44 protein-coding genes and 1 tRNA gene are annotated in these 57,671 nt (G+C 65.2%); 29 read left to right on the forward strand and 16 right to left on the reverse strand.

Annotation, left to right across the window (positions count from 1 at the left end):
* A partial coding sequence (locus G3N92_RS00610) for a helix-turn-helix domain-containing protein (RefSeq protein WP_277396125.1) occupies nt 1-266 on the forward strand: 266 nt, incomplete at its 5' end.
* Between the two features lie 138 nt (nt 267-404).
* Nucleotides 405-2,525 (forward strand): prolyl oligopeptidase family serine peptidase, encoded by a 2,121-nt coding sequence (locus tag G3N92_RS00615; protein ID WP_206125504.1) that lies wholly within the window; start codon nt 405-407, stop codon nt 2,523-2,525.
* Nucleotides 2,526-2,553: 28 nt separating this feature from the next.
* Here G3N92_RS00615 and tssE read toward each other — a convergent pair whose 3' ends face one another.
* The 6 genes from tssE to tssK form a co-directional block, all read right to left on the reverse strand.
* Complete coding sequence (gene tssE / locus G3N92_RS00620) at nt 2,554-2,979, reverse strand: type VI secretion system baseplate subunit TssE (RefSeq protein WP_206125505.1); 426 nt, start codon at nt 2,977-2,979, stop codon at nt 2,554-2,556.
* Nucleotides 2,980-2,993: 14 nt separating this feature from the next.
* Nucleotides 2,994-5,702, reverse strand: coding sequence for a type VI secretion system ATPase TssH (gene tssH, locus G3N92_RS00625; RefSeq protein WP_206125506.1), 2,709 nt, complete (start codon nt 5,700-5,702; stop codon nt 2,994-2,996).
* Between the two features lie 134 nt (nt 5,703-5,836).
* Complete coding sequence (locus tag G3N92_RS00630) at nt 5,837-6,322, reverse strand: Hcp family type VI secretion system effector (protein ID WP_206125507.1); 486 nt, start codon at nt 6,320-6,322, stop codon at nt 5,837-5,839.
* Between the two features lie 55 nt (nt 6,323-6,377).
* Nucleotides 6,378-8,150 (reverse strand): OmpA family protein, encoded by a 1,773-nt coding sequence (locus tag G3N92_RS00635; RefSeq protein ID WP_206125508.1) that lies wholly within the window; start codon nt 8,148-8,150, stop codon nt 6,378-6,380.
* Nucleotides 8,147-8,860: a DotU/TssL family secretion system protein gene (locus G3N92_RS00640; protein WP_241014478.1), complete on the reverse strand. Its 714-nt coding sequence runs from the start codon at nt 8,858-8,860 to the stop codon at nt 8,147-8,149. Before G3N92_RS00640 ends, G3N92_RS00635 begins: the two co-directional genes overlap by 4 nt.
* Entirely contained in the window at nt 8,857-10,209 is a 1,353-nt protein-coding gene (tssK, locus tag G3N92_RS00645; protein WP_206125509.1) for a type VI secretion system baseplate subunit TssK, read from the reverse strand. The genes G3N92_RS00640 and tssK overlap by 4 nt, the downstream gene beginning before the upstream one ends.
* A 420-nt stretch (nt 10,210-10,629) precedes the next feature.
* Between tssK and tssB the strand changes: the two genes are divergently transcribed.
* From tssB to tssJ, 12 genes are all read left to right on the forward strand, one after another.
* On the forward strand, nt 10,630-11,142 hold the full coding sequence (gene tssB, locus G3N92_RS00650; protein ID WP_206125510.1) for a type VI secretion system contractile sheath small subunit: 513 nt from the start codon (nt 10,630-10,632) through the stop codon (nt 11,140-11,142).
* 73 nt (nt 11,143-11,215) lie between these two features.
* Entirely contained in the window at nt 11,216-12,748 is a 1,533-nt protein-coding gene (tssC, locus tag G3N92_RS00655; RefSeq protein WP_206125511.1) for a type VI secretion system contractile sheath large subunit, read from the forward strand.
* A gap of 82 nt (nt 12,749-12,830) precedes the next feature.
* Nucleotides 12,831-15,302 carry a type VI secretion system Vgr family protein gene (gene vgrG / locus G3N92_RS00660; RefSeq protein ID WP_206125512.1) on the forward strand — a complete coding sequence of 824 codons (2,472 nt, stop codon included), beginning with the start codon at nt 12,831-12,833 and terminating at the stop codon, nt 15,300-15,302.
* A gap of 61 nt (nt 15,303-15,363) precedes the next feature.
* The gene (locus G3N92_RS00665) at nt 15,364-16,947 is read left to right on the forward strand and encodes a hypothetical protein (RefSeq protein WP_206125513.1); all 1,584 of its coding nucleotides are present in this window, start codon (nt 15,364-15,366) and stop codon (nt 16,945-16,947) included.
* Entirely contained in the window at nt 16,941-18,026 is a 1,086-nt protein-coding gene (locus G3N92_RS00670) for a T6SS immunity protein Tli4 family protein (RefSeq protein ID WP_206125514.1), read from the forward strand. Before G3N92_RS00665 ends, G3N92_RS00670 begins: the two co-directional genes overlap by 7 nt.
* Nucleotides 18,027-18,035: 9 nt before the next feature.
* Complete coding sequence (locus G3N92_RS00675; protein ID WP_206125515.1) at nt 18,036-19,289, forward strand: hypothetical protein; 1,254 nt, start codon at nt 18,036-18,038, stop codon at nt 19,287-19,289.
* Between the two features lie 82 nt (nt 19,290-19,371).
* Complete coding sequence (locus G3N92_RS34840) at nt 19,372-19,662, forward strand: PAAR domain-containing protein (RefSeq protein ID WP_241014479.1); 291 nt, start codon at nt 19,372-19,374, stop codon at nt 19,660-19,662.
* Between the two features lie 105 nt (nt 19,663-19,767).
* Nucleotides 19,768-23,487, forward strand: a complete 3,720-nt coding sequence (locus tag G3N92_RS00680) for an ImcF-related family protein (protein ID WP_206125516.1) — start codon at nt 19,768-19,770, stop codon at nt 23,485-23,487.
* Nucleotides 23,484-25,064: a type VI secretion system protein TssA gene (gene tssA / locus G3N92_RS00685; protein ID WP_206125517.1), complete on the forward strand. Its 1,581-nt coding sequence runs from the start codon at nt 23,484-23,486 to the stop codon at nt 25,062-25,064. Before G3N92_RS00680 ends, tssA begins: the two co-directional genes overlap by 4 nt.
* A gap of 9 nt (nt 25,065-25,073) precedes the next feature.
* Nucleotides 25,074-26,888, forward strand: a complete 1,815-nt coding sequence (gene tssF, locus G3N92_RS00690) for a type VI secretion system baseplate subunit TssF (RefSeq protein WP_206125518.1) — start codon at nt 25,074-25,076, stop codon at nt 26,886-26,888.
* The gene (gene tssG, locus G3N92_RS00695; protein WP_206125519.1) at nt 26,885-27,976 is read left to right on the forward strand and encodes a type VI secretion system baseplate subunit TssG; all 1,092 of its coding nucleotides are present in this window, start codon (nt 26,885-26,887) and stop codon (nt 27,974-27,976) included. The genes tssF and tssG overlap by 4 nt, the downstream gene beginning before the upstream one ends.
* Before the next feature lie 13 nt (nt 27,977-27,989).
* Entirely contained in the window at nt 27,990-28,526 is a 537-nt protein-coding gene (tssJ, locus tag G3N92_RS00700) for a type VI secretion system lipoprotein TssJ (RefSeq protein WP_277396126.1), read from the forward strand.
* Between the two features lie 234 nt (nt 28,527-28,760).
* Here tssJ and G3N92_RS00705 read toward each other — a convergent pair.
* Nucleotides 28,761-28,837 (reverse strand) — tRNA-Met (locus tag G3N92_RS00705).
* Between the two features lie 222 nt (nt 28,838-29,059).
* Between G3N92_RS00705 and xth the strand changes: the two genes are divergently transcribed.
* Both xth and G3N92_RS00715 read left to right on the forward strand, forming a co-directional pair.
* The gene (xth, locus tag G3N92_RS00710) at nt 29,060-29,836 is read left to right on the forward strand and encodes an exodeoxyribonuclease III (RefSeq protein WP_206125521.1); all 777 of its coding nucleotides are present in this window, start codon (nt 29,060-29,062) and stop codon (nt 29,834-29,836) included.
* Nucleotides 29,837-29,935: 99 nt separating this feature from the next.
* Nucleotides 29,936-30,559 (forward strand): TetR/AcrR family transcriptional regulator, encoded by a 624-nt coding sequence (locus G3N92_RS00715; protein ID WP_206125522.1) that lies wholly within the window; start codon nt 29,936-29,938, stop codon nt 30,557-30,559.
* Between the two features lie 37 nt (nt 30,560-30,596).
* Here the strand turns inward: G3N92_RS00715 and G3N92_RS00720 are convergent, their stop codons facing one another.
* On the reverse strand, nt 30,597-31,238 hold the full coding sequence (locus G3N92_RS00720) for a DUF1109 domain-containing protein (RefSeq protein WP_206125557.1): 642 nt from the start codon (nt 31,236-31,238) through the stop codon (nt 30,597-30,599).
* A complete protein-coding gene (locus G3N92_RS00725; protein ID WP_206125523.1) occupies nt 31,238-31,786 on the reverse strand; it encodes a sigma-70 family RNA polymerase sigma factor in 549 nt (182 codons plus the stop codon). The genes G3N92_RS00720 and G3N92_RS00725 overlap by 1 nt, the downstream gene beginning before the upstream one ends.
* Nucleotides 31,787-32,207: 421 nt before the next feature.
* Here G3N92_RS00725 and G3N92_RS00730 point away from each other — a divergent pair, with 421 nt between their 5' ends.
* From G3N92_RS00730 to G3N92_RS00745, 4 genes are all read left to right on the forward strand, one after another.
* Entirely contained in the window at nt 32,208-32,867 is a 660-nt protein-coding gene (locus G3N92_RS00730) for a cytochrome b/b6 domain-containing protein (protein ID WP_206125524.1), read from the forward strand.
* A gap of 34 nt (nt 32,868-32,901) precedes the next feature.
* Nucleotides 32,902-33,681 carry a molybdopterin-dependent oxidoreductase gene (locus tag G3N92_RS00735; protein WP_206125525.1) on the forward strand — a complete coding sequence of 260 codons (780 nt, stop codon included), beginning with the start codon at nt 32,902-32,904 and terminating at the stop codon, nt 33,679-33,681.
* Between the two features lie 76 nt (nt 33,682-33,757).
* Nucleotides 33,758-34,045, forward strand: a complete 288-nt coding sequence (locus G3N92_RS00740; protein WP_206125526.1) for a pentapeptide MXKDX repeat protein — start codon at nt 33,758-33,760, stop codon at nt 34,043-34,045.
* A gap of 212 nt (nt 34,046-34,257) precedes the next feature.
* Nucleotides 34,258-35,493: a beta-propeller fold lactonase family protein gene (locus G3N92_RS00745; protein ID WP_206125527.1), complete on the forward strand. Its 1,236-nt coding sequence runs from the start codon at nt 34,258-34,260 to the stop codon at nt 35,491-35,493.
* Between the two features lie 15 nt (nt 35,494-35,508).
* Here G3N92_RS00745 and G3N92_RS00750 read toward each other — a convergent pair whose 3' ends face one another.
* On the reverse strand, nt 35,509-36,201 hold the full coding sequence (locus G3N92_RS00750; protein ID WP_206125528.1) for an aspartate/glutamate racemase family protein: 693 nt from the start codon (nt 36,199-36,201) through the stop codon (nt 35,509-35,511).
* A 202-nt stretch (nt 36,202-36,403) separates the two neighbouring features.
* Between G3N92_RS00750 and G3N92_RS00755 the strand changes: the two genes are divergently transcribed.
* Together G3N92_RS00755 and dinB are read left to right on the forward strand one after the other, a co-directional pair.
* A complete protein-coding gene (locus tag G3N92_RS00755; protein WP_206125529.1) occupies nt 36,404-37,042 on the forward strand; it encodes a LysE family translocator in 639 nt (212 codons plus the stop codon).
* A gap of 125 nt (nt 37,043-37,167) precedes the next feature.
* Nucleotides 37,168-38,328 (forward strand): DNA polymerase IV, encoded by a 1,161-nt coding sequence (gene dinB / locus G3N92_RS00760; protein WP_339385857.1) that lies wholly within the window; start codon nt 37,168-37,170, stop codon nt 38,326-38,328.
* A 110-nt stretch (nt 38,329-38,438) separates the two neighbouring features.
* Here the strand turns inward: dinB and G3N92_RS00765 are convergent, their stop codons facing one another.
* From G3N92_RS00765 to fixL, 4 genes are all read right to left on the reverse strand, one after another.
* Entirely contained in the window at nt 38,439-40,526 is a 2,088-nt protein-coding gene (locus G3N92_RS00765; protein WP_206125531.1) for a M3 family metallopeptidase, read from the reverse strand.
* 259 nt (nt 40,527-40,785) lie between these two features.
* Nucleotides 40,786-41,646, reverse strand: coding sequence for a bifunctional methylenetetrahydrofolate dehydrogenase/methenyltetrahydrofolate cyclohydrolase FolD (gene folD / locus G3N92_RS00770; RefSeq protein ID WP_206125532.1), 861 nt, complete (start codon nt 41,644-41,646; stop codon nt 40,786-40,788).
* A gap of 233 nt (nt 41,647-41,879) precedes the next feature.
* Nucleotides 41,880-42,518, reverse strand: a complete 639-nt coding sequence (fixJ, locus tag G3N92_RS00775; RefSeq protein WP_206125533.1) for an oxygen response regulator transcription factor FixJ — start codon at nt 42,516-42,518, stop codon at nt 41,880-41,882.
* Nucleotides 42,515-45,025: an oxygen sensor histidine kinase FixL gene (gene fixL, locus G3N92_RS00780; protein ID WP_206125534.1), complete on the reverse strand. Its 2,511-nt coding sequence runs from the start codon at nt 45,023-45,025 to the stop codon at nt 42,515-42,517. Before fixL ends, fixJ begins: the two co-directional genes overlap by 4 nt.
* Here fixL and G3N92_RS35295 point away from each other — a divergent pair.
* From G3N92_RS35295 to lpdA, 4 genes are all read left to right on the forward strand, one after another.
* Nucleotides 45,024-45,149, forward strand: coding sequence for a hypothetical protein (locus tag G3N92_RS35295; RefSeq protein ID WP_277396127.1), 126 nt, complete (start codon nt 45,024-45,026; stop codon nt 45,147-45,149). The two genes, fixL and G3N92_RS35295, sit on opposite strands and share 2 nt — an antisense overlap.
* Before the next feature lie 140 nt (nt 45,150-45,289).
* Nucleotides 45,290-47,986: a pyruvate dehydrogenase (acetyl-transferring), homodimeric type gene (gene aceE, locus G3N92_RS00785; protein ID WP_206125535.1), complete on the forward strand. Its 2,697-nt coding sequence runs from the start codon at nt 45,290-45,292 to the stop codon at nt 47,984-47,986.
* Nucleotides 47,987-48,052: 66 nt separating this feature from the next.
* Entirely contained in the window at nt 48,053-49,693 is a 1,641-nt protein-coding gene (aceF, locus tag G3N92_RS00790; RefSeq protein ID WP_206125536.1) for a dihydrolipoyllysine-residue acetyltransferase, read from the forward strand.
* 109 nt (nt 49,694-49,802) lie between these two features.
* Nucleotides 49,803-51,572 (forward strand): dihydrolipoyl dehydrogenase, encoded by a 1,770-nt coding sequence (gene lpdA, locus G3N92_RS00795; RefSeq protein WP_206125537.1) that lies wholly within the window; start codon nt 49,803-49,805, stop codon nt 51,570-51,572.
* 211 nt (nt 51,573-51,783) lie between these two features.
* Here lpdA and G3N92_RS00800 read toward each other — a convergent pair whose 3' ends face one another.
* Entirely contained in the window at nt 51,784-52,350 is a 567-nt protein-coding gene (locus G3N92_RS00800) for a phasin family protein (protein WP_206125538.1), read from the reverse strand.
* Between the two features lie 722 nt (nt 52,351-53,072).
* Here G3N92_RS00800 and pbpG point away from each other — a divergent pair.
* The gene (gene pbpG, locus G3N92_RS00805; RefSeq protein ID WP_206125558.1) at nt 53,073-54,215 is read left to right on the forward strand and encodes a D-alanyl-D-alanine endopeptidase; all 1,143 of its coding nucleotides are present in this window, start codon (nt 53,073-53,075) and stop codon (nt 54,213-54,215) included.
* A gap of 101 nt (nt 54,216-54,316) precedes the next feature.
* Here pbpG and G3N92_RS00810 read toward each other — a convergent pair whose 3' ends face one another.
* Nucleotides 54,317-55,126: an IclR family transcriptional regulator gene (locus G3N92_RS00810; protein WP_206125539.1), complete on the reverse strand. Its 810-nt coding sequence runs from the start codon at nt 55,124-55,126 to the stop codon at nt 54,317-54,319.
* Between the two features lie 190 nt (nt 55,127-55,316).
* On the opposite strand from G3N92_RS00810, the gene G3N92_RS00815 reads away from it, so the two are divergent.
* Nucleotides 55,317-56,039: a (Fe-S)-binding protein gene (locus G3N92_RS00815; RefSeq protein WP_206125540.1), complete on the forward strand. Its 723-nt coding sequence runs from the start codon at nt 55,317-55,319 to the stop codon at nt 56,037-56,039.
* Nucleotides 56,040-56,085: 46 nt separating this feature from the next.
* Entirely contained in the window at nt 56,086-57,507 is a 1,422-nt protein-coding gene (locus G3N92_RS00820; RefSeq protein ID WP_206125541.1) for a lactate utilization protein B, read from the forward strand.
* Nucleotides 57,508-57,671 lie beyond the last annotated feature (164 nt).

Genomic DNA, 57,671 nt, shown 5'->3' on the forward strand with positions numbered 1-57,671 from the left:
CCGGCGCGCCGCTCGCGAGCGGCGCCGTGGCCGCGCCGGTGTCGAGCAACCCGGTGTGGGAGCAGGGCTTGCGCAGCGAAGTCGCGCGCTTGCTGCGCGAGAACTCGGCCGACGTGATGGACGAACTGGCGCGCCGTTTCGAGGCCGCCGTGATCCGCGAGGCGCTCGACTTCACGCGCGGCCGCAAGGTCGAAGCGGCCGAGCGGCTCGGCATCGGCCGCAACACGATCACGCGCAAGATCCAGGAACTGCATCTGGAGCCGTGATGCGGCGGGCGCGGTGCGCGGCGGCGTTCGTTCGCCGCGCGCCGTTCGCCCGAATGCGATCGAGTTCGCCGCGGGCGGTTTTCCGCCGCCCGCATCGCGATCGGACATAATCGGGGTTTGCTTTCAGGCCGAACCGCGATGTCCGATCCGCTCCACTGGCCCAACGGGCCGGATCCCTTCAAATTCCTCGAATCGCTCGACAGCCGCCGCGCCCGCACCTGGGTCGACGAGCAGAACGCGCGCACGCATGCGGCGCTGCGCAACGACGCCGCGTTCACCGCGCTGTCGGCGCGGCTCGCCAAGGCCTACCTGCCGCGCGAGCGGCCCGTGATTCCCGCGCGCTGGCGCGACTGGGCCTACGACCTCTGGCAGGACGACCGTCATCCGAAAGGCCTCTGGCGGCGCGCGCGCTGGGACGATTGGCGCGCCGGCCAGCCGCACTGGCAGGTGCTGCTCGACATCGATGCGCTCGGCGCGCAGGAGCGCGAATCGTGGGTGTTCGAGCACGACGCGATTCTGTATCCCGACGGCGATCGCGCGCTGCTGTCGCTGTCGCCGGGCGGCGCCGATGCGGTCGTGATCCGCGAGTTCGATCTCGAGCGGCGCTGCTTCGTCGAGGATGGCTTTTGCATCGACGAGCCCGGCAATCACACCGTCGACTGGATCGATCGCGATACCGTCTACGTGAGCTGGGAGCGCGACGACGAGGCCGTGACCGACGCCGGCTATCCGTACGAGGTGCGGCGCTGGACGCGCGGCACCGCGCTGGAGGACGCGCCCATCGTGTTTCGCGGCGAGCGCGACGACATCAGCGCCGGCGCCGGCTTCGATCCGGTGGAGCGGCGGCATACGGCCTGGCGCAGCGTCGATTTCTTCGACGTGCACACCTACCGGCTCGATGCGGGCGGGGAGTGGCTGCGCTACGACGTGCCCGCGCACGTGGTGGTCGGCTTCTGGCACGGCTGGCTCGTGCTGGAGCCGCGGCTCGACTGGGCGTGCGAGGGCGCGCTGCATGCCGGCGGATCGCTGCTCGCGATTCGCGAGGACGCGTTCCTGGCCGGCTCGCGCACGTTCACGACGCTGTTCGCGCCGGGGCCGTCCACCTCGGCCTGCACCTGGACGCACACGCACACCACCCTGATCGCGAGCTGGCTCGACGACGTGCGCAACCGCACGCTGCTCTGGCAGCCCACGCAGGATGCGGCTGGCGAGTGGCAGTGGACGTCGAGCGCGTTCGCCTGGCCGAAGGAGGCCGAGATCGACATCGAGCCGATCGAATCGACGCTGAACGACGAGATCTTCGTCGACGTCGATACGTTCCTCGATCCGCCCGAATGCTGGCTCGCCGACCTGGCCGATCGCGCCGACGATGCCGCGTCGCGCCGCGTGCTGCTCGACCGCCCGCCCGTGCAATTCGATGCGAGCGAACTGGTGGTGCGCCGCGCCGTGGCGCGCTCGCGCGACGGCACCGAGGTGCCGTATACGCTGATCGGGCCGCGCGACGCGCTCGACGGCGCGACCGATGCGGCCGGGCAGGTGCGGCGCACGGCGCGGCCGTGTTTGCTGTCCGGCTACGGCGGGTTCGCGATTCCGAACCTGCCGGCCTACAGCGACGCGCTCGGCATCGCCTGGCTCGAACGCGGCGGCGTGGCGGCGTTCGCGCATATCCGCGGCGGCGGCGAGTTCGGCTCGCGCTGGCACACCGACGCGCAGCGCGAGCATCGCCAGCGCTCGTTCGACGATTTCATCGCGGTGGCCGAGCATCTGGCCGTCAGCGGCGTGACGACGGCCGCGCAACTCGGCATCGAGGGCGGCAGCAACGGCGGCCTGCTGGTGGCGGCGTGCATGGTGCAGCGCCCCGAGCTGTTCGGCGCGGTGCTCTGCCAGGTGCCGCTGCTCGACATGCAGCGTTATCCGAAGCTGCACGCGGGCGCGGCCTGGCTCGACGAGTACGGCGACCCCGACGATGCGCGGCAGGGCGCGGCGCTTGCGGCCTATTCGCCGTATCACCGTGTGCGCGGCGATGTCATGTATCCGCCGCTGCTGCTCGCCACGTCGACGCGCGACGATCGCGTGCATCCGGCGCACGCGCGCAAGATGGCCGCGCGCATGCAGTCGCTCGGGCACGAACAGGTGTGGTACTGGGAGAACACGGACGGCGGCCACGGCAGCGCCGACGATCTCGAACGCGCGGAATCCGATGCGGCCGATTTCGGGTTCCTGTGGGCGCATTTGGGGCCGGCGCCTGCGCTGGGGTGAGGCTGAGCTTGGCGGCACGCGGCGACGGCTAGCCGCGCGCCGTCCCCTGGCGTTGCACGCGCATGCGGCCCGGCGGCTCGAAGTAGGTGCCGAACCGCACGAGCCCGGCCTTCTTCAGATGGCAGGTCATCTCGAAGTTGACCAGCACGCCCGGATCGTCGTTGTCGAGCAGCGCGACATCGATCGCGCGGATGCGCGGCTCGTATTTCAGCAGCGTCGCTTCCATTTGCTGCCGGAGCAGATGGGCCGAAGCCGGGAGCGCCTTGTAGATGTTCGTCAGATCGGGCAGCCCGTAGTCGGGCAGATGCTTGAGCGCACCGGCGCGCGTGTTGAGGATCCGTTGCACGTTGTGCTGCACGCTCATGCATTCGAGCGTCCGGTCGTCGTAGGCGTCGAGCGGCTCGCCGCCGATCTGCCCGAGCAGCATGTCGTAGAGCGAAGGGCCTGCCTGCATGGCGCCGCCTCGCGTCAGGCCGTGGCGCGCGCGTCGGCGTGCCGGTCGATGAAATCGATCGTCAGATCGCCGGTGTTCGAGCTCGACAGGGCGATGACCGAGGGCGCGGCGCCGCTCGCCATGCGTTCGAGCAATTCGCGCGATACGGCCGGCAGGATCCGCTGGTTGAGGAATGCGTCGACGTTGCGGGCGCCGGATTCGCGTGCGAGGCAATGCGCTGCCATCGCGGCGGTCAGCGATGCGTCGCAGGTCAGTTCGACGCCATGCTGCCGGCGCAGGCGTTCGGCGATTTTCGCGAGCTTGAGCTGCACGATCGAGGCCAGCGCCCCGGCATCGAGCGGGCGGTAGACGAGCGGCTGGAAGCGCGCGAGCAGGGCGGGCTGGAAGTGCGCCGTCAATTCCGGGTGAATGGCGTCGAGCAGCGCCGGCTGGGCGATGTCGGGGGCGTCGGCGGTGAGCGCGTCGATCCGGGCGCTGCCGAGATTGGCGGTCATCAGGATCACGCAGTGGCGAAAGTCGATTTCGCGCCCTTCGCCGTCGCGCATCGTGCCGCGATCGAACACCTGATAGAACAGGTCGAGCACGTCGCGGTGCGCCTTCTCGACTTCGTCGAGCAGCACAACGCCGTAAGGCCGTTGCCGCACGGCCTCGGTCAATATGCCGCCCCGGCCGTAGCCCACGTAACCCGGCGGCGAGCCCTTCAGTTGCGACACCGTGTGCGCTTCCTGATACTCCGACATGTTGATCGTCGTGAGCGCGGCCTGGCCGCCGAACATCAGGTCGGCCAGCGCCAGTGCCGTCTCGGTCTTGCCGACGCCTGACGGCCCCACGAGCAGAAAGGCGCCGAGCGGCGCATGCTCGCTCTTCAGCCCTGCCTTCGCCGTGCGCAGGCTTTCCGCGAGCGCCGTCAGCGCATCGTCCTGCGCCACCACGCGCGTGGCCAACTGCCGTTCGAGGTTCAGCAAGCGCAGCAGTTCGTCTTCCATCAGATTGCCGGCCGGCACGCCCGTCCATTCCGCGACGATGCGCGCCACGGCCGATGCGTCGACATCGACGCAGACCCGCGGGGTCTTGCCTTGATGTTCGGCCAACTGGCGTTTCGCTTCGTCGAGCGAGGCCGTGTCGAGCGGCGTTGCATCGTCGCGGCGTTCAGCACGATGCCGGTGGATCCGGCGGACCAACGCGAGTTCTTCCGCGTGGCGGGCCTGCGCGCTGGCGAGGGCTTGCCGCGCATCGGTCAACGCGCTTGCCAGCGCCGCGCGCCGCGGCGCGACGTCGTGGATGCCTGCCTGGGCGTCGGCGTCGAGCGCCGCGTGCTCGAGTTCGAGCGCGCGGATCGCGGCCTCGGTGCCTTGCAATTCCGCCGGCGGCGATTCGAGCCCGATCCGCACGCGCGCGGCGGCCGTATCGAGCAGGTCGACTGCCTTGTCCGGAAGCTGCCGGGCGGGGATGTAGCGGCGCGACAGCTTCACGGCGGCGACCAGCGCCTCGTCGCGGATGTGCACGTCGTGATACCGCGCATAGCGCTGCTTGAGCCCGCGCAGCATCAGGCATGCTGCGTCGTCGTCGGGTTCGTCGACCTTGATGAGCTGGAAGCGGCGCTCGAGCGCCGCGTCGCGCTCGAAGAATGCCTTGTATTCCGACCAGGTGGTGGCGGCGATCGTTCGCAATTCGCCGCGCGCCAGCGCCGGCTTGAGCAGGTTCGCGGCATCGGCGCCGCCGGCCGCGTTGCCCGCGCCGATCAGGGTGTGCGCTTCGTCGATGAAGAGCAGCATCGGGACGGGCGAGGCCTGCACCTCGTCGATGACCTGTTTCAGCCGTTGCTCGAACTCGCCCTTCACGCCGGCGCCGGCCTGCAGCAGGCCCAGATCGAGCGTCAGGATGCGCACGTCGCGGATCGCGTTCGGCACGCTGCCCTCGGCGACGCGCAGCGCCAGGCCTTCGACCAATGCCGTCTTGCCCACGCCGGGCTCGCCGACGAGGATCGGGTTGTTCTTGCGGCGCCGCGCGAGGACGTCGACCATCTGCCGGATTTCGCGATCGCGGCCGAACACCGGATCGATGGCGCCGGCGCGGGCCTTTTCGGTCAGATCGGTCGCGAAGCGCGCGAGGGCCTGGCCGTCGGTGCCGCGATGCGGGATGGTCGCCGCCGGGAGTGCTTGAGCGGACATGGCCGAGGCCGGTTCGTCGGACGGCGGAGCCGGGCGATCGTCGGTATCCGTTGCCGCGTCGGCGTCCTGCGGCCGCTCGCTTTCGCAGGAACGATGCGCAAGGCGCGGCAGCAAGCGGCGGATCTGCGCGCTGCTGACGGACAGCAACGGCCATGCATGTTGGGTGCGCAGCACGTGCGGCACGTCGACGATCGCCTGCAGCAGATTGCCGGAGCGGATCGGCGTGTCGTCGGCGTCGGACGCGGCATGCTGCCAGGCTTCCTGAAGCACGGTCGCCAGTTGCGGAGAAAGGGAGGGCTTGCCGCGCAGGTTGCGGGGCAGATGGTCGATCGAGGCGAGCAGGGTGTCCCAGACGCGATCGAGATCGATGTCGTAGTGCCGCAGGATGGCCGGGATGTCGCCGTCGTGCGATTCGATCAGCTTCAGCAGCCAGTGCTCGACCGTGATTTCGTCCGCGAGACGCGTCTGACACAGGCTGGCGGCGGCTTCGAGCGCCTGGGCACAGTGGGCATTGAGCCGGCGGAGCAGGTGGGTCGTGTCTCGGGAAATCATGGGGGGTGTCCGGGTCTGGACGCGCGCGTGCCGAGGCTGGCGGCCGGGCGTGCCCTTTGAAAAAAGCCAACCTGAACGCGTCAGGCTGGCCAGGGAACCGCCAGGGGGCCAGCGGTTCGATCACGCGGTGACGATCAGGAGCGCTCGTTCCAGGTGTCCTTGTGGATGATGTTGCCGTCCTTGTACGACCAGGTGATCGTCTCGTAGCGCAGCTCGACGTTCTCGAGGTGGTTGTGCTTTTCGTAGGACGGGTTCTTGATGTCGTGCATGACCGGATTCACGGCAACGACCTTCACGTTGTCGAGCTTCGTGTTGAAGTACTCCTTCTCCTTGCCGGCGTCGTCGATTCTGTACCACTTGATCTCGACCGATTTCAGCGTCTGGCCGCTTGTCACGGCCTTGTACAGATACGGCGTGGATGCATCGGTTTCCTTCGTCAGCGTGATCGGCTTGTGGACCCGGGTGCCGGTCAGCTTGCCCGTGTTGCCGTCGGTCGGGATATGCACGCCGTGATCGAACGCGACGAGCTCGACGCTGCCCTCGCGATCCTGCACGGTCACCGAACCCTTGATATCGGCGCCGCCATCGTCCTTGAGCCACATGTATGCCGGAATTGCCATCCTCTTACTCCCTGTTCGCACTACTCATCTCGCCCGGAGCGAACCCCGGGCTTTCTCAACCCCCCGAGCGGATCGCGTCGGGGGCCAAATCTGCGGCCGATCGCCCGGTATCCGGTACCAGGGTGATTTCCACGCGCCGGTTTCGGGCGCGGCCGTCGGGCGTGTCGTTGCTCGCGATCGGCCGCGTCATGCCGTAGCCCTGGATCGCGAAGCGGGTGGCCGGGATGCCCGATGCGTCGACGAGCCAGTCGCGTACGGCTTGGGCACGCGCCGTCGACAGCGCTTCGTTGCTGCCGGCTTGACCGACGTTGTCGGTGTAGCCGGCGACGAGAATGCGTTTGCCGGGATACGCCTTGATCATGTCGAGGGCCTCGATCAGCGCGCGGTTCGATCCGGGCTTCAGGCTGGCGCGACCGCTCTCGAACAGCGACATGCTGTCGAGCGTGAGAACGGCGGGCGAAGGGGGCGGCGGCGCATACGAAGCGATCGCGTCGTTCAACGGCGGCAGCAGCGCCGCGCCGCGATACATGCCGAACGACAGGGAGAGCGGAATGCCGGTGCGTGCGTAGCGGTCGAGCTGGTCCCGATGGTTGACGAGCACGCGCAGCGCCGCCCGCTTCGCGGTATCGCGGCTGGCCGGGATCGCCGAATAGCGTCCGAGATCCGCGCCGATGCGATGCATCAGGCGTTCGTTGTTCTTGCCCGCGCCCCAGGTTGCGATGGCCGTCGCGCAGGCCAGCAGGGCGAGTGCATGCCCCGCTGCCGCCAGGCGCGGCGACCGCCAGCGTCGCGGCGGCATCGCTTCGATCAAGGGCTGCGGCAGCGGCCACGGCGCAGGAGCGGCCAGCGACGCGGCGCGCACGACGCGCGTCTGCCGCTCGACATCGCGCGACCACGGGTTGTCCGGGCGGCTCGCCGGGCCGCAGTCGATCCAGCCGGCCCCGCACAGCAGCCAGGGCGGCGCGGGCTGCTGCCGATCGGTCAAAGGGTCGAACACGGCGCGCTGTACCCAAGCAACGAGCGAGACCAGCGCGGCGGCGCGGGTTGCCGCGGCGGAATCGGCCTGGTCGTGCAGCGCTTCGCGCTCCGCGGCACGCATCGCGGGCTCGAAGCACGCGTTGCCTGCCAGATGCGTGGACGAGGACATGCCGTACCACTGCCGTGCCGCCGGATCCGCAGGGCCGGGCGCGAGGCGTTGATACACGGCGGCGTAGCCCGGCAGTTGCGTGCCGAGCATGCGGGCGGCGTCGGCCGAGGCTTGCCGGACCGCGCGCAGTTTCTGCGTCAACGTGTCGGGTTCGGCATGCAAGGCCGGCGCGACCGACAGCACGATGGCATCCGGGGCGCGCCCGTCGCGCCATTGCCTGACCGCCACGGCAAGCTGAGGCAGATCTTGCGGCCGATCCACGCGCAGCCAGATGGCGCCTTCGCCGATCAGCACTTGCCGGCGTTCTCCGGCCCGATCGAACAGTTCGGCCAGCCCGTCGCCGGTGACGAGGGCGAGCGGCATGCGGGTGCGCAACTCGACCGGCACGTCCGCCGCCGCCGAGCCCAGCGTGGCCAGCACCTGCGCACTTTGGCGGCGCGCGCCGTCGATCCGGTGTGTGTACCACCCGATCAGCGCGGCCGCGGCAAGGCCTGCGACGGCCGAAAGCGACCAGGCAGCGCTGGCGTCGAGCCGAAGCACGAGCCAGATCAAGGCGAGCGTCAGTGCCGTTGCGAACACGACGACGAGACGCACCGGGTACCCGAGCCCTTCGTGGCCGCGATCGGGTAGATCGTCGCCGCGTGTCGGTGCTTCGGCGAGAGCAGGGAAGTCGGATTTCACGGGCGGGCAGGTTGGGCCGAGACAAGTTGGGCGAGTTGCGCATCGAGTGCGGCAGACCAGGCGCCCCAGGTGACGGCCGCGACGAGGCAGGCGATTCCGGCGATTGCCCAAGGCGACAGCCGGTAAAACCAGTCGGACGGCCGCCGGCCGCCGCGATTCGTCATGAACGGGCGATCGGGTGACGTGTTCAGCGATGCGAGCCGGGCATTCAAGGATTCGATCAAGGCCGCGCGTTCCGCCGCGCCGGAACGCGCATAGCGGCCGACGAAGCCCATGCCGAGGATCGCCGAATAGCACTCGAGCAGCGCGACGGGCGGCGCCGCTTCGAGCAGGCGCGCATCGAGCCGTTCGAACACGCGTTCACCGGCGTCGTGCAGATGGAACTGTTCGACTTGCAGCGGCGTGTGCTCCCAACCTGATCGGAATTCGCCCGGCAAATACCGCAGCGCGGCTTCGTCGAGCAATCCGCACTGTGCGATCAGCGCTTCGCTGCGGACGTCGTCCGGAAAGCCGCGCCGCGCCAGATCGCTCGCGAACCGCTCGACCAGTTGCTTGCATTGGCGGCGCAACGCGTGTGCGTCCTGCGTCTGGCCGCCCGAGGCAAGGCTGGTCACCAGCAGCGCGGTGTCGCGCAGCAAATCGCGCATGCCTTCGACGCGCGGCTGACCGGCCGCGCGCATCGCTTGCGTATCGGGATGCGAGGTCGTCATGAGCGCAGCACCACATAGAGTTCGAGCGACGCATCCGGTATCGATGCGGGCAGATAGATCTGACAGGCGCGCGCGGCGAGCATCTTCGCGTGCACCGGGCTCGACGCGTCCAGCGCGAAGTAGTGGTTGTCCAGGCGCACGGGAATCGCCCCCGGCACGCGCTGGACGGCCTTGAGCGGGATGCCGAGCAGCGCCGAATTGACGATGTGCTCGACGTCGTCGGGCGCGCCGATCTTGCACAGCCGCGGGAATTGTTCGACGAGCTCGAAGGCGGGCAGCGGTGCGTTGATCGACAGATACCAGTCCGCGCTGTCCGCGGCGATGCGCTCGTCGAGAAACTGGCCGGACCACGTGGTCGGCCCTTTGCGTGCCAGGTCGATGGAGACGACCCGCGACGGAATGATCGCGTCTAGCAGATCGCGAATCATCGATTCGAGCGTGGCGAAGATGTCGTCGGCGCGCGCGTGGTCGTACGCCGGAATGTCGCTCAGCCGGGCGCCGGTCGAGAACGTCATGAGCGCGCTCGTCAGTTGGGCGAGCGTGGAATACAACTGTTCGGGCGGCCGGTTCGCATGGCTGGCGAACAGCCGAAGCTGCGGCCATGCGGCATGAATGCAGTGCAGCAGCCAGAACAACTGCACGTCGGCCACGCCGTACTCGGCCACCTGCGCGAGGCGTTCGCTGCGGCGGCCGCCGAGCGCCAGGCTTTTGGCCTGAAGGATATCGGCCAGGCGGCCGATCCGTTCCAGATGCGATGCATGGCCGGCGAGCGTCAGGCACGGCGGCACGAATCGGCGATCGACCTGGAACTGCCCATTGGCGCCGCGCGTCAGCCTGGCGATCGCGCAGACCGTATCGTCGGCGTGCGATTCGAAATCGAATAGCAGCCGCACCGCGAGGCGTTCCGCCGCTATTTCGGCTGCGTCGGTTCCATTCAGATCGATGACCTTGACGAACTCGCGATACGCCCGGCGCGGACGCGCCAGTGTGGTTTCGTCGAGACGGCAATTGCTGCCGTTGGCATCCGGCAATGCAAGCGCGGCAAACACGACGAGGCTTTGCAGATCGGCCGGCACACCCTGCGTCAGGTCGCGGGCGGCGGGCAGCGCATCGGCGATGGTCGTGTCGATCGGCGTGCCGTCGGGCAAGCGCAGTGTCAGTTGCGTGAGCTTGAGACGTGCCGTCGCCAGTGCTTCTTCGTCGACTTCGACCGCGAGCGTTCCCCACGGCTCGACGAGTGCGGCGGCCGCGAGCTGTTGCATCGCGAACCCTGCCCATCGTTCCTGTTGCTGAAAATGCTGCTGCGTGAGGATCAAGCCCTCATGCCAGAGCGGTTTGTCGATCCGCATAGATGTGGTTGTCGGTTTGGTGTGAGTTGCACTAAGTTAATTTTTATCTTTGTCGGGGTATTTTATTTTTATGATTTGTGAAAATTTTGATGGAGAATATCTTGGAGATATTTTTTTAAATTAATAGAGGGTTGATGGGTTGTTTTTGATTATCGTCAAATTAATTGGCGCCTCTTCGGCGAAGATTGGTCGGTATATACAGCATTTTCGTCGAGGTACGCAATTGGGTGGATGATGAAATTATCTGGATGGATCGGGGAATTGTTTTTTGATTTTTTGGAAAATTTAAATGCTTTGACGTCGGTGAAGTAAACATGTTTAATTCCGCCTCGAATTGAAGTTGAAGGAACGGCAGCCGAGCAATAAATAACCGACGCTCAATGAGAGCGTCGCGACCCTGAGAGGTGGATAAGGAAACCTATGGATAGCTTTCAGCGTGAAATTCCGAAGAGCCGTGTCTCGATCACCCTGGATCTGCATACAGGCGGCGCGCAGAAGAAGGTCGAGCTCCCATTGAAGTTGCTCGTTGCCGGCGATTTCAGTGCGGGGCGTGAGCAGGCGCCGCTCGCCGAGCGGAAAAAGGTCAATGTCGACAAGAACAATTTCGACGCCGTGCTTGCCGATTACGCGCCCGATCTCAAGATGGCGGCTGCCAATACGCTGGCCGGCGACGGCTCGGAGCTGCCGGTGCACCTCGCGTTTCGCTCGATGAAGGATTTCGAACCGGAGCAGGTCGCACGCCAGATTCCGGAGCTGCAAGCCATGCTGGCCATGCGCAATCTGCTGCGCGACCTCAAGTCGAACCTGCTCGATAACGGCACGTTCCGCCGCGAGTTCGAGAAGGTTCTGAAGGATCGGCGCCTGTCCGACAAGCTGCGCGGCGAGCTCGGGCAAATCGCCACGGCCACCTTGCAACAGGAAGGCCATGCGTGAACGCGGCAGGCCGAAACTGGCCGTTACCGCTTCCCGCAATCATTCTTCCCTTCGACACGAGGCAGAGAGAATCATGCAGCAGAACGAATCGCACCCGAGCGCAACAGAAACGCTCGTGCTGGACCACGACAGCGTCTATGCGGCGCTGTGCAGCAAGATCAACCTGAAGCCGGTGGCCGAAGCCCGCCCGCTCGAGGCGTTTCGCGACAACGACGCGCTGTCCGAGGCGTCGGCCGACGAGCGTGTCGCGCGCGGCATGGATACGCTGCTCAGCCTGATCGCGAAGGAAAGCCGGCCGGTCGATCGCCTCGACAAGTCGCTGCTCGATTTCCACATCGGCCAGCTCGATCGGCAGATCGGCCGCCAGCTCGACGCGGTCATGCACACGCCCGAATTTCAGGCGCTCGAAGGCCGCTGGCGTGGCCTCAAGATGCTGGTTTCACGCACCGATTTCCGCAAGAACGCGCGGATCGAGTTGCTGGACGTCTCGAAGGACGCACTGCAGCGCGACTTCGAGGATACGCCGGAGCTGATCCAGAGCGGCCTGTATCGCCTCACCTACATCGAGGAATACGACACGCCTGGCGGCCAGCCGATCAGCGCAATGATCAGCGACTTCGAGTTCGCGAATTCGCCGATGGATATCGCGCTGTTGCGCAACATCTCGAAGGTGGCAGCGGCGGCGCACATGCCGTTCATCGGCTCAGTGGGCGCGGCGTTCTTCGGCAAGCAATCGATGGAAGAGGTGGCCGCCATTCAAGATATCGGCAACTACTTCGATCGCGCCGAATACATCAAATGGAAGAGCTTCCGGGACACCGACGATGCGCGCTATGTCGGCCTGACCATGCCGCGTGTGCTGGGTCGGCTGCCGTATGGGAAGGACACCACGCCGGTGCGTGCATTCAATTACGACGAGGCGGTCAAGGGCCCCGATCACGATAAATACCTGTGGGTCAATGCGTCGTTCGCGTTCGCGGCCAACATGGTGCGCAGCTTCGTCAACAACGGGTGGTGCGTGCAGATTCGTGGCCCGCAGGCGGGCGGCAAGGTCGAAGATCTGCCGGTGCACCTGTATGACCTCGGCACGGGCGTGCAGCCGAAGATTCCGACCGAAGTGCTGATCCCGGAAACGCGCGAATTCGAATTCGCGAATCTCGGCTTCATCCCGCTGTCGTTCTACAAGAACCACGATTTCGCCTGTTTCTTCTCGGCCAGTTCGACGCAAAAACCGGCGTTGTACGAAACCAAGGAAGCCACGGCCAACAGCCGTATCAATGCGCGCTTGCCGTACATCTTCCTGCTCTCGCGCATTGCGCACTACCTGAAGCTGATTCAGCGCGAGAACATCGGCACGACCAAGGACCGGCGCCTGCTCGAGCTCGAACTGAACAACTGGATCAAGGGGCTGGTGACCGAGATGAAGGATCCGGGCGACGAGCTTCAGGCATCGCATCCGCTGCGTGATGCGAAGGTGACGGTCGAGGACATCGAGGACAACCCGGGCTTCTTCCGAATCAAGCTGTTCATCGTTCCGCACTTCCAGGTGGAGGGCATGGATATCGGGCTGTCGCTGGTATCGCAGATGCCGAAGGCCAAGAACTGATCCGACGTTCCCGCATGACGGGCCGGAGCGACCACGATCGCTCCGGCGTCAGTGCCGTGCGGGTGGAACCTGAGAGAAAAACATGTCGATGATCCTGCCGTCGCAGGCGTATGAACTGAAGCTGGCTCCGCACCCGGCGCCCATGTCCGTACTCCGTTTCACGGGGCGCGACGCGGTGAGCGAACTGTATCGCTACGACATCGAGTTCACGAGCCCGATGGCGGGTATTCCGATGGACCAGGTGGTCGGGCGGCCCGCGAAATTCATCGTGGCGCCGGTGGATCCGAGCATGGACTATCTGCGCAAGATGTATGGCGAGAACGCGGAGCGGTTCAGCAAGGTGCCGGCCGCCTATACGATCCACGGCATCATCACCGAGTTCGATGAATTTGCGACGTCCGCCGACCAGACGCACTATCGGGTTCGGCTCGAGCCGGCGCTCGCCGATCTGAACCGGGGCGTGACGAGCCGGCTGTTCCAGAAGCAGTCGGTCGAGGAGATCGTGACCGACACGCTGCGTCACTACGGCTATCGCGCCGGCGTCGACTTCACGTTCGCGTTGCGCGGCCAGTACAAGCGGCACGACTACCTGACCCAGTATCACGAGACGACCTTCGCCTTCATCCGGCGCCTTTGCGCCGAAGCCGGGATCTGGTTCCGGTGGGAGCAGAAGAAGGATCATGCGGCGATCGTGTTCGGCGATGATCTGGACGCCTATGCCCGCAAGCAGCGCATCGTGCCGTATCGGCGCGGCTCGGGGCTCGAGAGCTCCGGCATGGACGCGATCGAGACGCTCGGCAAGCAGACCCGTCGCGTTCCCGAAGCTGTACGGTTGCACGACTACAACCATCGCGAAGCGGGCGTGTCGTTGCTTGTCGAGGACAATGCTGCGCTCGACGACAAGACGACGAACGGCGTCGACTATCGTTGGGGCGAGCATTACGAGACGCCGGAAGAGGGCAAGCGCGTTGCCCGCCAGCGCCACGAGGCGTACCTGGCGCATCAGATCACGTTCAACGGCACCGGTAACCCGTTCTGGCTCGAGGCGGGTGAGGTGATGCGCGTCGAGCCGAATCCGGCCGACGCGAAGCACGGGATCTTCGTGACGGCAGTGGAGTCGCAAGGCGGGCGCGACCAGTCGTACTGGGTGAGCTTCGAGGGGATTCCGTCAGACCGCGTATGGCGCACGCCGGTCGCTTCGATCGAGCAACCGGTCATCGACGGCATCCTGCCGGCCCGGATTACGTCACCTGGCGATTACAAATACGCGTACCTGACCGAGCAGGGCTGGTACGTGATCAAGCTGCCGTTCGATCTTGATGAGTGGAGCCCGGGCGGCACCAGCCGGCCGGTGCGGTTCGCGAAACCGTATAGCGGCGACAACTACGGGCATCACTTCCCGCTGATTGACGGGGCGGAGGTGGCGGTCGTCTTCACGCAGGGAGATCCTGACCGGCCCGTGATCATCGGTGCCATGCACGACAGCCTGCACACCGATCTCGTCACCAGTGAGAACCATACCCGGAATCTGATCCGCACCGCCGCGCAAAACGAACTGCGGATGGAAGACAAGGAAGGTCTTGAGCACGTTCATCTGACGACGCCGTTTGAGGCGAGTGAGCTGACCATCGGCCACATGGTCGACAGCGAACGCAAGGAGCGCGGTCGAGGCGCGGAACTCCGGACCGACGGTCACGTAGCCGTGCGCGGTGCCAAAGGGGTTTTGGTCACGGCAGAGGCTCAGCCGGCTGGCAATGGGCAACAGCTCGCGATGGAGCGGGCGCAAGGATTGCTCGATCTGGCGCTCCAGCAGATGCGTGGCCTTGGCGAGGCAGCGCAAACGGCACAGGCCGTGGCGGCCGACTATGACCGACAGCGCGCTTTGCTGGATGGAACGTTGAAGGAACTCAAAAAGGCAGGCGTTCTCGTGAGCGCGCCGGACGGGATCGGCCTCACATCCGGCACTGAACTTCAACTCACCGCGAACGACAATTTGATTGCCACGGCCGGTGGGAACGCCGACTTCGGTGTCATGAAGCGATTTACCGTTGCCGCTGGCGAACTTGTATCGATCTTTGCGCAGAAACTCGGCCTGAAGCTCTTTGCGGCCCGAGGAAAGGTAGAGATTCAGGCACAAAGCGACGATATGCACCTGATGTCCGACAAGGACATGCGGATGACTAGTGCAAACGGCCGGGTCACGATCGAGGCGAAAAGCGAACTGATCCTCAAATGCGGCGGCTCTTATGTCCGAATCTCGTCCACAGGTATCGAGGACGGCACGCGTGGCAATCGCACAATCAAATCGGCGGCGTTCAGTCGCCAAGGGCCAGCGTCGCTCGGTGAATCCATGAACACATGGAAGCACGCAAATTTCGATGAGGAATTTGTCATCAAGTGGCCATACAGCGGCAAGCCAGTGGCCAATCGGAAGTATTCAGTCATTCGGGAGGACGGGAGCGTGATTCGTGGCGTCACCGACGCAAATGGCAAGACGGGACTACAAAGGACGCTCTTCGCCGAAGGGATGCGGTTACGCATTGACCCGGAGTGATCATCGACCTTGTGCTTTCCTCAATTCACCAGTTGCTAGACGACCTACCGGATCCATCCAAATGTCAGTTGAACGTATCCTTGCCGCCAAGCGTGCCGACGATGGCTCATTGCACTACTCATCGGTATCCTCACCGTCGGATGATAGTCATGCCGTTTGCCACATGGAACCCGATAGGGTGATTCCGGTGATTTTCGTGCCGGGTGTGATGGGCAGCAATCTGATGAATAACAGTAATCAATCAGTTTGGGTCGTCAACAGCGGCCCTGGCATGCTGCCTTGGTCGTGGAAAGACGAGGCATATCGCAAGCAGACACTGGACCCTGCCAATACCAAGGTCTTCGATGGAGGCGATCTCCCTAAAGGCACATCGCTTACGGATGCCGAAAAAAAGGCACGAGGTTGGGGTACGGTATCGAAGAAAAGCTATGGCGACTGGCTGGTGTGGCTGCAGGACGCACTCGACGACGCACACGCTGGAACCGATCACGGCCGCAACGGTTTGCGCAATAGCCTGATCAAACAGGTGGTGGCGCCGGGCCTTGACACGCTGACCGATGCGGAAGTCGAACTGTCGTACCAATATAAACTCCCGGTTCATGCGGTGGGATATAACTGGCTGAAGTCAAATGCGGATTCGTCGCGGCATTTAGCTGTCGAGATGAAGCGGATTATGGATGCTTACAGTAAGAGCTTTCGTTGCGAAAAAGTTATTGTAGTAACGCACTCGATGGGGGGGCTTGTTGCACGGCATTGTTCTGAAATTCGAGAGTGGGGCACGAAAATTCTCGGCATCGTGCATAGCGTGATGCCGGCTATCGGATCGGCCACTGCGTATAAGCGAGTCAAGGCAGGTTGGGAGCCTGGAAATTCTTTCGAAGATGGGGCCGGCCGAAAAATATTAGGCGCAACTGCCAAGGAAATTACAGCTGTATTTGCGCAATCTCCTGGGCCATTGCAGCTTCTCCCTGACGCAAACTATGGAAACGGATGGCTAAAAATCCGAGATGGAGATAAATTGGTTTCCTTGCCGGAAGCGGGTAATCCTTATGATGAGATATATTCTCGGCGTGGAAGGTGGTGGGGGTTGGTCGCTGATGATCTAATTAATCCGCTTGACAAAAAGAAAGTTAATGTTGATGAAGATTGGAATAAATTTCAATCTCTATTGGATGGCCAGGTTAAATCATTTCATGCGGCGATCAGTCTTCGTTATCACAAACATACCTATGCCTTCTACGGTGATGACAGGAATCACAAAACTTGGGGCGATGTTGTTTGGCGACATACTCCGCCAAAATCAAATCTATTCTCATCAAACCCTCCGCCCATTTCGGAGCCGCTTAAGCTTGAAGGAAAATGGGATTCTTATACTGGCATTCAGAGTGTAATTGACCCTTCGAGGCGACCTTTCCCTCCGTTCGAAGAGTTTGTATTGCAACCAGCAGATGAAAATGGTGACGGCACAGTTCCTGTTCGATCGGGGCGTGCGCCTGCGCCGTACGTAAAGATCTGCGTCGCCTTCGAAGGAGTTGACCATGAAGGCGCATACAACCCGATTCCATGCCGATTGTTCGCGCTCCGCGCAATCACGCGTATCGTGAGTAACGTTAAGGGCACGTCGATGGAATACACCTCATGCTGAGGCTAGTATGGTTGATTGGCGCAGTCTTGCTAGCAGCGTGTAATGTCAAAACATCAACCCTAACGGAACAAGAGAAGAAGATGGTGACTGATGTAACAGTGGATATGCATCCACACTGTGTTGGGCGTTATCTGATTAACCTGCCAAATGGCGCGAAGCCTGTCGGAGATGCAAAGTTTGAGGGGGTTAGAGTCAAATCGAAAGCTATGTCGCTCAAGCAGTTTCAGCATAATATGCATCGGCGCGGTACTGAATTGAAAGAATCTAAAAGTTCTCTTGGGTATAAATTCTTATTCGATGGCGGAGCAGTGGGGAAGATCAAAAATACACAATACTTTATATCTCTTGGTGATTCTGGTGCGGTCAGTGATGTCGAGCGCACCATTGAGGTGTATAAGTGGAGTAATGGGTATATGCTGAGTCTTAGTGTCAGCGCAATTGATTCAATTAACGCGGAATATACAAAAAAATATCAAGGTACACCGTACGGCATTGCTAAACCAATGAGCGATGTGCCGGAAAAAACTCGACTAGCTTTCGATCTTGTCGAAAAGCTACAAGGTCGCCCTGAGGACATGATTCCGACAGAGCCCGGCGCGTGTTTCGTCGGAGGGTTCATGCCGGGCAAAGCCACTTCGGAAAAAGAGGAAGTTTCGACTAGCTATGTACTTGCCGACAAGCCCGATGTGTCGTTTAGTTGGAACAGTTTTGCCGGTTTACAGGCGACCAGCACGCTGCTGCCTCGTGTACGGAGTGCGGATGTTCAGGATGCGTTGAATACAGCCCAGGGACGTGTGATTCGGTCCGGAAGTATCGAACTCCCAAGCGGTATGAAAGTGGACGAAGTAATGGTATCGGCGCTTACGCAGGTCGAGGTGCAAGGACATCATGGTTCTCTGGAGGCTAATTACCAAGGTAGCCCTCAAGCTCCTTACATCGTTTTCGACATGCTAACCGCGAGCCCGAATTTTCTGGCAGAGGCCCACACGATCAAACAATCCTCACTCACGGAAGGGGAGGCCGTGGCCTTGTGGGACGCGGTGTCTCGTACCCTTCGGCCGCGTCCCAATGCCTTTTGAGAATAATTGATGCCCGTCGACTTTGACAAACTGCCACCGGAGGAATCCGTACCGGACAAACCGCCTTCGCGCTTCGTCTGGACGATCGTGTTTCTCGTCATTGTGCTTGCCGGTATTTTCGCGGTTCTGCTTCTCTGGCCCAAGGGCGAGCCAACGCAGTCTGTCTGGTTCTGGATATGCGTCACGGTATATCCGGTCGGCGTTGCAGCCTTCGTCGTGTTGCGGCGCTACAGCGTTTTCGAGAGTCGACGTTTGGACGCGATCTCATGGAACGAAGCTCGAGAAAAGTACGTGAATGGCGTGTTCGAGGATGTCAGTCGCCCACTTGTACTGATCGCTGCAACATATCGATTCGCGAGCGACGCGAAAGATGATGCATTCGACAAGTTGCTGGATGGCTCCATCAAACTTGAACCACGGACTCCACCGAGACCCGATGCGCCGCCGGTGAACGCTCGCTGGTTTGAGGAGTCGGTCGCGGACGAAGAAGGTACCCGATTCCAAAGCGACAACGAGCGGCAGCGCCACGTACGAGGGTGGTTGTTTGGCGCATTGATCGACGACGTTGCCGACGTTATTCGTGCGTTGCCGTCGGAGTTGAAACTTGCGATCCAGTTGGTGTTGCCCGGCATTGCGAACCCGGACGAGGCGCGGAGATCGTGGGACAGGCAATGGGCCAGGGTCAATCTCCCGTCATTCAAAGCGGAGGTCTTGCCCGAGCCTCCTGACCTGATGGCTTTCGATGCATGGCTGGATCGAATCAACCAGCAACGTGATCTGGAGGCGCGCCTGCTCGTCTTTATACAGTTGAACCCGGTTCTTCAAGCGCTTCCGCCAGACGGGAGCGCGGAAGCCGGCGTCGCGCTTCTGGTCGTGCCGGAGCCAGTACAGCGTCGATTCAAGATCGACGCGATGGCAAGGTTGCATCGACCCAACGGAACCGATGACTGCTCTGTGGACGACGGGCTCGCACGCGCGTTGCGCTGGGGGCGTGCGGAACCTTCGGCTGTCGGTCGTATCTGGCAGTGCGCTCTTGATTCAGCTGCGACCAATGCGGCGACTGCTGCCATGGTCAAGAGCGGGGTCGGCTCGAAGTCGACGAACATCGATTACACGGTGGGGCACGCTGGTGAAGTTTCGCCTTGGCTTGGAGTGGCTTGTGCGGCCAGGGCAGTTGCTCAGGAGGACACATCCCAGCTCGTGGTAACGACCGGCAAGACGGGGGCTTGTTTCTCGATATTGCGGAAGAGCGACGCGCCATGATTGAGGCGCATTAATTATTGCCCTCGTTGTTCGGCCGCGCGGCTCAATGCACAACCTGTCCGAAAATTGAGGGGATCAGATCATGGTCAGACGGTACGACATTCTGAAAGGCGACGGGACGACGTCGGACGGCACTGTGTTGGGCGGTGATTCGAACGACCGGATTGCGGATCGCGAACAGGCTTACGAGCGCGACGACGTCTGGTGTCCCGCGTGTAAGACGACGGGACACATCGCCTGCGACGGACCTCGCTTCTCGATGAAAGGCCCTGATGGAAGAGAAGGAGCACTGAGCGACGATTGGTGCGTATGCAAGTGCGATCCGCCGCCGCGCCTGCTCCCTTCCCAATACTCGTCCTATGTCGATCTCTGAGCGTAAGCGAAAACATCCTTACCGTTCGGACGTTGGCCGTGGTGATCACCGTCGAAACCCGCTGCGGCATCTGCATGGGCAACCTCGATTCAATTTCAATTCAATATGCTTCGCAAGTTTCGGATCGACATTCTAAGCATCGTCATAGTGGTCGTCCTGCCCGGATTTTTGATCTGGTTCAAAGGCAATGAGTGGGGCTGGCATTCGGTCGAAAAGCGGGCCGGCTGGATCGTCTTGCTGTGCATCGTATTCGTCGTGCTGTTCGTGTGGTCCAGCTTCGATTCGTCATCTCGCCCAGCAGTAGCGGCGCGGCGTATTCGACACTGGGTAGCTAAACAGACCGGTTCATCGGCGCAGCGCAATACGGAAACCCCTGATGGCAGCTCACGCGCCGCGGCGTTACGCAGCAGTCTTCGCGATCGCCACGGCCGGCGCTGGCGCTATCGCGAGCGATGGGTGCTGATCGCCGGCGATGAACCGCTCGTGAAGCGTCTGGCGCCGGGCCTTGTCGACACCGGCTTTGCAATCACCGGCGACACGGTTCTGCTGTACGCGAAGCAAACGAGCAGTACGCTCGATACCAACTGGCTCGACCAGATTCGCCGCTTGCGCCGCCGGCGCCCGGTCGACGCGGTTGTCGCAGTGACGCGCAACCGCAGTTCGTCCCATGCGCCGTTCGATACCGACAATCTGTCGCAACGGCTCGCGCGCCATGCCCGCGCGCTGCGCTGGGCCGCGCCCGCGTATCTGCTCGATGCCACCGATTTCGGCGAACACCTCTCAAGCCCCGGCGAGGCGATCGGCTTCACGTGGTCAAACGCGCGCATTGGCGCCGACGAGATCGATACCTCGCTACATGACCTCACCGTCAGTCTGGCGGACGCTGGCGTCGTGCGACTGACGAACGATGCGCACGACAGCTATCCCGCCGAACTGTCGAAGCACATTTCCAACCTTCATCGTGCGCTGTCGGGGCTGGTGCTGCAGACTGCCCGGTCACGCGTCTGGCGGCACGCGGTTCACGGGCTACTTTTTACCCCACTGCTCAAGGAGCGGGAACTGACGCCGCCGACGTCCGAGAACGACGACGGGCCGTCCGTCGGGCCTCCACACCGGACGATCTGGCAGACCGTCGCCGGGCACAGCCGCACGATCCAGGGCCGTCGTGTCGGCTTGTCGCTGTCGACAACCGCTGCATGGATCGCGACTGGCTTGGTAGGCTGCTGGATCGGCGGAACGATGCTGTCGGGATTCGTCAACCGGGCAACGGTCGAGAACGCGGCCGATGCCGCCACACAGCTGATGACCGCTCAGGATGGCTCGCATGCCTTGCAAGCTCTCAACGAGCTCGACCGTCAAATCGACACGCTCGAGATCCGTCGGCGCGAAGGCCCGCCCTGGCGTGCACGCTTCGGCCTGAATCGCGACCGCGCTCTGCCCGATGTCATGTGGCCGACCTATGCCAACGCAGCGGCCGCCATCCTCGTCGCGCCGATCCGGCAAAAACTCGAAGCGGACCTGCGCCGGCTTGCCTCGCTGTCCGACGCCGAAATCGCCAGCGGTGGCGATGCATCGGTGCAAGCCGCCTACGACACGTTGAAGGCTTACCTGATGCTCGCCAGGCCCGACCATGCGGTTGCCGCGTTCGTGACACCGCAACTGCTCGCGATCGCCGAACCCGCACGCCCCGCGAATTCGCGCTTGTCTCCCGGTGCCTGGGAGGATCTGCGTCAGCAGGCAATCACGTTCTTCGCCGGCCATTTGGGCCGCGCTCCGCTGCGGGCGATGGAGCCCGATCCCGCGCTCGTGGCGTCGGCTCGCCAGACGATCATCGGCGTACGCGGCATCCAGAACTCGACCGACGCGATCTACCAGCAGATCCTTGACGACGCCCAGGCCAAATATCCGCCTGTCTCGCTCGCGAAGCTGCTGGGCGATACGACCAGCCGTGGCTTGTTCAACACCACGGCGACGGTGCCGGGCGTGTTCACGCGCGCCGCCTGGGACGAGCGGATCGCGAAGGCGATCGACGAAGCGAGCGGCCGGCATACCGTGGCGGGCGACTGGGTGCTGTCCGACACCAAGGCTGCGAGCCCGGTGCCGTCGACGCTGAAGACCGAGCTGCGTCAGCGCTACTTCGACGATTACGCACGTGCCTGGGCGCTGTTTCTCAATAGTCTGCGCTGGCAGCGCGCGCCGGCGCTGTCGGCCACGGCCGATCAATTGACCTTGCTCGGCGATGCGCAGCGCTCGCCGCTGGTCGCGCTGATGAATGCGCTGGTCTATCAGGCCGGTGCCGGCGCGAACGCGCACTCGCTCGCCGACAATCTGGTCAGCAAGGCGCAACAACTGGTCGGAGGCGGGGAGCAGGATCCCTCGAAGCGGGTCCGATCGCCCGTTGCACCGCTGGCCGGTCCGTTCGGCCCGATTCTGCGGCTGACAGGCAGCGATCCGGCGCTGGGCATATCGGCGCAGGGCGAGGCGGCGGCTCGGCTGGCCGCGACCGGCGACTTGAGTCTCGCCCGATACCTCGAACGGGTCACGGCCATGCGCCTCAAGACATCGCAGATCGTCGCCGGGGCCGATCCCGACGCGATGGCGCGGCTTGCCGCCCAATCGGTGCTGCAGGGTCGAACGTCCGAAATTGCTGACAGTCGCGATTACGCGAGCCGTGTGGCCGCGAGCCTCGGCGAACGGTGGTCGGGTTTCGGCGATCTGTTTCGCGCGCCGTTCGATCAGGCATGGCAGGTGGTCGCGCAACCGGCGGCCTCGAGCCTGAACGAGATCTGGCGCACCGCGATCGTTGCCGACTGGAACAGGACCTTCGCCGGCCGTTACCCGTTCGCCGATTCCGACAACGATGCCTCGCTGCCCGAGATGGCGCGTTTCATGCGCTTGGACAATGGCGTGATCGCGCAGTTCGTGACGACGCAACTCGCGGGCGTGGTCGAGCGTCAGGGCAGCCGGTGGGTGGCGGCCCAGGGCGCCAATCATGGCGCGTTGACGATCGACCCGGCATTCCTCGCGAGCTTGAACCAGCTCGCGCGTATTGCCACCGTCCTGTTCCCGTCCGGCGACGCGCACATACGCTACGAACTGCAGGCCGTGCCGACGCCGGGCGTGACCGACACGCGATTCGTGCTGTCCGGGCGCGAATTGCACTATTTCAATCAGAAACAGGCGTGGACGCCGTTCGAGTGGCCCGGTCAATCGCTCGAGAACCTGTCGCGCATCGAATGGCAGACGGAGCGGGGCGGTTTGCGCACGGCGCTCGACGCGCAGGGGCGATTCGGCCTGATCCGCCTGCTGGAGCGCGCAACAGTGTCGCCGCAGGATAGTGCGCGCTATCTGCTGAGCTGGGCGCCCGATACGCGTCAAGGTCTGGCGCTCAGGGTGCAACTGCGCAGCGAGGCCGGCGCGGGGCCGCTCGACGTGCTGCAGTTGCGTCACTTTGCGTTGCCTGACCGGGTGTTTGTCACCCGAACGGCGGGCGCTCGACAGACGATGTCGGCGGCCAATCCGCCGCCGCTTCCCGCCGAGGCGATCGCGGCCGCCCATCACGCGGCCGTGCCTTTGCCGCCGGGGCTGCCGGGTCGCATGCCGCTGCCCGATGACGCGACACCGGCGCATCCCGTCGCGGCTACCGCGCTGGCCGAAGCCGGGGCGCGACCGGTCGCGCCGGGCGGGATCGCACAGCCGTCCGCGCGTCAAGCGAAGGCGTTGCCGCCCGTAACGATGACGGCGTCGTCCGATGCCGCATCTCGACCATTCGGATATGCCCTCGGCTTGTCGCGCGATGCATTTTCTTTTCAGGACACGCCATGACGCTCGCCAATTTCGTCAAAACACTCGTCGGCGCGCCACGCGGCGATTCGCCAGCCGAGCCGCGCATGGAGGCCTGGGCCGCGTGGCTCGTTCCCCTCGGCGGCGAACACGCATGCGGCCGCGATCCCGGCTATGAAGACGCGTTCTTCGAACTGAAGGACGAAGCGAACAAGCTGTCGGGGATCGACGACGGATTGATTGCGCGTTTCTGCGAGCAATTGCTCAAGGAAACCGGGAAGGATCTGCGTCTGGCCGGTTACTACGCATTCGCACGGCTGCGCATGGACCGGCCGGCCGGGTTCGCCGACGGGATCGAACTGGCGGCATTGCTTGTCGACCGGTTCGGCGAGGCCATGTCGCCGGCGCGGGCCGAAGCGAAGCGGGCCGCGCTGGACATGTTCGCCACTGCCCGAATGCTCGAAACGCTGGACGGCCGGGGCGAGTTCGCGCCCGCCGATGCCGAGCGCGTGATGGCGGCGCTCGACGTGCTCGTTGCCCGCACGAACACATGGTCCGAAGCCGCGCGTCCGAATCTGCAGCCGCTCGTTGCGCGCTTTCAGGGCAAGGACGAGCCGGTTCGCGTCATTGGCGCGGCCCCGGCATTGCCGCTCGCGCCAGCGTCCGCGAGCGCGGCGAGCGGACCGATCGCCTCGGCGCGCGATCTGCTCGATCAGGCGCGCGCGATGTCGGCGTGGCTGCGCGATCAGGAAAACGGCTATCTGCCTTCGGTGCGTGTCGTGCGAAGTGTCCGATGGGATACCTTGCACGACGTGCCGCCCTCGGATGCGGCGTCGCATACGCGTCTCGTCGCGCCGCGCGCCGAATTGCGCCAGCAGATGAAGCGCCTCGTGCTGCAAAAGCAATGGCATGCCTTGCTCGAACGCGTGGAAGGGGCGTTCATGGAGGGCGCGAATCATCTCTGGTTCGATCTGCAGTATTTCCAGCACATTGCCCTCGATCACATCGGCGCACCGCATCGCGCATGGAGCGATGTGCTGCGAGCGGATTTCGCGTTGTTTCTGGCCCGGCTGCCCGGTATCGAGCGCCTGGCGTTCAACGACGGCACGCCGTTTGCCGACGACGCGACGCTCGAATGGATCGCGCGGCATGCGGTCGTGCGCGACCTGGAGTCGGGCGAGACCGTGGCGCCGCTGCCGGTGTCGGCGCATGGCGAAGGCGAGACGGCCGATTGGCCCGAAATCGAAGCGCAAGCGCGCGATCTCGCCGGCCGCGAAGGGCTCGAGGCGGCATTGGCATGGCTCGATGCGCTGCCCGGCATGAAGACGGCTCGGCACGGCTACCTCCAGCGGCTCGTGATGGCGCGTCTGGCCGAGCATGCCGGGCGGCCCGACGCCGCGCTGGCCCTGCTGGCCGAGCTCGACACGCAGGCCGGATCGCTGCCGCTGATTCGCTGGGAGCCCGCGCTGATCTTCGAGGTCAAGCAGCAACTGGTGCGCGCCTTGAAGGCCGCCAGTCATCGCAAGGAGGCCGACAAGCCGACTCTGGCCCGCCGCATCGCCGAACTGCATGCCGAGCTGACCGTGCTCGACCCGGCGCGCGCGCTGACTCTTTCGTAACGGAACGCCATGGAAAACAACGATCCGATCCTGCGCTACTACGAAGCGGAAATGCGCTACCTGAACGAATCCGGCAAGGAGTTCGCGAAGGCGCATCCCGATCGCGCGCGTCTGCTCAATCTCGATCGCGTCGGCGATCGCGATCCCTATGTCGAGCGGCTGTTCGAAGGGTTCGCATTCCTGACCGGCCGGCTGCGGCAGAAGCTCGACGACGAACTGCCCGAACTGACGGAAGGGCTGGTCAGCCTGTTGTGGCCGCACTATCTGCGGATGATTCCGTCGTTGTCGATCGTGGCGCTCGCGCCGCTCGCCGGCAAATTGCAGAAGACCGAAATCGTGCCGGCCGGTGTGCCGGTGCGTTCCGAGCCGATCCCGGCGGCGCCGGTGGCGGCTGCCGATGGCGCCGCGCCGAAGACCGTTCAATGCATGTACCGCACCACGCAGGACGTCGCCTTGCAGCCGATCGCGATCACGCACGCCGGCCCGGCCGTGCGCCACGATGGCCGCTCGGTGATCCGGCTGGGTTTGGCGCTCGACAGCTCGGCGCTGCGCAAGGAAACGGATCTATCGCGGTTGCGTCTGTACCTGAATGCGGATCTGCCGACGGCGTTCGCGATGCATCTCGCGCTGACGCGCCAGATCGACACGATCGTCTGGCGCGTGCCGGAAATCCAGGATGGGCATCCCGTGCCGCTCGCCGGCGTCACGGTCGAGCCGGCCGGATTCTCGGCGGGGGAGCGGCTGTGGCCGAACGCCGACGCCGCGTTCTCGGGCTATCAACTGCTGCTCGAATATTTCACGTTCCGCGAGAAATTCCTGTTCGTCGATCTGTGCGGGCTGAACGTCGCCATGCTGCCCGAAGGCGCGACCCGCTTCGAGCTGGAAATCGTGCTGACGCAGGCCTACCCGGCCGACCGGCGCTTCGGCGCGGACCACGTCCGGCTTTTCTGCTCGCCGGTCATCAACCTGTTCGAGCTCGATGCCGAGCCGATCGAGATCGACCATCACGAAACCGAGTATCGCGTGGTGCCGGCCGGCCATTTGCGCGAGCACGTCGAAACCTATTCAGTCGATGCGATCGAGGCGTTCGATCACGAAACGGCCGAGCGGTATGCCTATGTGCCGTTCGCGACGTTCCGGCATCGCGGCGGCATGCTGCGGCACGAGGCGCCGGAGCGTTATTTCCACACGCGCGTGCGGCCTGGGATAGCGGGCTTGCACGAGACCTGGGTCATTCTGGGCGGGCATGCATGGGACGCCATGGCGGCGCTTCCCGAGGAAAGCTTGTCGCTGCGCGTGACGGGGACGAACGGCATGCTTCCGCGCAAGGGCTTGCGCGAAGCCAGCCTGAATCAGCTTGCCACGAGCACGCAGAACGTCGCGGGGGTGCGCAACCTCGTGGCACCGACGCTGCCGCTGTATCCGCCGACGGAAGACCGCTTCCAATGGCGTGTGCTGTCGCATCTGGCGCCGAACTTCCTGTCGATGATGAACGCCGAAGTGCTGCGCGGCGCGCTCGCGCTGTACGACTGGACCAACGACGAATTGAATCGCCGGCGCCTCGCGGGCATCGCGTGGGTGTCGCAGACGCTGATCGAGGAGGTATCGGGCGGCTCGGTCGAGCGGGGCGTGTCGATCGAGGTCACGCTCGATAGCCACGCATTCGTCGGAGCAGGCGACTTGATGTTGTTCGGCGAATTGCTGCACCGGTTCTTCGCCCTCTATGCCGACATCAATGTGTTCACGAAGCTCGCGATCGTGAGCCTGCCGTCGCAGGAGCGCATCGAGTGGCCGCGCAGCAAGGCGGAGCGAGCCGCGCTATGACGCATGCCGCGCTTCCGAATCTCGATCCGCTCGTCGCGTCGCTTCTGGCTCGCGCGCCGCGCATGAACTTCATGCAGCTTTGCCGGCTGCTGGAAGTGCGCGTCCCCGCGCAGCCCGGGTTCGGCACGCAGGATGCGCCCGATCATGAGCCGGTGCGTTTCCGGCCGAGGCCGCGCCTGGGTTTTCCCGCGAGCGAAGTGGCGGCGGTCGAATTCGACGACGCATGGCCGGATGGGCCGCCAACCGTGCGCACGACGTTCATGGGGCTGTATGGCGTCGATGCGGCGATGCCGTCGCACACGATCGACGAGATCGCACTGCGCGAGGAAGGGCACGAGGCGGTCGAGGCGTTTCTCGATCAATTCAATCATCGGTACATCGCGTTGCTGTACCGGGCGTGGCGCAAGTACCGTTACCCCGAACATTTCCGCCCTGGCGGCACGGACGCGCACTCCCGCAATCTGCTTTGTCTGGCCGGATTCGGCTGGGGCGACAAGCCCAGGCGTGCGGGCTTGCCCGATTCGAGGATGCTGGCGCTGCTGGGCTTGCTGATCCAGCGCACGCGTACGCCGGAAGGCTTGGCGGGCGTGGTGGCGCTGGCGGTTCCGGGCATCGGCGTGCGGGTCGACGAGTTCTGGCCTGTCACGACATCCAGCGGCCGTCCGCGTCCGCTCACGTCGGCATGCGCCGGCCTCGTGCAGGAGAGCGGCGGACGCGGCGGCCTCGGCAGCGGCTATGTCCTGGGCAGACGGATGTCCTATCGCAGCCGCGCCGTGCGTGCGACGTTACAGCCCGCCGACGAGCGGCAGGCCAACGGACTGTTGCCCGGCGGAGCGTTGCACCGCGATCTCATGGCGTTCGTGCAGTTGTACGTGGGCGTCAAGGCCGATGTGCACATGCGGATGGAAATGTCGTCGCGTTTCGCGCCGTGCCCCACAATCGGCCTGCGGGCAGCCGACCCGGCCCCGAGGCTGGGCTGGACGACCGTGCTGCCCGCCGCGCACGAGCGTCCGATCAACATTGCGCTCGGGCGTTACACCGCGTTTCCCACTCCCGAGCCGAACCCTTATCTGTCGCAACATGCCTGACCGGAGCTGGCCGATGTTTATCCGTTTGAGTCGTTCGAGTGTGTCCGCCGCGACGTTGGCCGTGCTGCTGTCGGGGTGCGGTGCCTGGCAGGCCGTGTCCGACGCGTCGTCGAGCGCCTATCGTGCAACCTTCTTCAAGCAGGTCAAGGTGCTCGACGTCGATCTGTCCGCGCGCGGCGCGTTGAATCCCGACGACGCGGGGCGCCCGACCGCAGTCGCCGTGCGCGTGTATCAGTTGAAGGACCGCAAGCTGTTCGACGGCGCGTCCTACGAGGATCTGCTGAACAACGACCGGATCGTGCTGGCGCAGGATCTGCAAGCGAGCCTCGCGTCGGTGCTGAACCCGGGCGGAGCCGCCAGTCTGTCGCAGCCGATGCGGGCCGATACGAAATTCGTCGCGATCGTGGCGTTCTACCGCCACCCCGGTAACGACGACGGCTGGAAATTCGTGATCGAGAAGCGCAGGCTCGATGCGGACAAGCCGCTGAAGCTCGTGTTGGTCGATCAGATCGTGTTGGCCGGCGGCTTGGCCTCCGGGTCGCGGCGTTAGCGATCGGCGATGGGGGCGTCGGTGTCGAGCGCCGGCGCGGGCTGTTGCTTTGCGCCGGCGATGGATGGCGAGAGCGCGGATGTTGCCCGAGCATGATGCAGATTGGCCGGCGCAGGTTCGGCTGCAGGACAGCCGACGGCGCTACGGAAGAGGGCGCGGAGCCGCGATGCGAACAAAAATGCGGCCCGGAAAGCACAAAGGGTTACAGCCGATAGCTGTAACCCTTTGAATATCTGGTTGCGGGGACAGGATTTGAACCTGTGACCTTCGGGTTATGAGCCCGACGAGCTGCCAGACTGCTCCACCCCGCGTCTGAGAAAAGCAAGTATAGGGGTATTACGGATATGTGTCAAACCTTTGAGCGAAAAAAATTTCATGGCGCCCGTGCGAACGGAACAAATCCTCTCCGCTGGTACACTCCCGTCGAGCCGGTCTGACCGCGCGGCGCGGGCCGTCCGCGCGACATCCGGCGCACTCTTGCACCATCCCTCGAACGCCTCGCCGCCCCCGATTCACCACGGAACTCCGCATCGATGAAGATCGCCACCTGGAACGTCAATTCCCTGAACGTGCGCAAGCAGCACGTGCTCGACTGGCTTGCATCGAGCCACGCCGATGTGCTTTGCCTGCAGGAGCTGAAGCTTCCCGACGAAAAATTCCCGAAGGCCGACATCGAGGCGGCCGGCTATCGCAGTTGGTTCACCGGCCAGAAGACCTACAACGGCGTCGCGATCCTGGTGCGCGACAGCCTGAGCGTCGACGACACCGACGTCGTCAAGAACATCCCCGGCTTCGAGGACGCGCAGCAGCGCGTGATCGCGGTCACGGTGGATGGCGTGCGGATCATTTCGGCCTATTTTCCGAACGGCCAGGCGCCCGATTCGGAGAAATTCACGTACAAGCTGCAATGGCTCGACGCGCTGCAGGCGTGGCTCAAGGACGAAATGGCGCGCTATCCGAAGCTCGCGCTGCTCGGCGACTACAACATCGCCCCCGAGGATCGCGACGTGCACGATCCGGCCAAGTGGGAAGGGCAGAACCTGGTGTCGCCGCAGGAGCGCGCGCACTTCGCGGCGCTGCTGGAGATGGGCTTCGTCGATGCGTTCCGCCGCTTCGAGCAGCCCGAAAAAACCTTCACCTGGTGGGATTACCGGATGATGGGCTTCCGCCGCAACGCCGGCCTGCGCATCGACCACATCCTGCTGTCGCCGGCGCTGGCCGCCACGCTGACGGCCTGCGAAGTCGACCGCGAGCCGCGCAAGTGGGAACAGCCGTCCGATCACACGCCGGTGATCGCGACGCTGGGCTGAAACGACGCACGCGGCCCGTCGCGTTCCAGAACGATTGATCTAAAATGCCGGTTGCGGTGCGCAACGGCCCCGCATCACGACACGGAGAAGCAAGCAGCGATGGCCCGCCCACGCGAATTCGACGAAGACGCCGCGCTGGACGCCGCCATCGCGCAGTTCTGGACGCATGGCTATGCGTCCACCTCGGTGCGCGACCTGGCCGCCACGATGGGCATGACCGGCGCGAGCGTCTACAACGCGTTCGGCGACAAGCGCGCGCTCTACATGCGGGCGTTCGAGCGCTATGTCGAAGGCGGTTTCCGCGACCGCGTGCGCCGCTTCGAGCATCGTTTGCCGCCGCGCGACGCGATCGTCGCATTCTTCAACGAGATCATCCGCCTCACCGTCAACGATACGAAGCGCAAGGGCTGCCTGATCGTCAACGCCGCCGTGGAGCTGGCGCCGCACGACGCCGATCTTCAGCCGGTGCTCGAATCGATCCTCGAGGATGTCGAGGCGTTTTTCCTGCGCTGCGTCAGGGCGGGGCAGGCGGACGGCTCGATTCCGGCCGCGCTGTCCGCGCGCGACGTGTCGCGGATGCTGTTCACGATGCTGATGGGGCTGCGCGTGCTGGCGCGGGTGCGGCCGCAGCGCGATCTGCTGGAAGATGCGGTGCGGCCGATGTTGACCATGATCGGCGCGTCGCTGGCCGACACGGCGGTGGACGCGCGTCGCGCGGCCTGAGCCAAGCGCAAGCCCGGGATCGGCAAGCTCGCGGGCGTTACCAGCGCAGCAGTCGAGGCCCGGCCAGCGCGCCGATCGCCGCCGGCAACACCAACCCCGCCACGTACCACACCCCCCAGAACGCCGGGCTCATCTCCGGGCAATGCAGGCAGTAGGCGATGGTTGCGATCGCGCTGGCCAGCAGCCCCGATACGGCGCCGGCCAGCCTCGGCCGCGTGGCGGCGAGCCCGCGCATGGCCCAGAACACGGCGACGAAGCTCGGCACCGACAGCAGCAGGATATTGAACGGGCAACTGCGCCAGGACTGGCCGAGCAGCATCGGCAGCCGCGCGTCGGGGGCGGCGGCGATCAGCAACGCGGCGGCGCCGATCCATACCGCCAGGAACGGCGCGACCAGCCACCACCAGCGGTAACCGCCGCGCAGCCCCGGCCGCCCGAGCCGCTGCACGAGCGCAAAGGCCGCCACGGCGATCGCGAGCGGGAACGCGAGCTTGATCCAGAACAGCGGGGCATGCGTGGCAAGCGCCAGATCGGGCCGCCAGCCGAACACGAACCAGGTCAGCAGCAGCGAACCGACGAAGCCGAGCGGCAGCATGACGCTGAAATGGCGCGGCACCGGGCCGCGGTTGGCGGGCACGAGGCCCGTGGCGATCAGTTCGATCAGGTCGTCGGTATCGATCATCGCTCGCCCCGGATTCTGGCGGCCAGCGCCTTCAGGCCGCGATGCACGCCCACCTTGACCGCCGATTCCGACAAGCCGGTGATCGCCGCTGTTTCGGTGACCGACAGCCCCTGCAGCTTCACGTGCAGGATCGGCAGCCGCTGCTTGTCGGGCAGATGCTCGAGCAACTTGCCGATATCGTGGCGCGCCTGCGCCGGTTCGTCGTCGGGCGCGGCGAACATCGCCTCGTGATCGTCGTCGAACGGCACGTTGAGCGATTCGCGGCGAAACCGCGAGCGGAAGAAATCCATCAGCTTGTAGCGGGCGATCGCATGAACCCAGGCGGTCAGCGGCTCGTCGCTGCGGTAGGTGTGGCGGGCGTGATGAACGGCGAGCAGGATTTCCTGAACCAGATCCTCGACGTCGTCGTGCATCTGCGGAATGCGTTTGCGCAGGTAGCCGCGCAGATGCCGCGTCAATTCCTGCAGAAAGCCGCGGTAGTCGTTGGCGTTGCCGTCGAGGCCGCTGACGAACAGCGCTTTCAGGCGGTCTTCCGCTGCGTACAAGGGTGATCCTGTGATGACGGGGCGGCAGATGCGGGCGGGGCGCATCGCCGGACTGGCATCGACCTTGGGCGGCGCGGATCGCGCGCCTGGGTGCGACGGCTAGGGTTCTAGAGCAAGTGTTTTAGAATAGCCGAACGGTGTGTCCCCCGCAAGCACCGGGCCTGGCCGCATCGCCCGGCCGTTGCAGGCTTCGCATCCTTGCCTGGCGCGACTTTTCCCGATTTTCTCCTCTCCCGGGGCGGCCTGTCTGGCTCGTCCTTCCGGTCTGCCCGGTTTTCCCGTTCCTCAAAAAATATTTTTGCCCCGCTGTAACCGGCGCGCTCGCGCCGCCGAATTGCATGTCGTAACGGGTCGCATTGCTCGGCGAGCAAGCGGCCCACGGTGAAACCTGGCGCATCGAACGATGCCGTGCGAGCCCGACATGACCCTGCTTTCGACCCGCTCCGAAGCCCCGGCCCGATCCGGCCGGGCCGCGCCCGCCGGCGCGCCGCGCGTCCGGCCGTCGCATCCGGTCTGGCTGCGCGTCACGCATTGGCTCAACGCGCTGGCCGCGGTGCTGATGATGCTGTCGGGCTGGCGCATCTATGACGCCTCGCCGGTGTTCCCGTCGATCGTGATTCCGTCGTCGTGGACGATCGGCGGCTGGCTCGGCGGCGCGCTGCAATGGCATTTCGCCGCGATGTGGCTGTTGATGTTCAACGGCCTGACGTACCTTGCGCTGAGCGTGGCGACCGGCCGTTTCTCGGCGCGTTTCCTGCCGCTGTCGCCGCGCGCGGTGCTGCGCGATCTGGCGGCGGCGCTGCGCGGCAAGCTCAAGCACGACGATCCGTCGCATTACAACGCGGTGCAGAAGTTCGCTTACGTGGGCGTGATCGTCGATCTGATCGTGCTGGTGCTGTCGGGGCTGGCGATCTGGAAATCGGTGCAGTTCCCGCTGCTGCGCGATCTGTTCGGCGGCTACGACACGGCGCGCATCGTGCACTTCTGCGCGATGGCGGCGATGGCCGCGTTCGTGATCGTTCACGTGGCGATGGTGGCGCTGGTGCCGCGTTCGCTGCTGACCATGCTGCGCGGCCGTTGAGCCGGCGCGCCCCAAGCGATATCAGGATTTCGACATGAAACAGAACGACCGCTCCGCAAACCCCGGCATCGACCGCGAAAGCGTGCTCGCCGATGCGCGGCGCGAACTCGCGATGCCGTCGCGGCGCCTGTTCGGCAAGCGCATGCTGACGCTCGGCGGTTTGTCGATGCTGACCGGCTGCACGCTCGGCGACGACGCCTCGGTGGACGGGTTCCTGTCGGCCGTGTCGCGGCTCAACGATCGCGTGCAGGCCGCGTTGTTCGATCCGCGTGCGCTGGCGCCCACGTATACGGAGGCGCAGATCACGCGGCCATTTCCGTTCAACGCGTTCTACGGCATCGACGACGTGCCCGAGGTGGACGGCGGCAATTTCCGCCTGAAGGTGAGCGGGATGGTGACGGGGCAACGCGCGTGGACGCTGCCGGAACTGTACGCGCTACCGCACGCCGAGCAGATCACGCGGCATATCTGCGTGGAAGGCTGGAGCGCGATCGGGCGCTGGGGCGGCACGCCGTTCGCCGCGTTCCTGCGCCGCATCGGCGCGGATACAAGCGCGAAATACGTGGGCTTCCGCTGCGCGGACGATTACTACGAAAGCATCGACATGGCCACGGCGCTGCATCCGCAGACGCTGCTCGCCTTCGATTACGACGGTCAACGGTTGCCGGCGAAATACGGCTATCCGATGAAATTGAGGATTCCGACGAAATTGGGCTACAAGAACCCGAAGCACATCGTCGAGATCTTCGTCACGAACGTGTACCCGGGCGGCTATTGGGTCGATCAGGGCTACAACTGGTTCGGCGGGGCCTGACGGGCTGCGCGCGAACGATTCACTAACAGGTCCGCATCGAAAGGACCGAATTTTTTTACCCGGCAAGGAGCAAATCATGAAGAAACTGGCAATGGCAATCGTGGCGGCAACGCTGAGCATCGGTGCAACGGCTTCGTTCGCGCAAGCAAGCGGCGCGATGTCGAACGACGCGATGTCGCACGACGCAATGGGCAAAGGCGCGATGAAGCACGACGCGATGGGCAAGGGTGCGATGAAGCACGATGCGATGGGCAAGGGCGCGATGAAGCACGACGCCATGGGCAAGGACGGCATGAGCAAGGACGCGATGGGCAAGGACGCGATGGGCAAGGACGCGATGGGCAAGGACGCGATGTCGAAGTAAGTCCTGGCCGTTCGCACGGCACGACGAAGCCCGCGGCGCTGCAAGGCACGCGGGCTTCGTCGTTTTCGTTTCCCGCCGGGCGCGACGGCAGAAAAAATTTTTCGATTCGTTGTAACCGCAACCTTCAGTCAACCGAATTGAAGGGCGCGCGATCGAGATGAACAAGCAATAGACGATCGCTAACCCGACTACTGACGACCAAGGTGAAACGGATGAAGCTCAAACTGATCACGGCCCTGACCACGACGGCCATTCTTGCAGCGTGCGGCGGCAGCGACGACGCCCCCACGCCGCCGGCCGCGGCCTCCGCACCGGCGCCGGCGTCCACGCCCGCGCCCGCGCCCGCACCGCAGAAGACCGCGCAACTGTTCGCGCAAACCAACGACACGCAGAACGCGGTGCTGCATTTCGTGCGCAACGCCGATGGCACGCTGACGGCCCAGCCCACGCTGGCCACGGGCGGCAAGGGCACCAATGGCGTCAACTACTTCATGGGCAATATCGTCGCGCCCGATGCGCTGACGAGCAACAACAGCGTCCTGGTGTCGCCGGACGGCACGCGCCTGTTCGTCGCCAATGCCGGCGACAACACCGTCAGCGTGTTCGCGATTTCGGGCAGCGACCTGAGCCTGCTGGCCGTGTCGCCGACGGGCGGCGTGCGCCCGACGTCGCTCGCGTTCGCGAACGGCGTGCTCTACGTCACGCATCAGCAGGGCACGCAGGAACTGGGCGCGTATCGCGTGGGCACGGACGGCAAGCTCACGTCGATCGGCCAGTACGCGGTGGTGGTGCAGGACGCGCTGCCGACGCAGGTGTCGGTCAGCCCCGACGGCAAGTACGTGATCGTCAACGGCTTCCTGCGCACGGTCACGCCGACCGCGCCGCTGAACATGCTGCTGGCGTTCCCGGTGCAGGGCGACGGCACGCTCGGCACGCCGGTCGACAGCAGCTCGATCGGCGTCGGCCCGTTCGGCGCGCGCTTCGGCTCGGGCGCGCTGGCGTCGAGCTATTTCGTGACCGACGCGGCGGGCGGCACGGTCGAATCGTTCGGCTTCTCGTCGGCGACGGGCGCATTCACGTCTACCGGTTCGCCGATCACGGTGACCGGCCAGGCCGCGCCGTGCTGGATCGCGGTGACGCCGGACAACCGCTTTGCCTACATCGGCAACGGCAGCGGCGCGATCTCGCTGTTCTCGATCGACAGCGCCGGCAAGATGACGCTGGTGAACGCGTCGGCCGCCACCGAAACGCCGGTCGCGGGGCAATCGTCGGCGTTCGCGAACGATTCGTGGGTCAGCCCGGACGGCAAGTTCCTCTATCAGGACTACGCGGGCGACGACAAGATCGTCGCGTATTCGATCGGCGCGAACGGCGCGCTGACCAAGCTCGGCGAACAGCCCGCCAATACCCTGTCGAAGATCAGCCTGCAGGGCCTGACGGGGATCTGACGCGGGCCGCGGCGCTCACTGCGCCGCGAACGCCACGGCGGCGCGTGCGTGCAGCGCCGTCGTGTCGTACACCGGCAGCGGCGAATCCTGTTCGCCGATCAGCAGCGTGATCTCGGTGCAGCCGAGGATCACGGCCTGCGCGCCGCGTTCGGCCAGCCGGCCGATGATGGCCGCGTAGGCCGCGCGCGAGCCGGCCTCGATCCGGCCGTGGCACAGCTCGTCGTAGATCACGCGGTGCACCGTGTCGCGATCGTCGGCGCCGGGCGTCAGCACCTCGATGCCGAAGCGCTCGGCGAGCCGCTGCGCGTAGAACGGCAGCTCCATCGTGTAGCGCGTGCCGAGCAGCGCGACGCGGCGCACGCCGGCCGCCTGCAGCGCCGCGCCGGTCGGATCGGCGATATGCAGGAACGGCAGCGTGACTGCCGCCTCGATCGCCTCGGCCACGCGGTGCATGGTGTTGGTGGTCAGCACCACGACGTCCGCGCCTGCCGCCTGAAGCTGACGGGCCGCGCCGGCCATCCGTTCGCCGAGCGCATGCCAGTCCTGCGCGCGCTGCAGCGCTTCGATTTCGGCGAAATCCACCGTCACCAGCACGCTTTTCGCGTTGTGGTGGCCGCCGTGCCGCGCCTTCGATTCGCGATTGATCAGCCGGTAATACTCCGCCGACGATTCCCAGCTCATGCCGCCGATCAGGCCGATCGTCTTCATTCGTGCTCCGTGCGTTTGCGTCGTGAGGTGCTGCCGAGTATAGGTCGCGCCGCGACGCGGCGGCGGTACGGTTCGGGACGGGAACGGCCGGTACGGATCGACCGAGCGAACCGTGACGGCGGGGATTGATCGGCCGATCGCGGCTGCCGTATGCTCGGTGCTCTGATCACTCGGCGGCGCGCGAACGCGCAAGGACGGCCTCATGCTGCACTACGACCCGGCTCACTGGATGGCGTTTTTCGGCATGGCCGTGCTGCTCAATCTCGCGCCGGGGCCGGACATCGCGTTCATCCTCGGGCATACCGTACGCAATGGCCGGCGGCACGGTTTCGCGGCGATGCTCGGCGTGTGGAGCGGGGCGCTGTTCCATGTGGCATGCGCGGCGGTTGGGTTGTCGGCGATTCTGTATGCGTCGGCGAGCCTGTTTCTCGCCGTCAAGTGGGTCGGCGTGGGGTATCTGGCCTGGCTCGGCATCCAGTCGCTGCGCTCGAAGGGCGATGCCGATACGCCCGAGATTCGGCCGCAGCCGCCGCGCACCGTGGCGCAGGTGTATCGGCAGGGCGTGCTGATCGACATCCTCAACCCGAAAGTGGCGATTTTCTTTCTCGCGCTGCTGCCGCAGTTCGTGGTGGCGGGCGCCGGCCCGGTGCCGCTCCAGCTCGGCGTGCACGGCGCGTTGATCATCGCCGTGGCGGCGCTGATCGAGCCGCCGCTGATCGTGCTCGGCGATCGGCTCTCGCAGGGCTTGCGCGCCAATCGCCGCGTCTCGGCGTGGCTCGACCGGGTGCTCGGCGCGTTCTTCCTCGGGCTGGCCGCCAAACTGGCTGCATTCCGGCACTGATCGACACTGATCCGGCCCTATCGGCCGGTTTCGCCCGCGCAGGCAAAATCGCAACGCAGCAACACGGTGACACTGTTTTTTTGTACAGTATCGTCACCGTGAATACGCCCGCCACGCTCTCCGATATTGCCGCATCGCCTGCTTCGCCGGGCGGTGCGGCGGCGTTCGCGCGCAAGATCATCCACCTCGATTGCGATTGCTTCTATGCGTCGGTGGAGATGCGCGACGATGCCTCGCTGCGCGGGCGGCCGCTCGCGGTCGGCGGCCGGCCCGACCGGCGCGGCGTGATCGCCACCTGCAACTACGAGGCGCGGCGCTTCGGCGTGCATTCGGCGATGTCGTCGGCGCTCGCCGTGCGCAAGTGCCCGGATTTGCTGATCATTCCGCCGTCGATGGAGAAATACCGCGTCGCATCGCGCGCCATCATGGAGATCTACCGCGATTACACGCCCGAGGTAGAACCGCTGTCGCTCGACGAGGCCTATCTCGACGTGAGCCGCGCCGAGCGCTGCCAGGGCAGCGCCACGCTGATCGCGCGCGAGATTCGCGAGCGCGTGCGCGACACGGTGGGCGTGACCGTCTCGGCGGGCGTCGCGCCGAACAAGTTCATCGCCAAGATCGCCTCCGACTGGAACAAGCCCGACGGCCTGTTCGTGGTGCGTCCGCCGCAGGTCGACGCGTTCGTGGCCGCGCTGCCGGTGCGCAAGCTGTTCGGCGTGGGCCGCGTGACCGCCGCGAAGCTCGAGCGGCTCGGCATCGAGACCTGCGCGCAACTGCGCGACTGGTCGCAGATCGATCTGCATCGCGAGTTCGGCTCGTTCGGGCGGCGGCTGTTCGAGCTGTCGCGCGGCATCGACGAGCGGCGCGTGCATGCCGACCGCGAGCGCAAATCGGTCAGCGTCGAAACCACCTACGTGAACGATCTGGCCACGCCGGAACAATGCGCCGAGGAACTGCGCAAGCTCGTCGTGCAGCTCGACGCGCGCATCGCGCGCACCAATTCGCTGCGCACGATCCGCAAGCTGTTCGTGAAGATCCGCTTCGCCGATTTCCAGCGCACCACGGTCGAATGCGTGGCCGAGGCGACCGACGCCGATACGGCCGTCGCGCTGCTCGAAAAGGGGCTGGTGCGGCGCCGGCAGGCCGTGCGGCTGCTCGGCGTGGGGGTGCGCGTCGACGAGGATACGGCCGAGCGGCATGGCCAGATCGCGCTGTTCGGCGACGAGGAGGACGGCGGCGGTCATGACGACGTTGCGCCGGATCGCGACGCCGGCGCTGCGTCCTGATCCGAACGCACGCGCGGATAAAAAAACGGCGCTCACCGTGGGGTGAACGCCGTTCGGCGCGGATGATGGCCGCGATGTTCCGCCGCCGCGCCGCCGCGGCGGCAGCAAGCTCAGTGCGCCGTCGCCGCCATGCCGTTATGACGCAGCAGCGCGTCGATTTCCGGCTCGCGGCCGCGGAACGCCTTGAACGATTCCATCGCCGGGCGGCTGCCGCCCACTTCCAGAATTTCACGGCGATAGCGCGTGCCGGTCGCCGCGTCGAGCACCGAGCCGCTCGCCTTCGCGGCTTCCTCGAACGCCGCATACGCATCGGCCGACAGCACCTCGGCCCACTTGTAGCTGTAATAGCCGGCCGCGTAGCCGCCCGCGAAGATGTGGCTGAACGTGTTCGGCCAGCGCGAGAACGGCGATTGCGGGATCACGTGGAAGCGCTCGTTGATGTCGCGCGCGAATTCCACGGCGCCCACCGTGCCGGCCGGATCGAAATCGATGTGCAGCAGCATGTCGTACATCGAGAACACGATCTGGCGCAGCGTGCCGAGGCCGCTCTGGAAGTTCTTCGCGGCCAGCATCTTGTCGAACAGCTCGCGCGGCAGCGAGGCGCCCGATTCGACGTGCGAGGACATCGAGGTCAGCACGTCCCACTCCCAGCAGAAGTTCTCCATGAACTGCGACGGCAGTTCCACCGCGTCCCATTCCACGCCGTTGATGCCCGACACGCCGAGCTCCTCGACGCGCGTCAGCATGTGATGCAGGCCGTGGCCGAACTCGTGGAACAGCGTGATCACCTCATCGTGCGTGAAGCAGGCGGGCTTGCCGCCGACCGGCGCCGAGAAGTTGCAGGTGAGGTAGGCCACCGGCGTCTGCACGCCGGTGGCGCGCTTGGCGCGGGAGCGCGCGTCGTCCATCCAGGCGCCGCCGCGCTTGCCTTCGCGCGCGTACAGATCGAGATAGAACTGCGCGACCAGCGTGCCGTCGGGGTTCTCGACGCGGAAAAAGCGCACGTCCGAATGCCAGACCGGCGCTTCGTCGCGGCGGATCTTCACGCCGAACAGCGTTTCGGTGACGGTGAACAGGCCCTTCAGCACGGCCGGTTCCGGGAAGTATTGCTTGACCTCGTTTTCCGAGAACGCATAGCGCTGCTCGCGCAGCTTCTCGGCCGCGAACGCGACGTCCCACGGCGCCAGCTCGCTCATGCCGAGCGTGCCCGACGCGAACGCGCGCAGTTCGTCCCAGTCGCGTTCCGCGTGCGGACGCGCACGCACGGCCAGATCCTCGAGGAACGCCGTGACCTGGGCCGGCGATTCGGCCATCTTCGGCGCGAGCGAGACTTCCGCGAAGTTCGCGTAGCCGAGCATCTGCGCTTCCTCGCGGCGCAGCGCGAGCGTGTCGGCGACGATCTTCGTGTTGTCCCATTCGGTCTGGCCGCCGCCGTATTGCGGGCCGAGTTCCGAGGCGCGCGTCACGTAGGCGCGGTACATCGTCTCGCGCATCGCGCGGTTTTCCGAGTACTGCAGCACCGGGAAATACGACGGGAAGTGCAGCGTGAACTTCCAGCCGTCCTTGTTCTCGCGCTGCGCGGCTTCGCGGGCCGCTTCGATCGCGTCGCCGGGCAGGCCGGCCAGTTCGGCTTCGGATTGCGCGTAGTAGGCGTAGCCGTTGGTGGCGTCGAGCACGTGGTCGGAGAACGCCTTCGAGAGCGCCGCCTGCTGTTCCTGCAGCTCGGCGAAGCGCGGCTTGCGCTCTTCGGGCAGCTCGGCGCCGGACAAGCGGAAATCGCGCAGCGAGTTGTCGAGGATCTTGCGGCGCTCGGCCGACAGCGTGGCGTATTCGGCGCCGGCCGCGATCGCCTTGTACTTTTCGTACAGCGCGAGGTTCTGGCCCACGCTCGACCAGAACTCGGTCACGCGCGGCAGGTTTTCGCCGTAGGTGGCGCGCAATTCGGGGGTGTCCGCGACGGCGTTCAAATGGCCGACGATGCCCCAGGCGCGGCCGAGCGGCTCGGTCACGCGTTCGACGGCCTCGACCACGTCGGCCCAGCTGGCCGGCGTGGCCGGATCGGCCGCGTGCTCGACGGTGCGCTCGGCCTGCTCGAGCAGCGCGTCGAGGGCGGGCGTGACGTGATCGGGACGAATCTCGCCGAAGCGGGGCAGGCCGGAGAAATCGAGAAGCGGGTTGGCGTTGGCGCTGACGGACATGGTGCTCCCTGCGGGGTCGGATGGCGGATGAACGGCGCGGCTGCGTGGCCGCGGCATGTCGACATTATTGGGGCGGTGTCGCCGGTTTCCAATCGGAAGTTTCTAACGCGGCGATTGGCGTCGATCGGAAACGGCTGTCGCGATGCCGCCGAAGCGGGCGGCACGCTGCATTTTTGACGGGCCGCGCGCGGGAAAGATCCGCGCGCGGCCGAAAGGGCGGTGAGGCGTGAAGAAGCGGCTCGGAAGACGCGTGCCGCGCTCAGGCGGCCGCGTCGGCCGCGCGTTCGGCGGCTTCGAGCGTGTTGATCAGCAGCATCGTGATGGTCATCGGGCCGACGCCGCCCGGCACCGGCGTGATGAAGCCGGCCACTTCGCGCAGGCCGTCGAAATCGACGTCGCCGCACAGCTTGCCTTCGTCGTTGCGGTTCATGCCGACATCGATCACCACCGCGCCCGGCTTGATCATGTCGGCCGTCAGCACGTTGCGCTTGCCGACCGCGGCCACCACCACGTCGGCCTGGCGCGTGTGGGCGGCGAGGTCGCGGGTCTTGCTGTGGCAGATCGTGACGGTCGCGCCGGCTTCGAGCAGCAGCATCGACATCGGCTTGCCGACGATGTTCGAGCGGCCGATCACCACGGCGTTCGCGCCGGTCAGATCGATGCCGTGCGCCTCGAACATCTTCATGACGCCGTACGGCGTGCACGGGCGGAACAGCGGCTTGCCCGTCATCAGCGCGCCGGCGTTGGCGACGTGGAAGCCGTCCACGTCCTTCTCGGGCGCGATCGCCTCGATCACCTTGTGGCTGTCGATATGGGCCGGCAGCGGCAGTTGCACGAGGATGCCGTGGATCTGCGGGTCGCGGTTCAGCGCGTCGATGTGCGCGAGCAGCTCGCCTTCGGACAGCGTGGCGGGGAACAGATCCTTCTTCGAGTAGAAGCCGTTGTCCTCGCAGGCCTTGATCTTGTTGCGGACGTAGACCTCGCTCGCCGGGTTGTCGCCGACGAGGACGACCGCCAGGCCGGGGCGGTGGCCGCGCGCGGCCAGGGCGGCGGCGCGTTCGCCCGCTTGCGCGCGCAGGGTCTTCGAAAGGGCGTTGCCGTCGATCAGGGTGGCTGTCATGGTGAAATTCGGTCCGGATTGGGAAAGCGGGTGCGCGGCGAACGGGGTTCGGCCGCTGCAAAGCACGGAATTATACCCATCGCCTGTCGTGACCCGACATCGGCTGGCGCAGGCGCGCCATGGCGTCATGACGAGGCCGAGGCGGCTGCCCAATGCAAAGCCGCGGCCTCCAGGCGAGGGCCGCGGCTTGACGGGCAGCGGGGCGGGCGGCCGCGCGGGCCGGCCCGCAGGCGTTATGCCTGCTTCTTGGACAGCGCGAGACGCAGCAGGTCGGCGACCGTGTTGACGTTGAGCTTTTCCATGATGTTGGCGCGGTGCGCCTCGACCGTCTTGATGCTGATGCCGAGATCGTCGGCGATCTGCTTGTTCAGACGGCCGGCGATGATCCGTTCGAGCACCTGCTGCTCGCGCGCCGTCAGCTTCGAGAGGCGCTCGGTCGCGGCGCGCTGCTCCAGCACGCTCTTGTTTTCGTTGCGAGCCTTGTCGAGCATGCGCTCGACGAGCTTGCGCAGTTCGGCTTCGTCGAACGGCTTCTCGATGAAATCCATCGCGCCCTTTTTCATCGTCGAGACCGCCATCGGCACGTCGCCGTGGCCCGTCACGAAGATGATCGGCAGCGCCGCGTTGTCGGCGATCAGGCGCTCCTGCAATTCCAGGCCGCTCATGCCCGACATCCGCACGTCGAGAATCAGGCAGGCGATCTGGCCGGCCTGCAGCGCGGGCTGGTAGCCGTCGAGAAACTGCTCGGCGCTCGAGAAGCATTGCACGCGATAGCCGTTCGCCTCCAGCAGCCAGCGCAGCGAATCGCGCACGGCTTCGTCGTCGTCGACCACAAAGACGGTTTCCTGAGGGGTGGTGACAGGGCTATTCATATCTCTCCCGTAACAGTATGTGATGCCAGGCCGCCACGGCCGTGGTCCTCGGGTGCCCCGATGGGCAGACTGCAATGGAACGTCGCGCCGGAAACGCGGCCGTCCGCCTCGATATTGTTCACGACCCAGAGCCGACCGCGGTGCGACTCGATGATCGATCGACAGATGTTCAGCCCCATGCCCATGCCGTCGGACTTGGTGCTGTAGAACGGTTCGAACAGCCGCTCGGCGCTGGCTTCGTCGACGCCGGTGCCCTGGTCGATCACGCGGATGTCGACGAACCCGGCCTCGATGTCGGCGACCACGCGGATCACGCCGTCGGCGTTCGGATCCTTGACCTCGCCCATCGCTTCGGCGGCGTTCTTCATCAGATTCATCAACACCTGCTCGATCAGCACGGGGTCGACATAGATGATAGGCATTCTGGCGCGGATTTCGGTGACGATCCGGATCCGGCGCTTGCGCGCCTCGATTTCGGCCAGCCCGACCGCGTCGGCCACGATGTCGGCCACGCGGGCCGCTTCGCGCTTCGGCTCGCTGCGTTTCACGAACTCGCGGATGCGTTTGACGATCATGCCTGCGCGCAGCGCTTGCTGGGCAGTTTTTTCGAGCGCGGGCAGCAGGGTTTCGGCGGTGCCGCGGCCGCTCTTGACCAGCGCCACCGTACCCGAGCAGTAATTGTTGATCGCGGCGAGCGGCTGGTTCAGTTCGTGGGCGATCGACGAGGCCATTTCGCCCATCGTCATCAGCCGGCTCGTGAACTGGAGCTTCTCTTCCTGCTGGTGCGCGAGCTCCTGCGCCTTCTTGCGGGTGGTGATGTCGGTCGCGATCTGCATCTGCGCGAGGTGGCCGTCCACCCACTGGATGTACTGGCGGCGCACTTCGAACCATTTCTGGATGCTCTCGACGTACACCTCCTGCGCGTCGGCCGTGCTCTCGGTGAGCGCCGTGGCGGGCAGGCCGGCGAAGGCGTCCACCAGGTCGATCGAATCGGACGAGGCCTGGGTGCTGTCGAAGCCGCCGCCCGACAGTTCGAGGTGGCCGTCGGGCCGGATGCCGAACAGGTGGCGGTAGTAGCGGTTCGCGAACAGCAGCTCGGCCTCGTCGGCGGCCAGCACCGAGACGGCCGCGTCCAGGCTTTCGAGCACCGTCGTGAAGCGTTCGTGCGCGGCGGCCAGTTCCTCGCGGGCGCGCTTCGGCTCGGTGATGTCGGTCATCGACGACATCCAGCCGGTCTGGCGGCCCGAGCTGTCGATCAGCGGCGAGACGTAGAGCCGCGCGTGGAACATCGAGGCGTCCTTGCGGCGCACGCGCAGCTCGAAGCCCGAGGAGGGCGCCTTGCCGCGCAGCGTCATGTCGAGCTGGCGCTGCATTTCCGGGTAGGCGTCGCGCGGCCAGTACGGGAACGGCGCGACCTTGCCGACCAGATCGGCCTCGTCCCAGCCCGTCATGCGGCAGAACGCCGGGTTCACGTGGGTGATGCGGCCGTGCATGTCGAGCACGCGCATGCCGATCAGCACCGAATTTTCCATCGCGCGGCGGAAGAACGCCTCGGCGTACAGCGCCTGCTGGGCCTCGAAGCGCTGCCGCGTGTGTTTCCAGAGGCTCCACAGGCTCCACAGCACGAAACACGACAGGCCGGCCACGAGCCAGACGAGCGTGTTGTTCGTCAGGTTCGTCATCTGCGGGTACGAATAGACGCGTACCGTCAGGCCCTGGCCCGGCGGATCGAGCGGCAGATCGTAATGCGCGTCGCGCGGCAGGCGCGGGCGCGAGGAGGTGGAGGCCAGCTCGCGGTTGTTGACGTCGGTGATCGAGATCTTGTACTTGGCCGACAGCTCGGGCGGGATGTCGTGCTTGAGGATGCCCTCGACCGAGAACACGGCGGCGATCGAGCCGAGGTACTCGCGGTCGCGCGTGACGGGAGTCTGCAGCGTCACGAAGCCGTTGCCGAAATCGTCGTAGGCGATCGCCGAGTAGGCCTGGCGGCGCGTTTCGTGCGCTTCGGCGTAGCCGCCGCGCACGATCTCGGCCAGTTGCGCGTCGTTCGGACGCGACAGCCGCTGGCCGAGCGTCGGCAACTGCATGTCGGGCCAGCGCGGCGTGCCAGCCGGCATGTACCAGTTGACGTAGAGAATTTCGGGGTGCGCCTGCATCACGTCGCCGGCGGCGGCCTGGAAGCCGCTGACATTGATGCGGCCGAGCGCCAGATCGCGCGAGAACGCCTGCAGTTGTTCCTGCGCGCTCGTCATCGACAGGCGGATCTGCTGCTGCGCCCAGGCGACGTTGCGGTAGAGGGTGTCTTCCTGCTGCTGCTGCTCGCGGCGGTTGAGGCTCCAGAGGATGAGACTCATCACCACCAGGAACACCAGGATCGACAGCAGCGGCGTCAATAGATAGGAATTGGACCACCACGGTCCGTGGTGCCAACGGGACGGCTGCGAATCGGCCGGGGCCGCGGCTCCGGACGCTCGCGCCGAGCGAGCAAAGAGCCGATCGGTGAACATGGCACGCATTGTAGCGCAGCGCCATGCCGACAAAACGGTGGTCCGCATTGTTGAACCGAAAGCGAAATTTGTCGCGCTCGCGCCATTCCGCATAGGTGCAGCGCAGCAATATTTCGCATTATGAGAAACAATCTCACCACCCGAAAATTTTGTTGCATCGGCCCGCGGAGCCTCCGTACAATCCGCCGGGAGCTTGCCGCAGCCGGTCGAATCGCGTCGTCTGCACGCAGCGCAATCCTCACACTCAGGACTCAGGAGACGAGCATGTCCGCCGTACCCAATGAAGTGATGAAGTATGTTGCCGCCGAGCACGACGAAGACGCTCAGGAAACCGTCGAATGGCTCGAAGCGCTGGACGGCGTGATTTCGTCCGTCGGTCCTGGCCGCGCGCACTACCTCATCGAGAAGCAGATCGAATTCGCCCGCATGAACGGCGAACATCTGCCGTTCTCCGCGAACACCCCGTACATCAACACGATCCCCGTCGGCCAGCAGGCCAAGAACCCGGGCGACCAGGATCTCGAGCACCGCATCCGTTCGTACACGCGCTGGAACGCGCTGGCGATGGTGCTGCGCGCCGGCAAGGACACCAACGTGGGCGGCCACATCGCCTCGTTCGCCTCGGCCGCGACGTTGTATGACGTCGGCTACAACCACTTCTGGCATGCCCCGTCGGCCGAACACGGCGGCGATCTGATCTTCGTGCAGGGCCACTCGTCGCCGGGCGTCTACTCGCGCGCGTTCCTGCTCGGCCGTCTGTCGGAAGATCAACTCGACAACTTCCGTCAGGAAGTGGGCGGCAACGGCATCTCGTCGTACCCGCACCCGTGGCTGATGCCCGATTTCTGGCAGTTCCCGACCGTCTCGATGGGCCTCGGCCCGATCATGGCGATCTATCAGGCACGCTTCATGAAGTACATGGAAGCGCGCGGCATCGCCAAGACGCAGGGCCGCAAGGTCTGGGCGTTCCTCGGCGACGGCGAGACCGACGAGCCGGAATCGCTCGGCGCGATCGGCATGGCCAGCCGCGAACGCCTCGACAACCTGGTGTTCGTGATCAACTGCAACCTGCAGCGTCTGGACGGCCCGGTGCGCGGCAACGGCAAGATCATCCAGGAACTGGAATCGGAATTCCGCGGCGCCGGCTGGAACGTCATCAAGATCATCTGGGGCAGCCGCTGGGATTCGCTGCTGGCCCGCGACAAGACGGGCGCGCTGATGCGCCGCATGATGGACGTGGTCGACGGCGAGTACCAAACGTACAAGTCGGAATCGGGCGCGTATGTCCGCGAGCACTTCTTCAACACGCCGGAACTGAAGGCGCTGGTCGCCGACTGGTCCGACGACGACATCTGGAACCTGAACCGCGGCGGTCACGATCCGCACAAGATCTACGCGGCGTTCCACGAGGCCAGCAACTCGAAGGGCCAGCCGACGGTCATCCTGGCGAAGACCATCAAGGGCTACGGGATGGGCGAGGCCGGTCAGGCCATGAACATCACGCACCAGCAGAAGAAGCTGCCGGTGGAGCAACTGAAGCGCTTCCGCGACCAGTTCCGCCTGCCGATCGCCGACGACGTGATCGGCGACGTGCCTTACCTGAAGTTCGAGGAAGGCTCGAAGGAACTCGAATACATGCGCCAGCACCGCCAGGCGCTCGGCGGCTACCTGCCGCAGCGCCGCCAGAAGGCGGAATCGCTGCCGGTGCCGGTGCTCGACGCGTTCGAACCGCTGCTCAAGGGCACGGGCGAAGGCCGCGAGATCTCCACGACGATGGCGTTCGTGCGGATCCTGAACATCCTGCTGAAGGACAAGGCGCTGGGCAAGCGCGTGGTGCCGATCGTCCCGGACGAATCGCGCACGTTCGGCATGGAAGGCCTGTTCCGCCAGATCGGCATCTGGAATCAGCAAGGCCAGAAGTACGTGCCGGAAGATTCCGATCAGCTGATGTTCTACAAGGAATCGGAAACCGGCCAGATCCTGCAGGAAGGCATCAACGAAGCAGGCGGCATGTGCGACTGGATCGCGGCGGCAACGTCGTACTCCACGCACAACGAGATCATGGTGCCGTTCTACATCTTCTATTCGATGTTCGGCTTCCAGCGGATCGGCGACCTGGCCTGGGCGGCGGGCGACATGCGTTCGCGCGGCTTCCTGCTGGGCGGCACCGCCGGCCGCACGACGCTGAACGGCGAAGGCCTGCAGCACGAAGACGGTCACTCGCTGCTGTGGGCGGCTTCGGTGCCGAACTGCGTCAGCTATGACCCGACGTTCGGCTACGAGCTGGCCGTGATCATCCAGAACGGTCTGCAACGCATGGTCGCGGATCAGGAAGACGTGTACTACTACATCACGGTGATGAACGAGAACTACGAGCACCCGGCGATTCCGCAGGGCGAGCACGTGGCTGCCGACATCATCAAGGGCATGTACGCGTTCAAGAAGGCCGACGCCGACGCGAAGGCGCCGCGCGTGCAACTGCTCGGCGCGGGCACGATCTTCAACGAGGTGATCGCCGCCGCCGAACTGCTCAAGAACGACTGGGGCGTCGCCGCCGACCTCTGGAGCGTGCCGAGCTTCACCGAACTGGCCCGCGAAGGTCACGAAGTCGAGCGCTGGAACCTGCTGAACCCGACCGAAGAGCGTCGCCAGTCGCATGTCCAGAAGCTGCTGAAGGACACGCAAGGCCCGGTCATCGCCTCGACCGACTACGTGCGCGCACTGGTCGACCAGATCCGCGGCCAGATCGACCGCCGCTTCGTCGTGCTCGGCACCGACGGCTACGGCCGCTCGGACACGCGCAAGGCGCTGCGCCACTTCTTCGAGGTGGACCGCTACTGGACGACCGTCGCCGCGCTGAACGCGCTGGCCGACGAAGGCACGATCGACCGCAAGGTCGTGGCCGAGGCGATCAAGAAGTACGACCTCGATCCGTCGAAGCCCAATCCGATGACGGTTTAACGCAAACGTGCCATGTCATGTCGCGCTCGCCGGTGACGGCGCGCGCGACCCAGGAGACACATACAGATGAGTCAAGCGATCGAAGTCAAGGTGCCGGATATCGGCGATTTCAACGAAATTCCGGTTATCGAAGTGCTCGTCAAGGTTGGCGACAAGGTCGAGAAGGAGCAATCGCTCGTCACGCTCGAGTCGGACAAGGCGACGATGGACGTGCCCAGCTCGGAAGCGGGCACGGTCAAGGAAGTGAAGGTCAAGGTTGGCGACAACGTGTCGGAAGGCACGCTGATCGTGATCCTCGAGGGCGATGCGGGCGAAGCGAAGGCCGAGGCGCCCAAGCAGGAAGCTGCGCCGGCCGAGGCGCCGAAGCAGGAAGCCGCGGCACCGAAGGAAGCCGCGCCGGCAGCCGGCGGCGGCACGATCGACGTGAAGGTGCCGGATATCGGCGACTTCAAGGGCATTCCGGTCATCGAGATCGGCGTGAAGGTCGGCGACAAGGTCGAGAAGGAGCAATCGCTCGTCACGCTCGAATCGGACAAGGCCACGATGGACGTGCCGAGCCCGGCCGCCGGCGTCGTCAAGGAAATCAAGGTCAAGCTCGGTGACAACGTGTCGGAAGGCACGCTGATCGTCGTGCTCGAAGGCGGCGAAGGCGCAGCACCGGCGGCTGCCGCACCGAAGGCCGAGGCGCCGAAGGCGGAAGCGCCGAAGGCCGCACCGGCACAAGCCGAATCGAAGCCGGCCGCAGCGCAGGCCTCCGCGCCGGCGCCGGCCGTCGCTTCGAGCGGCAAGGCCAGCCATGCTTCGCCGTCGGTGCGCAAGTTCGCGCGCGAACTCGGCGTGGACGTCGGCAGCGTGGGCGGCACCGGTCCGAAGGGCCGTATCACGAAGGAAGACATCACCGCGTTCGTGAAGGGCGTGATGACCGGCCAGCGCGCACCGGCGGCGGCCGCTGCGGCGCCGGCGGGCGGCGGCGAGCTGAACCTGCTGCCGTGGCCGAAGATCGACTTCACGAAGTTCGGTCCGGTCGAGGCGCAGCCGCTGTCGCGCATCAAGAAGATCTCGGGCGCGAACCTGCACCGCAACTGGGTCATGATCCCGCACGTCACGAACAACGACGAAGCGGACATCACCGATCTGGAAGCGCTGCGCGTGCAGTTGAACAAGGAAAACGAAAAGTCCGGCGTGAAGTTCACGATGCTGGCGTTCGTGATCAAGGCCGTGGTCGCGGCGCTGAAGAAGTTCCCGAACTTCAACGCGAGCCTCGACGGCGACAACCTGATCCTGAAGCAGTACTACCACATCGGTTTCGCGGCCGACACGCCGAACGGCCTGGTCGTGCCGGTGATTCGCGACGCGGACAAGAAGGGCCTCGCCGACATCGCCAAGGAAATGGCCGATCTGTCGAAGGCGGCCCGCGACGGCAAGCTGAAGCCGGACCAGATGCAAGGCGGTTGCTTCTCGATCTCGTCGCTGGGCGGCATCGGCGGCACGCACTTCACGCCGATCGTGAACGCGCCGGAAGTCGCCATCCTCGGCCTGTCGCGCGGTGCGATGAAGCCGGTGTGGGACGGCAAGCAGTTCGTGCCGCGTCTGACGCTGCCGATGTCGCTGTCCTACGATCACCGCGTGATCGACGGCGCGGCGGCGGCACGTTTCAACGCATACCTCGCGACGATCCTCGGCGATTTCCGCCGCGTGATTCTCTGATCCCCGACGGCATCCGTCTGCCTGCCGTGCGGTGCGCTTTCGAAGCGCCGCGCGGCCGGCGCGGTGCCTCGTGCGGTCGGCGGTAGCCCATATATTCAGGGGACAGTTCATGAGTCTCATCGAAGTGAAAGTGCCGGACATCGGCGACTTCAAGGAAATTCCCGTCATCGAAGTGCTGGTGAAGGCGGGCGACACGGTCGAGAAGGAGCAATCGCTCGTCACGCTCGAATCGGACAAGGCCACGATGGACGTGCCGAGCTCGGAAGCCGGCGTCGTCAAGGAAGTGAAGGTCAAGGTGGGCGACAACGTGTCGGAAGGCACGCTGATCGTGGTGCTCGAAGGCGCCGCGGCCGCAGCCGCGCCGGCCAAGGCCGCCGAAGCCCCGGCGCAGAAGCCGGCCGACAAGCCGGCCGAGAAGGCCGCCCCGGCGGCAGCGCCGCAGGCGGGCAGCTACTCGGGCAGCGCCGACATCGAATGCGACATGCTCGTGCTCGGCGCCGGCCCCGGCGGCTATTCGGCCGCGTTCCGCGCGGCCGACCTCGGCATGAAGACGGTGATCGTCGAGCGCTATTCGACGCTTGGCGGCGTGTGCCTGAACGTCGGTTGTATCCCGTCGAAGGCGCTGCTGCACACGGCGCTGGTGGTCGAGGAAGCGGCGGCGCTGGCCGATCACGGCATCGCGTTCGGCAAGCCCGAAGTCAACCTCGACAAGCTGCGCGACTTCAAGTCGGGCGTGGTCGGCAAGCTGACCGGCGGCCTGGCCGGCATGGCCAAGGCCCGCAAGGTCGAGGTCGTGACGGGCCTCGGCACGTTCGTCGATCCGTATCACATGGAAGTGCAGGGCGAGAACGGCAAGAAGGTCGTCAAGTTCAAGCAGGCGATCATCGCGGCCGGTTCGCAGCCGGTGAAGCTGCCGTTCATGCCGGAAGATCCGCGCGTGGTCGATTCGACCGGCGCGCTCGAACTGCGCCAGTTGCCCAAGCGCATGCTCGTGATCGGCGGCGGCATCATCGGCCTCGAAATGGCCACCGTCTACTCGACGCTCGGCGCCGAGATCGACGTGGTCGAGATGATGGACGGCCTGATGATGGGCGCGGACCGCGATCTCGTGAAGGTCTGGGAGAAGTACAACGCCAAGCGTTTCGGCAACGTCATGCTGAAGACGAAGACGGTGGGCGCCGAAGCGAAGGAAGACGGCATCTACGTCAAGTTCGAAGGCGAGAAGGCGCCGGCCGAAGCGCAGCGCTACGACCTGGTGCTGGTTGCCGTGGGCCGCAGCCCGAACGGCAAGAAGATCGGCGCCGACAAGGCGGGCGTGACGGTGACGGATCGCGGCTTCATCGAAGTCGACAAGCAACTGCGCACCAACGTGCCGCACATCTTCGCGATCGGCGACATCGTCGGTCAGCCGATGCTGGCGCACAAGGCCGTGCATGAAGGCCACGTGGCAGCCGAAGCGGCGCATGGCGAGAAGGCGTACTTCGACGCGCTGCAGATTCCGTCGGTGGCCTACACCGATCCGGAAGTGGCCTGGGCCGGCAAGACGGAAGAGCAGTGCAAGGCCGAAGGCATCAAGTTCGGCAAGGCTGTGTTCCCGTGGGCCGCATCGGGCCGCGCGATCGCCAACGGCCGCGACGAGGGCTTCACGAAGCTGCTGTTCGACGAGGAAACGCATCGCGTGATCGGCGGCGGTATCGTCGGCCTGAACGCGGGCGACCTGATCAGCGAAGTCTGCCTCGCGGTGGAGATGGGCGCGGACGCCGAGGACATCGGCAAGACGATCCATCCGCACCCGACGCTGGGCGAATCGGTCGGGATGGCCGCCGAGCTGTATGAAGGCGTGTGTACCGATCTGCCGCCGGTGCGCAAGAAGAAGTAAGCGCTGCGTGGCGCGCCTCGGCCTTCGGGCCGGGCGCGTCGCGGGCAACACGGCCCCGTTCCGGTTCGTCCGGGCGGGGCCGTTTTCTTCGAGGCCGACGGGAACAGGGAAGGGCAGGCCCTGGAGACAGGCGAAAAAAAACCGCGCGATTGCGCGGTTTTTTCTTGGCGGCCCGGTGTTCGGGGCCGCAGGCGGTATGCCCTTTGAACGCTTAGGCCTTGGCGACCGGTGCGCGGCGTGCGGCGGCGGCCGTAGCGGCCTTCGTGGCGACGGCGGCAGCGGCGTTGAAGTTCGATTCGGCGATTTCGACGGCTTGCTTCGTGGCCTTGTGCACCGTTTCGTACGACGTGTTGACGGCGTTGATTGCCGACTTCAGCGCGGCGACAGCCGTTTCCGAACCGGCCGGGGCGTTCTTCGCGACGTTGTCGACGAGTGCCTGAACCTTGCGGTTGTGATCTTCGTACTGCGCTTCAGCAACCTTCGCGAACTCGGCTTGGGCCGACGTGGCGATGTCGTACAGGTGACGGCCGTAGGCCAGGGCCTTCTCGGCGGCCGGCTGAGCCAGGCTGGCTTGCAGTGCGACCAGCTCCTGCGCGTCCTTGACCGACAGCGCGCGCTGCACGTTTTCCTGGCTTTCCGCGAGCGTCGACTTCACGACTTGCACGTTCAATTCGATCAGCTTTTCGACGCTTTCGAAGGCTTTCGTCGTCAGGCCGAACAGGCTTTCGAGGTTGGCTTTCTGGGCGGCGGCGATTTGTTCCGGGGTCAGCACGGACATGTCAGGCTCCTGATTGACGATCGCGGCTAGGTAGCGATCGCGTGAGTGAATGGCTCAACTTAGAAGGCACGAACGGTATGCGATGTCTGGCGCAATGCGTTGGTGCATCGCAACAACGGTTCCCATTTTAGGGCGTTCAGATCGCTTGTCAAGTGCTATTTGTGCGCTGCACAAATTTGTAATTCTTACGGAAAAACAAAGGCTTGGATCGTTTCATATGGAATCGGTTTCGGTGCATGCACTGTCACACGGCGAACACGTTTCAGGTGTGCATACGCACCATTCACGGTCGGCCGGCCGGATCGCGTGGCGCGGCGGGTTGCGGGTTTACCTGTTTTCCGATCAGGTAAACCGAAACGGCAGATGGAACGTTTGCTATGCATCCCGGTCGAAAAACGCCGTTCGCGCATGTGGTGCAGGCTTCCGTTTTGTCAGGCAGGCCGACGTGCGCCGAGCGGTTCGTTCTCGTTCGTGCTACAAGTTCTTTTTGTTTTCCGCTGCAATTCGTTGCCGCGGCGCCGTTATACCGGTTATCCGGCCGGCGTCCGGTTGCAAGCAGGTGTCGCCATTAGGTTTTATAAATGGAAACGGGAGGGCGATTGTCTCAAGGCAATCGACTCTTACAATCCGGTTTAACGAAAACCGGTAAGTGCCTAAAATTGCTTATTTTTTCTGGTTTTACTACACTTGCGGAAACCTCCCGCCGCTCTGCACAGACCCCAATGAAAGTCTCACTGTTTTCGCCGCTGAAGATGATGCACGGCGCGGCCCTCGGCACCGCGGTGTCCGTGGCTGTGTCGATGCTCGTCGCCTCGGCCGCCGTCGCGCCTGTCGATGCGCTGGCCGCGACCGCCAAAACCCATAAATCCTCGAAAGCCGCCGCCAAGCCTGTCGCCGCCGCGAAGGGCAAGAAGCGCACCGTCGCCGCCGAGAAGAAAGCCGCGCGCGTCGCCGCTGCCGAGCCGCACAAGGGCCGCAAGCGCGTGACGCTGGCCGCCGTGCCGGGCCGCCATCATGGCGCCGTGCGCCGCGTGGCGTTCGAGCCGCGCCAATCGCAGGCGTTCGGCCTGCACGAGGCGCCCGATGCGCTCGCGCTGCGCTCGAGCGTGGCCTACGTCGTCGATCAGGGCACCTCGGAGCCGCTGTTCGACAAGAATTCGCACTCGGTGGTGCCGATCGCCTCGATCTCGAAGCTCATGACCGCCATGGTCGTGCTCGATTCGAAGGCGCCGCTCGCCGAGCAGATCGAAGTCACGGACGAAGACCGCGACTACGAGAAGGGTACGGGTTCGCGACTGTCCGTGGGGTCGGTTCTGTCGCGCGAGGACATGCTGCACATCGCACTGATGGCGTCGGAAAATCGCGCAGCGGCGGCGCTGTCGCGCTACTACCCGGGCGGCCGTCCGGCATTCATCGCGGCGATGAATGCCAAGGCGAAGTCGCTTGGCATGACCGATACGCATTTCGAGAACTCGACGGGTCTGACGGTTCTGAATGTGTCGAGCGCCCGCGACCTCGTGAAGATGATCGACGCGGCGTACCAATATCCGCTGATCCGCCGTTTCTCGACCGATCGCACCTACACGGTGTTCACCGGCAAGCGTTCGCTGGTCTACAACAGCACGAACGCGCTGGTGCGCAATCCATCGTGGGATATCGGCGTGCAGAAGACGGGCTTCATCAACGAAGCCGGCGAATGCCTCGTGATGCAGACGACCGTGCACGGCCGTCCGATCGTGATGGTGCTGCTCGATTCGTTCGGCAAGTACTCGCGTACGGCCGATGCGGTGCGCGTGCGCAACTGGCTCGACGCCGGCGGCGGCGAGCGCCTGACGGCGGCCAACACGGCAGCCGGCGGCACCTGATCGCCGGTTCGCTGTGCGCCATGAAAAAAGCCCCGCTGTCGCGGGGCTTTTTGTTTGGGGCGCCCGGCTCGCAGGGCCGAGCCCGGAATCGCGCGCCGATGTCAGACCGACTTCGCGAACGCGAGGTTTTCCGGTTCCTTCGGCGGCCGGTAGCCGAGCGCTTCGGAAATCGTCAGCGCGGTATGGCTGATCTGGCCGAGCCAGGCATCCTGCAGGCGGTCGGCCGGCGCGGACAGCGACAAGCCGGCCACCAGCTTGCCCGAATCGTCGTAGATGCCGGCGGCGATGCAGCGCACGCCGAGCTCCAGTTCCTCGTTGTCGCGCGCGCACGCCTGCTGGCGCACGATCGACAGCTCGCGTTCGAGCTTGCCCAGATCGGTGATGCTGTTCTGCGTATGGCCGGACAGGCCGGTGCGCGTGGCGTAGGCGCGCACGCGCGTGGTTTCGTCGGCGGCCAGGAACAGCTTGCCGACCGAGGTCAGATGCAGCGGCGCACGGCCGCCGATCGCGCGCACCACCTGCATGCCCGAGCGCTCGGAGTAGGCGCGCTCGATATAGACGATCTCGTCGCCCTGACGCACCGACAGGTTGACGGTCTGCCCGGTCGTGCGATGCAGTTCGCGCATCGGCGTCAACGCCGCGTCGCGTACCGACAGGCGGGCCTTCACGAGATTGCCGAGTTCGAGCAGGCGCATGCCGAGCCGATAGGTGCCCGGGTCGGAGCGGTCGACGAGGCGACAGGTCACCATGTCGTTGAGGATGCGGTGCGCCGTGGACGGGTGCAGTTCCGTGCGCTGGGCAAGCTCCTTCAGGCTGACGGGATCGCTGTGGTCGGCGAGGGCGTCGAGCAGCCGCATCATGCGTTCGATCACCTGGATCGACGTCTTCGGGTCCGGAGTCGGAGTGCTCATCGTGAAAAATCAGTTGACCTGTCAAGCGGTGAGGAGCCGATTGTATCTCGTATGGTGAAAAAAGCGAACGCCGTTCGAGGAGAGGCTCGCAACGGTGCGCAGGCCGTGTTTTCACCGATTCGGGGCGGCCGGCGTTGGTCCGTCGCGCCGAACCACGGATAATGAGCGACGTTTTCTCGAAGGAGCCGCCATGCGAGTCGGATTGTTCGTTACCTGTCTCATCGACCTGATGCGGCCCGAAATCGGGTTTTCCGCGTTGAAGCTGATCCGCGACGCCGGGTTCGAGGTGGACGTGCCGCCCGCGCAAACCTGCTGCGGCCAGCCCGCCTACAACTCGGGCGATCGCGCCCTCGCGCGCGACCTGGCGGAAAAGACGCTGCGCGAATTCGAATCGTTCGATTACGTGGTGGTGCCGTCCGGCTCGTGCGGCGGCATGATCCGCACGCATTATGGCGACCTGTTCCGCGACGATCCCGACCTGATGACGCGTTATGGCCGGCTGCGCGAGCGCACCTACGAGCTGACCGATTTCCTGCTGAACGTGGCCAAGGTGACGCTGCCGCCCGGCGAATTCGTGGGCCCCGTCACCTATCACGACGCCTGCTCGGGCCTGCGCGAGCTCGGCGTCAAGGCGCAGCCGCGCGCGCTGCTCGCGCAACGCGGCGTGGACGTGGTCGAGATGAAGGATTGCGAGCACTGCTGCGGCTTCGGCGGCACGTTTGCCGTCAAGTACGGCGACATTTCCACCGCGATCGTCGACGAAAAGTGCGCGAACGTGCAGGCCAGCGGCGCGCGCACCGTCGTGCTCGGCGATCTCGGCTGCATCCTCAATATCGAAGGGCGGCTGCGCCGCACCGGCGATCGCGACACGCGCGTGCTGCACGTCGCGCAGGTGCTCGCCGGCGATCTGTAAGCGCCGTTTTTTCCCGTTCTCCTGCCGCCAGCCGAATCAGCCAGCCATGCAAGTTCAATCGATGCAGTTCAAGGCGCGCGCGGGCCAGAAGCTCGCCGATCAGCGCCTCCAGCAGAACCTCAAGAAGCTGTCGACCAAGTTCGTGTCGGCGCGCGCCGAAGCGATCGGGCAGATCGACTTCGTGGCCACGCGCGCCGCGCTGAAGGCGCGCCGCAACCGTGCGCTCGAGCATCTCGACGTCTGGCTCGACGCGTTCGAGCGCGAGGCCACGCGGCGCGGCACCACGGTGCTGTTCGCCGAATCGATGGCCGACGCGGCGAAGCTGGTGGCCGACATCGCGAAGCGCCACGACGTGAAGAAGGTCATCAAGACCAAGTCGATGGTGTCCGAGGAGATGCGCATCAACGCGGTGCTGGCCGAGATGGGCGTGCAGTCGGTCGAGACGGATCTGGGCGAGTACATCCTGCAGATCAACGACAACGAGGCGCCGAGCCACATCATCGCGCCGGTGGTGCACAAGGATCGCGACGAGATCGCCGACCTGTTCGCGCGCGTCCACGACCGGCCGCGCCTGACCGACATCCCGGCCATGACGCGCGAAGCGCGCGACGTGCTGCGTCCGCATTTCCTCGGCGCGGACATGGGGCTGACGGGCGGCAATTTCGTGGTGGCCGAAACCGGCTCGGTGGCGCTCGTCACGAACGAGGGCAACGAGGGCATGTGCACCGTCATGCCGCGCGTGCACGTGGCCGTGACCGGCATCGAGAAGGTATTGCCGACACTGGAGGATCTCGCCACGGCGATGCGCCTGCTGCCGCGCTCGGCCACGGGGCAGAAGACCTCGAACTATTTCTCGCTGCTGACCGGCCCGCGCGGCCCGCAGGACGAGGACGGCCCCGAGCACAACTATGTGGTGCTGGTCGACGGCGGGCGCACCGGGCTGCTCGGCGGCGAGTTCCAGGAGATGCTGCGCTGCATTCGTTGCGGCGCGTGCATGAACCATTGCCCCGTTTATCAGAAGGTTGGCGGCCACGCCTATGGCTGGGTCTATCCGGGGCCGATGGGGTCGGTGCTGACGCCGAGCTACGTCGGGCTCGATCGCGCGCCCGACCTGCCGCAGGCGGCCACGCTGTGCGGCGAATGCGACAGCGTCTGCCCGGTCGGCATTCCGCTGTCGGGCCTGCTGCGCACACTGCGCGAGAAGCAGGTGGAGCGGGGCATGCGGCCGTGGCGCGAGCGCGCGGCGCTGGCCGTGTGGGGCTTCGCGGTGCGCCGGCCGCGGTTGTACGGCCTCGCGACCAAGCTCGCCGTGCGGATCCTCGAACGTGTGGGCGGCGACAAGGCCTCGGGCCGCGGCATCGCGAAGCTGCCGTTCGCCGCCGGCTGGACCGACACGCGCGATCTGCCGACGCCCACCGGCCGCACGTTCCGAGAACTGTACGCGGCGTCGAAGACGCATATCGGCTGATCCGGCGCAGGTCGGTAGCACGCGGCGGGCATCGTGCATAGCGAGCGACTGTTCGCCGCGCGACAACACTGCGTTCGCTATTTGATGATTTATCTCAATAGATGCGATCTATAGAATAGCCTCTGTCAATGTCGAGCACTGGATTCGACAGGCTTGAACCGGAG

It is taken from the genome of Burkholderia sp. Ac-20379 (genome assembly GCF_017104645.1).
Classification (GTDB): Bacteria; Pseudomonadota; Gammaproteobacteria; order Burkholderiales; family Burkholderiaceae; genus Burkholderia.

Coding starts and splice junctions, on each gene's coding strand:
- G3N92_RS00745 (WP_206125527.1), top strand. CDS start 34,258: ATGAAGCTCAAACTGATCACGGCCCTGACCACGACGGCCATTCTTGCA.
- tssE (WP_206125505.1), bottom strand. CDS start 2,979: ATGCAGGCAGGCCCTTCGCTCTACGACATGCTGCTCGGGCAGATCGGC.
- folD (WP_206125532.1), bottom strand. CDS start 41,646: ATGACAGCCACCCTGATCGACGGCAACGCCCTTTCGAAGACCCTGCGC.
- G3N92_RS00665 (WP_206125513.1), top strand. CDS start 15,364: ATGTCAGTTGAACGTATCCTTGCCGCCAAGCGTGCCGACGATGGCTCA.
- G3N92_RS00815 (WP_206125540.1), top strand. CDS start 55,317: ATGCGAGTCGGATTGTTCGTTACCTGTCTCATCGACCTGATGCGGCCC.
- tssK (WP_206125509.1), bottom strand. CDS start 10,209: ATGCGGATCGACAAACCGCTCTGGCATGAGGGCTTGATCCTCACGCAG.
- G3N92_RS00755 (WP_206125529.1), top strand. CDS start 36,404: ATGCTGCACTACGACCCGGCTCACTGGATGGCGTTTTTCGGCATGGCC.
- G3N92_RS00740 (WP_206125526.1), top strand. CDS start 33,758: ATGAAGAAACTGGCAATGGCAATCGTGGCGGCAACGCTGAGCATCGGT.
- tssH (WP_206125506.1), bottom strand. CDS start 5,702: ATGATTTCCCGAGACACGACCCACCTGCTCCGCCGGCTCAATGCCCAC.
- G3N92_RS00630 (WP_206125507.1), bottom strand. CDS start 6,322: ATGGCAATTCCGGCATACATGTGGCTCAAGGACGATGGCGGCGCCGAT.
- G3N92_RS00730 (WP_206125524.1), top strand. CDS start 32,208: ATGACCCTGCTTTCGACCCGCTCCGAAGCCCCGGCCCGATCCGGCCGG.
- G3N92_RS00675 (WP_206125515.1), top strand. CDS start 18,036: ATGCCCGTCGACTTTGACAAACTGCCACCGGAGGAATCCGTACCGGAC.
- tssJ (WP_277396126.1), top strand. CDS start 27,990: ATGTTTATCCGTTTGAGTCGTTCGAGTGTGTCCGCCGCGACGTTGGCC.
- tssB (WP_206125510.1), top strand. CDS start 10,630: ATGGATAGCTTTCAGCGTGAAATTCCGAAGAGCCGTGTCTCGATCACC.
- G3N92_RS35295 (WP_277396127.1), top strand. CDS start 45,024: ATGGCACGCATTGTAGCGCAGCGCCATGCCGACAAAACGGTGGTCCGC.
- tssC (WP_206125511.1), top strand. CDS start 11,216: ATGCAGCAGAACGAATCGCACCCGAGCGCAACAGAAACGCTCGTGCTG.
- tssF (WP_206125518.1), top strand. CDS start 25,074: ATGGAAAACAACGATCCGATCCTGCGCTACTACGAAGCGGAAATGCGC.
- lpdA (WP_206125537.1), top strand. CDS start 49,803: ATGAGTCTCATCGAAGTGAAAGTGCCGGACATCGGCGACTTCAAGGAA.
- pbpG (WP_206125558.1), top strand. CDS start 53,073: ATGAAAGTCTCACTGTTTTCGCCGCTGAAGATGATGCACGGCGCGGCC.
- G3N92_RS00820 (WP_206125541.1), top strand. CDS start 56,086: ATGCAAGTTCAATCGATGCAGTTCAAGGCGCGCGCGGGCCAGAAGCTC.
- fixJ (WP_206125533.1), bottom strand. CDS start 42,518: ATGAATAGCCCTGTCACCACCCCTCAGGAAACCGTCTTTGTGGTCGAC.
- G3N92_RS00670 (WP_206125514.1), top strand. CDS start 16,941: ATGCTGAGGCTAGTATGGTTGATTGGCGCAGTCTTGCTAGCAGCGTGT.
- G3N92_RS00680 (WP_206125516.1), top strand. CDS start 19,768: ATGCTTCGCAAGTTTCGGATCGACATTCTAAGCATCGTCATAGTGGTC.
- G3N92_RS00615 (WP_206125504.1), top strand. CDS start 405: ATGTCCGATCCGCTCCACTGGCCCAACGGGCCGGATCCCTTCAAATTC.
- G3N92_RS00800 (WP_206125538.1), bottom strand. CDS start 52,350: ATGTCCGTGCTGACCCCGGAACAAATCGCCGCCGCCCAGAAAGCCAAC.
- aceE (WP_206125535.1), top strand. CDS start 45,290: ATGTCCGCCGTACCCAATGAAGTGATGAAGTATGTTGCCGCCGAGCAC.
- G3N92_RS00765 (WP_206125531.1), bottom strand. CDS start 40,526: ATGTCCGTCAGCGCCAACGCCAACCCGCTTCTCGATTTCTCCGGCCTG.
- G3N92_RS00715 (WP_206125522.1), top strand. CDS start 29,936: ATGGCCCGCCCACGCGAATTCGACGAAGACGCCGCGCTGGACGCCGCC.
- G3N92_RS00640 (WP_241014478.1), bottom strand. CDS start 8,860: ATGACGACCTCGCATCCCGATACGCAAGCGATGCGCGCGGCCGGTCAG.
- tssG (WP_206125519.1), top strand. CDS start 26,885: ATGACGCATGCCGCGCTTCCGAATCTCGATCCGCTCGTCGCGTCGCTT.
- G3N92_RS00810 (WP_206125539.1), bottom strand. CDS start 55,126: ATGAGCACTCCGACTCCGGACCCGAAGACGTCGATCCAGGTGATCGAA.
- fixL (WP_206125534.1), bottom strand. CDS start 45,025: ATGTTCACCGATCGGCTCTTTGCTCGCTCGGCGCGAGCGTCCGGAGCC.
- G3N92_RS00735 (WP_206125525.1), top strand. CDS start 32,902: ATGAAACAGAACGACCGCTCCGCAAACCCCGGCATCGACCGCGAAAGC.
- G3N92_RS00750 (WP_206125528.1), bottom strand. CDS start 36,201: ATGAAGACGATCGGCCTGATCGGCGGCATGAGCTGGGAATCGTCGGCG.
- aceF (WP_206125536.1), top strand. CDS start 48,053: ATGAGTCAAGCGATCGAAGTCAAGGTGCCGGATATCGGCGATTTCAAC.
- G3N92_RS34840 (WP_241014479.1), top strand. CDS start 19,372: ATGGTCAGACGGTACGACATTCTGAAAGGCGACGGGACGACGTCGGAC.
- xth (WP_206125521.1), top strand. CDS start 29,060: ATGAAGATCGCCACCTGGAACGTCAATTCCCTGAACGTGCGCAAGCAG.
- tssA (WP_206125517.1), top strand. CDS start 23,484: ATGACGCTCGCCAATTTCGTCAAAACACTCGTCGGCGCGCCACGCGGC.
- vgrG (WP_206125512.1), top strand. CDS start 12,831: ATGTCGATGATCCTGCCGTCGCAGGCGTATGAACTGAAGCTGGCTCCG.